Genomic DNA, 57671 nt, shown 5'->3' with positions numbered 1-57671 from the left:
GTGAAACCGAAGATGCAACTATCGCTGATTTAGCGGTGGGTACAGCAGCAGGTCAAATCAAAACTGGTTCTATGAGCCGTTCTGACCGTATTGCGAAATACAACCAATTAATCCGTATCGAAGAAGCATTAGAACGCGCAGGTACTCCAGCAGCATTTCCTGGCTTAAAAGCGGTTAAAGGTCAAGCGTAATTCACGCTGAATTTACTGTAAAATCTCACCGCACTTTGTATAAAAGTGCGGTGTTTTTATATCTAATATTTAAAGGAAATAGAATGTTACATTTAACTTTAGAAGACGAACTCTTTTTGGGAACGCCAAAGCAAGTAGGAACGCATTCGACAGTATTTGAGCATTTTGCTGTAATGTTTGAAGATGACGGCGAAACTGGCTATTTTTATGCGCTTGATATGCGTCAAAATGCTCAACCGATAGTGGATATGTTGCACGTGTATAATGTTGATTCAACCTCTAATCATCATGAAGCACGCAAACTTGAAATTTGTTGGGATGAGAGTGGTTATTTAGCCTTATTGCTTATTAATGGCTATCCTCATGCCGTATTTGATTTTGCCCGTTTAGTCGGCTATAACAGCAATAAATATCCACAACCAGATTTAATGAGCATGTGGACTCGTGAAGAAATTACTAATAAACAGGCCGAGCAATGGCTAGGCGTGAAAACCATTCGATAAAAATTGAGAACAATGAAAAAGAAAAATCAGATTTTAGTTAGTTTATCTATTGTGGCCTTATTAGGAGGCTGTTCAGAAGAGCAAGTACAACGCGATGTATATCAGTCTTTAGACGATTGTTTAGCGGATTGGAAAAAAATTGAGCTTTGTGAGGCAGATAAAAATACCGAGAGTACTCAGAAAACTGAAACTACACCACAGCAGGGGCTTGGTTTAAATATTCGTGATAATGGTAATGCAGAAAGTGCGGTAAAAAATCCAGCTGAAAATAATGCACAAGCTAATCAAAGCGAGAACAATGCTGAATCAACTGCAAAAGCTGAAAGTACCGATCCTTCTTTAGGAGCCGCAATTGCTGGTGGCGTTATAGGGTATATGGCGGCTCGTGCAATTAGTAGTTTCCTTGGCCCAAGCTATCATCCTGGAAATCGAGCTGTCACCACACCAACAGGGCAAGTTGTGCAACCTCAAACGAATCGTTCTGTTGGAAAACCAATGCTCGTGAAAGGAAATGCAGGAAGCATGAATAGCAAACCTGTATCTCGTGGTGGTTTTAGTAGCCCAAATAAAACTCATCGTAGCAGTGGGGGCTAAATGAAACGTGTAACTGGGTTTCCTACTCGATTAGATATGGTGCAACAGCTACTTAATGTTGGATTTGATTACTATAATTTGCCTTCTAGTGATGGCTCTCATTATTGGTCTGATAATGTTGCCTATGAATTTACCTTAACGGAAATTGATCGCATTGAGGATACAACTAATGAATTGCATTCAATGTGTTTAGATTTTGCGGCGGATGAAATTAAAAAAGGCGATTATGAAAATTATCGTTTTACGGAGTTGCAAAAACAGCTTATTGAAACCTCTTGGCGTAATCAAGATCCTTATTTATATGGACGCTTTGATTTTGGCTATGATGGCGACAACCTAAAAATGTTTGAATATAACGCCGATACACCAACATCTTTGTTGGAGGCAGCGGTTGTCCAATGGCAGTGGTTGGAGCAAATTGAGGGCTTGAAACATCGTGATCAATTTAACTGGATTCATGAAGAATTAATAAAACATTTCCAATTTTTGAAACAACAAAGTGGCAAAACAGATTTCCATTTGAGTGCCATGCAAGATGCTGGCCGTGAAGATTGGGGTAATGTGGATTATTTAGCTGATGTGGCTTATAACGCAGGTTGGAATATTCATCAATTAGCGGTGGAAGATATTGGCTATAACAGCGAAACAAAAAAATTTGTAGATTTAAATGACCAACCTATTGAAATGTTATTTAAATTGTATCCGCTAGAATGGCTAAGCCACGCTGAGTTTGCTCGCCATATTACAACGGCTGAAACACGATTTATTGAACCAGCGTGGAAAATGTTGTTAAGTAATAAAGCACTATTGGCAAAACTTTGGGCGCGTTATCCTAATCATCCGAATTTATTGCCTGCTTATTTTACGCCTTTTGAATTACCAAAAGATTTATCGATGTGGGTGAAAAAACCATTGTTAGGTCGAGAAGGTGCCAATGTTTTCTATTATGAGAAAAATAATGGTGTAGAATTTGCTGCGAAAGGAAGCGAACATTCAACGTTTTATGGTAATTCAGGTTATGTTTATCAACAAAAATTTGAATTGCCAAGTTTTGATGGAATGTATCCAATTATCGGCTCTTGGGTTGTGGGGGATGTGGCTTGCGGTATGGGATTACGCGAAGATTTTACTGCAGTGACGGGTAATGATAGCCATTTTATACCTCATTATTTTGTACCATGATATATCTTTGGCATGACTCAAATACAATATTTATCATAAAAAATGGAAGCTATTATAGGTTATTTTTACATTCAAATTTTTGAACGATTACAAAATCGTTCAAGTATTATGTAATGAATTCGTAATATTTCATTGAAAAAATCTGCACCCTAATCAGTTAAACCTTAGCCTAACTTTTGGGTGCAGATTCATTACTACTATTATTTATTTAAAATAATTAACTCGAAAGATTATAACAATCCACCTTGACCTAATGCAGGATCAGTATCACGAGCTTTTAATGCATCTTCAACGGTTAAACCTAATGCTTTCGCAACGCCTTCACCGTATGCGGCATCACACCAGTGGCAGTTACGAATATGACGATATTTGATGAAATCAGGTGCATCGCCCATTGCTGCTGCCGTGTTGTTGAATAATGATTGTTTTTGCTCTGCATTCATTAAGTTAAATAATGCACGAGGTTGGCTGAAGTAATCGTTATCATCGTTACGATAATCCCAGTGTGCTGCATCTCCGTTGATACGAAGTGGTGGTTCAGCAAAGTCTGGTTGTTGTTGCCATTGGCTGAAGCTGTTTGGCTCGTAGTGTGGCAAGCTACCGTAGTTACCATCTACACGACCTTGACCATCACGTTGGTTGCTATGAACAGGGCAACGTGGACGGTTTACTGGAATTTGACGGTAGTTCACACCTAAACGGTAACGTTGTGCATCCGCATAGTTAAATAAACGGGCTTGTAACATTCTGTCAGGGCTTGCGCCAATACCCGGAACCAAGTTACTTGGTGCAAATGCAGATTGTTCTACATCAGCGAAGAAGTTTTCTGGGTTACGGTTTAATTCAAACTCGCCGACTTCAATTAATGGATAGTCTTTTTTCGACCATACTTTAGTTAAGTCGAATGGGTGGTAAGGCACTTTTTCCGCATCTGTTTCCGACATAATTTGTACAAATAATGTCCATTTAGGGAAATCGCCACGTTCAATCGCTTCATATAAATCACGTTGATGGCTTTCACGGTCATTTGCAATAATTTCTGCTGCTTCAGCATCTGTTAAATTTTTAATGCCTTGTTGAGTACGGAAGTGGAATTTTACCCAAAAACGTTCGCCCGCTTCGTTCCAGAAACTATAAGTGTGAGAACCGAAACCGTGCATATGACGATAACTTGCTGGAATACCACGATCACTCATTACAACAGTGACTTGGTGTAATGCTTCTGGTAATAATGTCCAGAAATCCCAGTTATTAGTTGCTGAACGCATATTAGTACGCGGATCACGTTTTACTGCTTTATTTAAATCTGGGAATTTACGTGGATCACGTAAGAAGAATACTGGCGTATTGTTACCTACTAAATCCCAGTTACCTTCTTCAGTATAGAATTTTAATGCAAAACCACGAATATCACGCTCAGCATCTGCTGCACCACGTTCGCCTGCCACGGTGGTAAAACGTGCGAACATTTCCGTTTTTTTACCCACTTCACTAAAAATTTTTGCACGAGTATATTTAGTAATATCGTGTGTGACAGTAAAAGTACCAAATGCACCAGAACCTTTAGCGTGCATGCGACGCTCTGGGATCACTTCACGTACGAAATCAGCTAATTTTTCGTTAAGCCATAAATCTTGTGAAAGTAATGGACCACGCGGACCAGCTGTTAAGCTGTTTTGGTTATCAGCAACGGGTGCACCGTTACCCATTGTTAAGTTTGTTGCAGCTAAGTGCGAGAAAGGACATTGAGAACTCATTGTAGACTCCTTGTAAAGTTAATAAATTTAGTTAGGTTGAAATGAATTTCTTGCGTATCATATAGAAAGGTTTAAACAATCGAAATCTATTAAATTAATCAAAAAAAACTATAATTAAAAAAACTTAAAATCTACCTAAATATTCCAAATTACTTACTTGATATCTTTATAAAGCCTGATTTTCAACCGCATTTTTCGCCTTTATCCCTTTTACGGATTCAAGTATAATACCAACATTTTTAATCACATTAGATCAACGATTATGAGTACAAAATTTAACGTAAAAACATTCCAAGGTATGATTTTAGCCCTGCAAGAATATTGGGCAAACCAAGGCTGCACCATTGTGCAACCTTTTGATATGGAAGTGGGCGCAGGTACTTCTCACCCAATGACCGCATTGCGCGCATTAGGCCCAGAGCCAATGGCATTTGCTTATGTTCAACCTTCACGCCGCCCAACGGACGGTCGCTACGGTGAAAACCCAAACCGTTTACAACACTACTATCAATTCCAAGTAGTAATCAAACCTTCTCCAGATAACATTCAAGAACTTTATTTAGGTTCGCTTGAAATGCTCGGTTTCGATCCAACCCAAAACGACATCCGTTTCGTGGAAGATAACTGGGAAAACCCAACATTAGGTGCATGGGGCTTAGGTTGGGAAGTATGGCTAAACGGTATGGAAGTAACCCAGTTTACCTATTTCCAACAAGTGGGCGGCTTAGAATGTAAACCTGTAACGGGCGAAGTGACTTACGGTTTAGAGCGTTTAGCCATGTACATTCAAGGCGTAGATTCTGTGTATGACTTAGTTTGGTCTGACGGTCCATTAGGCAAAACCACTTATGGCGATGTTTTCCATCAAAATGAAGTTGAGCAATCAACCTATAACTTTGAACACGCAAACACCGATTTCTTATTCTACTGCTTCGATCAATACGAAAAAGAAGCACAAGAGTTATTAGCCTTAGAAAAACCGTTACCATTGCCGGCTTATGAGCGCATTTTAAAAGCCGCACACAGCTTTAACTTATTAGATGCGCGTAAAGCAATTTCGGTCACCGAACGCCAACGCTATATTTTACGCATTCGTGCCTTAACCAAAGGCGTGGCTGAAGCTTATTATGCAAGCCGTGAAGCCTTAGGTTTCCCAGGTTGTAAAAAATAACATTTAAAGGTAATTCAAAAAAGTGCGGTGAAATTTGACCGCACTTTAGGAGAGCAAAATGAGCAAACCCATTCTTTTTTATGCAGAAACATGCCCAGATACTGTGCCATTTGTCGCGGAGTTGGATCGCTTAGGTGTGGATTACGATGAAGTAGAAATTATGACTTCATTACCTAATCTCAAACAATTTATTCGTTTACGCGATAGCAGTGCAGAATTTGATAACTCGAAAGCAAATGGCTATTTAGGCATTCCTGCATTGTTATTACCAAATGGCGATGTTGTTTTAGACCTATCAAAGTTAAAAGCAATTTTTTAAGTTTTGGGAAAGATAGAACAGCAGTTTTCATGCAACCCTATGAAAAATACTTAAAGCTGAATTCGCAAAAATTGCGAGTAGAACAAACGGATGCGGAAAGAAAACTATGGCAACGCATCAATCGAGATGCAGAATTAAATTCACTTGGTTTTACGGTGATGCGATTTAGCAATAATGAAGTTATGCGTGAAATTGAAGCGGTAATAGAGCAGATTTATTTGTTTTTAGAGAATGTAAGAGCTGATTGAGTATGAGGTTGGATTAACCTCTGCCACAAACGCTTGCGTTTGAACGTTGCTTTAGCAACGGCACGAAGTGCGAGCGAAGCGAGTAAATCTCCCCTACCCCTCTTTGCTAAAGAGGGGAATTCTTGAATAAATTGATAGTAACTGGCTCATTTACATTTTAATTTCAATAGAGATTAAATTATCTGCTTTCAAAAAACGTTAAAGTAGAACATAAATATTTAATTCTCCAAAGATCCAATCCCCTCTTTAGCAAAGAGGGGAATTCTTGAGTAAATTGATAGTAACTGGCTCATTTGCATTTTAATTTCAATAGAGATTAAATTATCTGCTTTCAAAAAACGTTAAAGTAGGACATAAATATTTAACTCTCCAAAGATCCAATCCCCTCTTTAGCAAAGAGGGGTAGGGGAGATTTGGCAGAAGTAATAACGAAGAAAATAAGAATTTAAATCCACAGAATTTTTAAATAAGAGAAACAAAATGACAACCCAAAACTTCCTAGTAGAAATCGGCACGGAAGAGCTGCCACCAAAAGCTCTCAAAACATTAGCGACCTCTTTTGCGGATAACGTTGAGGCGGAATTAAACCAAGCAGGTTTAACCTTCGACAAAATCGAATGGTTTGCGGCGCCACGTCGTTTGGCGGTGAAGGTGTTGAACTTGGCGACACAACAACCGAGCAAAGAAATGGAAAAACGAGGGCCTGCAGTGTCAGCAGCCTTTGATGCGGAAGGTAAACCAACTAAAGCGGCTGAAGGCTGGGCGCGTAGTTGTGGCATTACTGTTGAGCAAGCAGAACGCATTGCGACCGATAAAGGCGAATGGCTCGTTCACCGTGCAAAAATTAAAGGTCAGCCGACCAAAAACTTACTTAACGATATTGTGGCAAATGCGTTAGCGAAATTGCCAATTCCAAAACCAATGCGTTGGGCAGATAAAACCGTGCAATTTATTCGCCCAGTTCACACTGTGACTATGTTGTTAGGCGATGAGTTAATTGAAGGCGAAATTTTAGGTGTGGCAAGTGCTCGCACCATTCGCGGTCACCGTTTCTTAGGCGAGAAAGAATTTGAAATTCAATACGCAGACCAATATCCACAATTATTGCGTGAAAAAGGTTCTGTGGTAGCAAACTTCAGTGAACGTAAAGCAGAAATTTTGGCAAAATCTCAAGCAAAAGCGACCGCACTTGGCGGCGTGGCTGATATTGAAGAAAGCTTGCTTGAAGAAGTGACTTCGTTGGTGGAATATCCAAATGTTTTAGCGGCAAAATTTGAAGAGCGTTTCTTAGCTGTGCCTGCGGAAGCTTTGGTTTACACCATGAAAGGCGACCAAAAATATTTCCCAATTTATGGCAAAGACGGCAAATTATTACCGCACTTTATTTTTGTATCGAACATCAACCCAGAAGATCCAACCGCGATCATCGAAGGTAATGAAAAAGTGGTTCGTCCACGTTTAACTGATGCGGAATTCTTCTTCAAAACCGACTTAAAACAAAAACTGGTTGATCGTTTACCACGCTTAGAAACCGTGTTATTCCAACAACAACTGGGCACATTGAAAGATAAAACTGACCGTATTGAACAACTTGCAGGTGAAATTGCAAAACAAATCGGTGCGGAAGAAGCAAAAGCAAAACGTGCGGGTTTACTATCAAAATGTGACTTGATGACCAACATGGTATTCGAATTCACTGATACACAAGGCGTAATGGGTATGCATTACGCTCGTCATGACGGTGAAGATGAAGAAGTCGCAGTGGCATTAAACGAACAATATATGCCACGCTTTGCCGGTGATGAGTTACCTAAATCTCTCGTTGCAAGTGCGGTCGCTTTAGCGGATAAATTTGACACCTTAACGGGTATCTTCGGTATCGGCCAAGCACCAAAAGGTAGCGCAGACCCATTTGCACTTCGTCGTGCGGCATTAGGTGCATTACGTATTATCGTAGAGAAAAACTTACCACTTGATTTAGAAGATTTAGTGAAAAAATCAGCCGCACTTTTCGGTGATAAACTCACGAATAAAAACGTGGTTGCCGATGTGGTAGATTTCATGCTCGGCCGTTTCCGTGCATGGTATCAAGATGAAGGCATTGCGGTGGATGTAATTCAAGCGGTATTAGCACGTCGTCCAACTCGCCCTGCTGACTTTGATGCGCGAGTGCGTGCGGTTTCACACTTCCGTACTTTAGATTCAGCGGAAGCGTTAGCGGCGGCAAATAAACGTGTAAGTAACATCTTAGCGAAAGCGGATGCTGCAATTGGCGAGATCAATTTAACCGCTTGCGTAGAGCCAGCAGAAAAAGCCCTTGCTGAAGCGGTGCTTGCATTACGTACTGAAGTACAACCGCTTATCGCACAAGGCGATTACACGACAGTATTGGATAAATTAGCAAACTTACGTGTGCCAGTAGACAGTTTCTTTGATAACGTGATGGTAAATGCTGAAGATCCAGCACTACGCCAAAACCGATTAGCGATTTTAAATACGTTACAAGGGTTATTCTTACAAGTAGCTGATATTTCAGTGCTTCAATAATGTAAAAAGGGATGGTTGATTTTTCGTCAATCATCCCTTCTTTTATAGACTTCAAGTGATTATTTCTCTATAATTACCGCACTCTCCCCCCTTAGCTCAGTCGGTTAGAGCAGGCGACTCATAATCGCTTGGTCACTGGTTCAAGTCCGGTAGGGGGGACCATTCGACTTGTCAAATAACGTCTTTTCTGTCAAAAAACATCATAAAAACAGCATTTTAGAATCAACCTTATTGTTGTTTTCGTCTTTTATTGTTTGTCATTGTTCGTTTTTATTGTTCCCTTAAATGTTCCCTCTTTATGAAGGAACAAAAACGAGGGAACAAAAGAACGGTAAATTTTTATTTATTAGGGTTTGAACAATGGCTAGAGACTTTTCAAAAAAATTCACTGATTCTTATATTCATGGAATTAAACCAACCGATAAAGAGCAACTATTTTCTGATAGGGATAATCTGTATTTATTGGTTAAACCAACTGGGGCTAAAATATGGCGATTCATTTACACTCACCCAACAACCAAAAAACGCATTAAAAAATCTTTTGGAAACTATCCATCAATTCCACTTGCTTTCGCTAGGGATAAGGCTCGTATATGGTGCGGGCTATTGGCACAAGGTATAGATCCTGCTGAAGAAGAACGTATGCAGCAAGAGGAGAAAGAGAAGAAATCTATGACCTTTAAAGAGCTTGCTATGCTATGGCGTGATAAACGATTAAAGAAGGGTGAGTTAAAAGAAAATAGTATTGAGAAAGCTTATAGAAGAGTAGAGCTTTATTTGTTTGATAGATTTAATTTTTCTAGATTGTTAGCTAAAAATATTAATTTGAGATCTTTTGATGATGCTCTACTTCCCATAGAGGGAACAGATACGTGCGATAAGTTATGCATTGCAATAAAACAAATATTTGATAATGCGATTGATGAAGGCGTGTTAGAAAATAATCCTTTTACAAGATTATCCAAAAGATTTAAAAAGCCAATTACTAAGAATTTTCCATCAATACCGCCTAAGGAATTACCACGGGTATTTGCTAAACTTAATTTATCTAATGCAAAGATAGCGACAAAATGCCTTATTGAATTTCAGTTGCTCACTATCTTGAGGGCCAGCGAAGCAGTGAAGATAGAGTGGAGTGATATAAATTGGGAAGAAAAGGCTCTACATATTCCCGCTGAACGAATGAAAGGCGGTAAGCGTCCGCATAGTGTACCTTTATCTAGTCAGGCATTGCGAATTCTAGAGTGTATGCGTGAAATAAATGGCCATCGCAGATTTGTTTTTACTAGTTATATTGCACCATGGAATAAGCCAATGAATAGCCAAACCGTTAACAAGACTTTAAGAGATCTTGGATTTACTGGCGAATTAGTTGGGCATGGTTTTCGTGGTATCGCCAGCACTTATTTGCATGAATTAGATTGTTTTTCTTATGAAGCGGTTGAGTGGTGTTTATCTCATGAAACGCGTAATGAAGTTCGTAAAGCCTACGATAAATCGAAGAAATGGCGTTCTAGACAAGAGATTATGCAGACGTGGGGGGATTATGTTGAGCAGTGCAAGGTTCAAGCCTTGCGGATGAGTTAGTATTATGGGGCGGATATTCCGCCCTTTATTCTTCCTCGCATTCATCTTCATCTAAACAATCTTCATCATAATAAGGCTCAATGTATCCATCTTTTACCGCTTTCGCCTTTTGTTGTTCCTCTTCCTTGTCTTTGTAATGTTTAACTACTCGATAGACAACATAAGCGGCCACTGCTTTTTTAATTATTCCGCTGGATTTCTTTTTTTGTTGTGCAGCAATAGCGGTATTCATCGAGCACGAGAAGATAGCCATTGCAAGAGAGAAAATAAACGCTCGCTTAATCATTATCAAGCCTTGCTATTACTGGTTTTCTATGGGTTTATTATATCAAAATCGCAAGCCCTACAATACCTAAAAGCCTATTTCCCCCTTGATTTTTTCAAACTTTTTTCTCTCGAACAATCGCAGTCAACCCTCGCCACGCCCGCGCATTAAATAGGTTGATTTCAATGCAAATTTTGAAAGCGGTTCGCCCCTTGCCAATATTGGCGCACTTTTATTTTTTTAATATGAAAATTTAAACGCAAACCAACGCAGAAAAACGCTAGATTTAGGCATAAAAACACTTATTTTGCTCATTTTTCGCCTTAAAAGATTGGACAGTTTCTCTAATATCCCCCGCCTTATTAAAAAAATAACGGCTAAATCCCCTGCCATTTTGTCGTAACCAACTTCACATCGTGAAGCGAATGCATCAAAAACGCCATTTATCTAATATAAAAGCCGTTCCAAATGTAACGCTTGGACACAGTCGATAACGAAATTTTAAGGACGACAATATGCAAAATGAACCGCAACCCAATGACCGTTTTTTGCGTATTGATGAGGTTGTTCATTTAACGGGGCTTTCACGCTCGACTATCTATGAATACGCAAGATTGAAACGCTTTCCAGAAGCGGTAAATCTTGGCAGCAATAAGCGCGCATGGATTGAAAGCGAAGTAAGACACTGGATGAATGAGCGAATTAATCAACGCAATGACAAACGAAAACAGGAAGATAACCTATGACACCAATCAAACTACAAAACCCAGAAAACCAAACCAAATTTACCGCACTTTTAGATGCATTGAACGCAAAGAAAGCGAACCTAATTGCCCTCGATGAAGAATTGAAGGCACTTGAAGGCAAGCAAGCCAAAAATGCCGCAACACTTGCCGCCGTGCGTAACGAATTTGAAACCGAAATAAGCAAAATCAAAGCGAAATTCGACCAAGAAAGCGAATTAAGCCTAAATGACTACGCAGAAACACAAAAACTAAAAGCCGAATACACCGCCCGCATTGATTTCTTTAATGCCGTAGGCGAAGAATTGCAGCCAAAACTCTATAAGAAACGTGAAGCCGTTTATGATGAGAAAAACGCATTTTTAGCGGCAAGAAAAGCGCTCTACCGCTTTGCAGCTATTGCCTTAATGGATGAATTTATTGAAGCCAATAAAGCCCAAATTGCGTTATTTAAAGGGATGTTTGTTTATTCCTGTGACTATAACGAATATACAGGCAGAGACGGGCACGATGAATTCAATGACATCCTCGAGAAAAAATTCCAAGTTGAACTGAATTTACCTCAAGGAACAGGCTTGCCACCGCTTGCACTTGCCTCAGATTGGAAACCTAAATCCCCAACCCAATTACACGCGGAAACATTTGCACCGCAAGAGAAAACTGGCTTTAAACGTTTATTAGACAATATGTAAGGAACACTAAAATGGAAAAACTCACCCAACAAAAATTCACTGAATATAAAAACGACTTAGACGGTAAAAACACTGGCTCAAGCGATTATATGAATGATTATGCGAAAGTAGAAAAAATCATTACTCAAGGCGTAAAAAATCACGCATTTTTAGGTTTAATCACGACAAAATTTGCGCAAGAAATCAATAATACTGCCCATGAATTTTCATTACCTATCGCAAGCAATACAGATACAGATAAGCATGACCGCACACCGCGTAATTTTATTCAATCCACTACGCCTTTTGAGTGTGCGCAAGTCAATTTAGACGTATGCATTCCTCATAGTGAATTAGATAAGTTTACTGCCGTCAATTTTGAAAAAGAATTGAATGCACGCCTAGGCGGAGAACTGGCAAAAAATCTAACTATGATAGGCTTTCACGGCCAACGCCGCGCACTTGATTCTAACCCCGAAACGAATCCATTAGGCGAAGATGTTTCCAAAGGTTGGCACGCTCAACTTAAGGAAAAAGATCAATTTATCAACGCAACTACATTAGCGGGACAAACTCACACGCAACTTATCAAAAAAGCCCTTGAGAAATTACCGGCAAGACTACGTGAAAGCGGAGAACTTGTCGCAATTTGTGGGCGTCATGTTTTAAGCAATGCACAGGTAAACCTTGATGCGAAGCAACTCAACTCACCAAATGGCGTATTACTTACCGCACAGAATCTAATTGGCGGGTTGCGTGCGATTAATGCGCCTTTCTTTCCTGCTAACTGCATTTTAATTACAACGCTTTCTAACCTTGCGATTTACTTCAAGCAAAACAGCGCTCGCTTGTTCTTCAAACAAGAACCGAGAGAAAATAACGTGCAAATTTATTTCTCTGTGATGCTTGATTACTTGCTAGAAAATCACCGCCATGCGGTGCTAATTGAAAGCATTGATGAGGTGCAATAATGGAACAGATACCCCCTGAAGAATGCACAAGTAAATTGTTTGAAGCCGTGCATTTATTTATCAATTACAGCGTGCAAGATTATATTTCACGTGGAATCATACAGGCGAATGAAAAGCCTCGATTTATGCGTGAATTATGGGGGCAGCTTGAACAAAGTGCGTTAAAAAACAACCGCACTTTCAACAATAAAGCCACCGCATCCGCTTGTTTTACGTTTGAATAGGGGGAGCAATGCGACAAACTCACGTAAATAACAAAATGAGAAAAGAAAATATATTCAGGCAGCTAGATTCATTTTCAGACCGTGGGGGCGATATTATGAAGGCGGAATTTATAGCGCACCTTTGCAACATTGGCGCGCTTACTGAACGCGAAGCTATCGACATCACAACCGAATATATCAAACGATGCGAAAAACTCGAACGCAATCACCACTAATCAAGCCCCGAAAGGGGCTTTTTTGTATCTTTTAAAAGATTTTTAGTGGTGTTATCATGTCGTTAAATTAAACACTGAAAGGGGCATTATATGGCATTACATCAAATACTGGCAGAACAAGCGGCAAGCATTACAGACTTAAAACGAAACCCAATGGGCGTAATTCAAGAAAGCGAAAGCGGAATAGTCGCCATATTAAACCGAAACCAACCCGCATTTTATTGCATCACCCCAGAATTATTTTCTCATATGCAAGAATTAATCGAAGATTTAGAACTCGGCAGAATGGCAAATGAACGGCTTGCCACTCTTGAACCTGTAGAAGTTGATCTAAATGACTTATAAACTCATTTTTGATAAACGTGCATTAAAAGAATGGAATAAGTTAGGAGAAACTTTACACCAGCAATTTAAAAATAAATTAGCCGAAAGAATGATAAATCCACGCATTCAAGCCGACAAATTAAAGGGCGAAAATGATTTATATAAAATCAAATTAAGAAGTGCTGGTTATCGATTAGTTTATCAAGTAAGAGATCAGGAAATCACCATTATTGTTGTATCTGTTGGAAAAAGGGAACGATTAGAAGTCTATAAAACTGCAGAACAAAGAACAGCCCACTAAACTGGGCTTTATTTTTACTTAGGATAAGAAAAATTATGGCAAAAAATAAACCAACATTACCCCCTAGAAAATGGTATAGCCTGCAACAGGCAGCGGATAAATTGACAAGAGAATTTGGTGAGCCAGTAACAGTAGATGATTTATTGTATTATTATCAAATTGATTTATTGCCTTTTTCAATTTATATAAACCACAATGTAGAAAGAACATGTATTAATGATCTTGTATTTAGTGACTCCCAAAAGTCGGAAAATTCCATGCCGATTAGCATACTTAAATTCGACATATTAAACAAATTAGAGGAATTAATTATAGGGAAAATTCTATATATAGAATTCCCGAAAAAAGAAACGGACAGTTTAATTTTAGATAGCTATAAATTTAAAAAAAGCCTTCATCATGTGGGCAATTAAACGCCGATTTTGTAGGGCAGATTAGTAACATTAAACGAGAATTAAAGATTGATAAATTTTCTAACTTGCCAAATAATTCCCAAATAATGACATCAAAAAAGACCATTTTTTATAGTGATGTTCCCTGTTTTGTTCCCTTTTTAGATACTAACACTCTTATTAATTTTAGGTATGACAAGGGATAAGTTCAAAAAATGGAAGTAGGTAGGGACCATTTTTCCAGCAAAAAATTTCTTTTTTATCAAAAATCTTATTTCAATATTGTCTATTTTATTTGCCTTGTGACTACAAACAAATTTTTACAGATAAATCAGCGAGTTTAATCCACACTTCATCACTAAATTCTTGTTTAGCAAGGCGTTCAATATTGGCAAGCTCTTGGATAATTTCGTAGAGAGTCTGGTAAGTTAAACGTTGAATCGCGCTTAAAAAGAGCGGTCGGCGATTTTGCCAGATTTTTAGACGGTCAAATTCAGTCTTAATTTGTTGAGTTGGAAGTTTTTCCGTTGTCACAATACGTTGCTGTGGTTTTGTGAGTTCAAGCAACGTAAATAATTCTCGCTGTAGTGTGCGTAATAAAATAACAGGTTGCACATCTTCAGCTTGTAAACCTTTTAAAATGCGTTTGGCACGATTTGCTTTTCCCATTAGCAACGCATCAATCCATTGAAATAGTGTAAAAATTGAGGATTGTTCCACCACGCTAATAACACGATTGTAGTTAAGTTTATGGTCAGGATAGAGCAAATCTAAAAGCTGCAGAGCTTGTTTGAGTGCGAGCAGGTTATTTTCATAACTATAACAAAGTTGTTGAATTGCTTCGTTGTCAGCGTCTAATCCCATTGCTTTGGTACGATTTTTTACCCAACGTGGTAAGTTTTCTACCGTCGGTGTCTGACAATTTATCAGTATTGCATTTGGTTCATATTGATTAAGTGTAATAAACCACGTTTGCTTTTCAATCCCTTTAGCCAATTTTGCTACCTGTAAAATAAGCAAGACATCTTTATGCAATACGGATATAAGTTCTTGCAGATTTTTCTGCAAAAGTGCGGTGAAATTTTCAGGTAAATTCAAGCTTAGTATTTGTTTACTAAAAAACAATCCTATAGATTGACAAGATTCTATAAGTTGCGCCCAATCAGTTTGGCTATCAACCTGAATAGTATTTTTTTCATCAAAACCTTGCAGGTTTGCCACTTGACAAATAGTATCCTCAGTTTCACTAAGTAATAAAGGATCTTGCCCTTGCAAGAGATAAACTCTAGCCAAGCCTTGCGCAAGATGATGATTTAGTTGCTCTGGAAAAATGCGGTTCATTATTTCCTTTTTATTTGATTTTGTAACGCAATTATTTTTACGATTAATTGACGCGCTACTTGCTCGCGCATATCATTCCAAATTACCTCTCGTTCTTCTGATTTGGCTAATGCTGCACGTGCATTATCAAAGAAAGTACGGTTTACTTTCGCATTGATTGGATAGCTTTCGCCATTAGCAAGGCGGAAAGTGGCTTCTACTTCCAACATTAAAAGTTTTTCTGCCTCACGTCCGTGCTTAAAAATAGACGCAACTTGATCTGAAGTAATCTGTTTATTAATACGTAAAATGGGAATATTTTGTTCTAAATTGACGACATTAACCTGATTTTCCTGCAATTTGCGACGCATAATAACAGTAAAATCATTATAAGGGTCATCACTTTCAAGGGCTAATGTTCGCCATTCACTTGGCATAGTAACCGACTGTTGAAAATGCCAACCGCAAGCAGAAAGAATTGCTAATGTTGCGATAAGCAGTAAAGTCTTGATTGAGTTGATCATAAAAATTACCTTTATTGTAGGACGTGTAAAATGTAAATATTTCACATACCTATAAAAAATGGTGCGTGAATTTTAAATCCACACACCCTATGTATTATGGTTTCACTACCACGTTTAATAATTTACCTACGACATAAATCACTTTGACAATGTGTTGATTATCAATAAATTTCTTCACATTTTCATCCGCAAAAGCAATCGTTTTGACTGTGTTTTCATCTGCATCTGTCGCAACAGTAACTTTGCCACGAACCTTGCCATTTACTTGCACAACAATCAGTTTTTCATCTTCTACCATTGCGGCTTCATCGGCTTTTACCCATTCTGCAGTATCAATAGCACTTTCATTGCCAAGAGCTTGCCATAATTCAAAACAGATATGTGGCGTAATTGGATAAAGCATACGAACAACTGCACTTAATGCCTCCGCCATAACTGCACGATCTTGCTCGCTATCAAGCGATGCCTTAGTCAGTTTATTCATCAATTCCATCACTGCAGCAATCGCAGTATTAAATGTTTGACGACGACCAATATCATCGCTCACTTTCGCAATGGTTTTATGAACTTCACGACGAAGCACTTTCTGTTCTGCGGAAAGTGCGGTCAAATCTAGGCTAGTTTTTGCTGGATTTTGTTGATATTGATATACCAAATTCCAAACGCGTCCTAAGAAACGTTTCGCACCTTCTACGCCTGATTCTTGCCATTCCAAGGTCATTTCTGCTGGAGAGGCAAACATCATAAAGAGGCGAACAGTATCGGCACCATATTTTTCTACCATTTCTTGTGGGTCAATACCGTTATTTTTGGATTTCGACATTTTGGTCATGCCACTGTGGACTAATTCACGCCCTTCAGGATCGGTCGCTTTAATAATTCTGCCTTTTTCATCACGTTCAAGAGTCACCAGTGTTGGACTTACCCAAATACGCTCATTGGTTGGACTTGTGTAGTAGAACGCATCTGCAAGCACCATACCTTGACATAATAATTTATCGGCTGGTTCGTCACTGGTTACAAATCCTGCATCGCGTAACAATTTGTGGAAGAAACGGAAGTAGAGCAAGTGCATTGTTGCGTGTTCAATACCACCGATATATTGATCCACTGGTAACCAATAGTTTGCTTCTTCCGCATCAAGCATGCCATTTTGATATTGTGGACAAGTGTAGCGTGCGTAATACCAAGAGGATTCCATAAAGGTATCAAAGGTATCCGTTTCTTTTAATGCAGGTACACCATTGAAAGTTGTTTTCGCCCAGTTTGGATCCGCTTTAATTGGGCTTTTTACGCCGTCCATCACCACATCTTCAGGAAGAATAATGGGTAAACCTTCCATTGGTGCAGGTACTACATCGCCATTTTCAAGGGTTAGCATCGGAATTGGCGCCCCCCAATAACGTTGGCGAGAAACACCCCAGTCACGTAAACGGTAATTAACTTGGCGTTTTCCAACAGCTAATTTTTCTAATTTATCTGCAATACCGTTGAAAGCACCTTCAAAATCTAAACCATCAAACTCAGCTGAGTTCACTAATTTACCGTGCTCAACGAAAGCTTGTTTAGTTAAATCAATTTCTTCATCTGCAAGCGGTGCGATCACTTGTTTAATTGGCAAACTGTATTTTTGAGCAAATTCAAAGTCGCGTTGGTCATGAGCAGGAACCGCCATTACTGCACCAGTACCATAGTGCATTAACACGAAATTAGCGACCCAAATCGGTAATTTATCCCCCGTCAATGGATGAATAGCAAATAATCCCGTTGCCATTCCTTTTTTCTCCATTGTCGCAAGATCAGCTTCTGCCACTTTGGCGTTTTTCGCTTCTTGGATAAAGGCGGCTAATTCGGAATTGTTTTGAGCTGCTAAACTTGCTAATGGATGTGCCGCTGCAATACCTAAATAACTCACGCCGTAAAAGGTATCTGGACGCGTGGTGTAAACCGCCACTTTTTCGTTGGTATTTGCAACATCAAAGGTAATTTCTACCCCTTCAGAACGACCAATCCAGTTACGTTGCATGGTTTTTACCATATCAGGCCATTGAGGAAGGGTATCTAAACCACCTAATAATTGCTCGGCATAGTCAGTAATTTTGATAAACCATTGTGGGATTTCTTTTTGTTCCACTGGTGTATCACAACGCCAGCAACAACCTTCGTGTACTTGCTCGTTTGCGAGTACTGTTTCATCATTCGGGCACCAGTTTACGGTTGAGGTTTTTTTGTACACTAAGCCTTTTTTGTAAAGCTCAGTGAAGAACCATTGTTCCCATTTGTAGTATTCTGGTTTACAGGTTGCGATTTCACGATCCCAGTCGAAACCAAAGCCTAAAAGCTGAAGTTGTTTTTTCATGTAGGCAATGTTTTCGTACGTCCATTTAGCAGGCGCAGTTTTGTTTTTGATTGCGGCACCTTCTGCTGGTAAGCCGAAAGCATCCCAACCAAATGGTTGCAATACGTTTTTGCCTAGCATGCGTTGATAACGAGAAATTACATCACCAATAGTATAGTTACGTACATGTCCCATATGCAGGCGGCCAGAAGGATATGGGAACATAGAAAGACAGTAATATTTTTCTTTAGATTCGTCTTTGATTGCTTTGAAAACTTTATTTTCTGCCCAATATTGTTGAACCTTTGGTTCGATCATATCGGGGCGATATTGTTCTTGCATAAAATCACCTTAAATTTTAACCGCACTTTTGCAGCATTTTGACAATAGAAAATGTGGCATAGAATACCGTAAAATGGCAAAAATTAATAGGGAGAGAAATAAAAAGTGCGGTGGTTTTTTAGTTGTTTTTTTACAATAAATTTTCAATTTTTGCAGAACAGATTAGAACAAAGGAATCCATGGCAAGCCAATATAACTTATGATATAGTTTACCACCAAATTTATAGAGGTCTCTCAATAATAAAAATAATGATAGAGTTGGATCAAACAAATATACCAAAACACGTTGCCATTATTATGGATGGTAATGGCCGTTGGGCAAAACAGAAAAATAAAATGCGAATTTTCGGACACACCAATGGCGTTACTGCGGTACGCAAAGCAGTGGCTTATGCACGACAAATCGGTGTGGAAGTACTCACACTTTATGCCTTTAGTAGCGAAAATTGGAGTCGCCCAGAACAAGAAATCAGCGCGTTAATGTCGCTTTTTATGCAAGCCTTGGATCGCGAAGTGAAAAAATTACATAAAAATAATATTTGTCTGAAAATTATAGGCGATGTATCTCGTTTTAGTGAAACTTTACAAGAAAAAATCAAAAAAGCGGAAAATTTAACAGAAAAAAATACCGCACTTACACTCAATATTGCGGCAAATTACGGCGGTTGTTGGGATATTATTCAAGCCGCTAAACAAATTGCAGAAAAAGTTAAAAAAGAAGAAATGTCAGTTTCAGATATTAATAACTCGACTTTTCAACATCATCTTGCAACCCAAAATGCACCACCTGTGGATTTATTAATTCGCACCAGTGGAGAACAGCGCATAAGCAACTTTTTATTATGGCAAATTGCCTATGCGGAATTATATTTTTCCGATGTGCTTTGGCCTGATTTTAATCAATTAGAATTTAATCGCGCGATTGCAAGTTATCAACAACGTCATCGCCGTTTTGGCGGGACTGAATAGTTAAACGGATTAAAATTATGCTTAAACAACGAGTTTTATCTGCTATTGTGTTAATTGCTGCAGTTTTATGTGCGCTATTTTTATTCACACCTTTTTATTTTGCCCTCGCTTTAGGGGCAGTAGCGATTTTAGGCATTTGGGAATGGACTCAATTTGCTCGCCTAAAACAACCTTTGATACGTTTTTTTGTGACTACCTTTTTAGGCGTATTTATCTTCTTATGGCTCTATACTGAGGGCAACTATTTAGATGCAGGGCGTGTGTTTGAACAACATCTTCAGCTTTTATTGATAAATGCTGTTAGCTGGTGGGGTTTAGCTTTGTTACTTGTGATCAGTTACCCTAAATCAGCTAAATTTTGGTCTAAAAATCCACTTTTACAACTTTTATTTGCCTTTTCTACGTTGATTCCATTTGTCGCAGGTGTATTACGTTTACGTTTAGAACACTATACCCATGATCCTTATCACGGCTTATTTTTATTACTTTACGTATTTATACTTGTTTGGGCGGCTGATTCTGGTGCTTATTTTAGCGGACGTGCCTTTGGCAAACGTAAACTTGCCCCTAAAGTATCGCCAGGTAAAAGTTGGGAAGGGGTCATTGGTGGATTAATTACAGCATTAGTGCTTGCTTTTATCTTTATTCATTTCTCTAACAATACTTTAGTAGGCGATCGAAATATTACTGGATTTATCATTCTTTCTGTAGCGACAGTTGCAATTTCAGTATTGGGCGATTTAACTGAAAGTATGTTCAAGCGTGAGTCTGGTGTGAAAGACAGCAGTCAATTAATTCCTGGTCATGGCGGTGTATTAGATCGCATTGATAGCTTGACTGCCGCAGTACCTTTTTTCAGCTATTTCTATTTCTTTGTCTTATAAGGATTTTTAATGTCATTTTTGTGGTCACTAGGTTCTTTTATCATTGCTATTGCTGTATTAGTATCCGTTCACGAATATGGTCACTTTTGGGCAGCGAGAAAGTGCGGTATAAAAGTCCATCGTTTTTCCATTGGTTTTGGAAAAGTAATTTGGAAACGCATTGACAAATATGGTACAGAATTTGCGGTTTCAATGATTCCTTTAGGCGGCTATGTAAAAATGCTTGATGGACGTAATGAAGTAGTTCCTGCTGAGCAAAAATCACAAGCATTTGACAGTAAAAGCGTATTACAACGCGCATTTGTAATTATTGCAGGCCCTTTAGCTAATTTTATTTTTGCAATTTTTGCTTATTGGATCATCTACCTTTATGGAATGCCAACGGTTAAACCAGTGATTGAATCAATAACACCAAACTCAATCGCAGCACAAGCCCACATTGAACCCAATACGCAAATTCTTACAATTGATGGCGAAGAAACTCAAGATTGGGAAACCATCAATATGCTACTTGCAACAAAAATGGGGGAGCCTAATGTTGAAATTACCCTTTCTCCTTTCAATTCTAATATTGAACAACAACGGACTTTAAATCTTACAAATTGGATATTCGATCCTGAAAAAGAAAGTGCTTTTGAGGCATTAGGGATTATGCCTATGCGTCCTAAAATTGAAATGATGCTTTCTAAAGTTGTTCAAAATTCTCCCGCTGAGAAAGCTGGTTTACAAATCGGTGATAAAATTTTAAAAGAAAATTTAACCGCACTTCCTTGGCAAGATTTTATAAAACAGGTCGAACAAGGCGAATCTTTTTCTATTAAAGTTGAACGTAATGAAGAAACATTTGACAAAGTCCTAACTCCAGTGCGTAATCAAAATGGCAAATGGTTTGTTGGGGTTAGCCCAACCTTGACAAAATTAGCGGATGAATACCGTACTGAATTAAAATATGGTATTCTTGAATCTTTACAAAAAGGCATTGAAAAAACAGGGCAGCTTTCCCTTTTAACCTTGAAAATATTAGGGAAATTACTTACTGGCGATTTGTCATTAAATAATTTAAGTGGGCCAATTTCTATTGCAAAAGGTGCTGGTGCATCAGCAAATATTGGATTGGTGTATTTTTTAAGTTTTATGGCATTGATTAGTGTAAATTTAGGGATTATGAATTTATTTCCATTACCAGTATTAGATGGCGGTCATTTAGTTTTTTTAACAATGGAAGCTGTTAAAGGAAAACCTGTTTCTGAGCGGGTGCAAAGCATCTGTTATCGAATTGGCGCAGCACTGTTATTAAGCTTAACGGTGTTTGCATTATTTAATGATTTTTTACGTCTATAATTTATATAGGATACAATCGATGAAAAAACTTCTAATCGCAAGTTTATTATTCGGTACGACAACGACTGTGTTTGCCGCACCTTTTGTGGCAAAAGATATTCGTGTGGATGGTGTTCAAGGTGACTTAGAACAACAAATCCGAGCAAGTTTACCTGTTCGTGCCGGTCAGAGTGTGACTGACAATGATGTGGCTAATATTGTCCGCTCTTTATTCGTAAGTGGTCGATTCGATGATGTGAAAGCGCATCAAGAAGGCGATGTGCTTGTTGTTAGCGTTGTGGCTAAATCGATCATTTCAGATGTTAAAATCAAAGGTAACTCTATTATTCCCACTGAAGCACTAAAACAAAACTTAGATGCTAACGGGTTTAAAGTTGGCGATGTTTTAATTCGAGAAAAATTAAATGAATTTGCCAAAAGTGTAAAAGAGCACTATGCAAGTGTAGGTCGCTATAACGCAACCGTTGAACCTATTGTCAATACGCTACCAAATAATCGCGCTGAAATTTTAATTCAAATCAATGAAGATGATAAAGCAAAATTGGCATCATTAACTTTCAAGGGGAACGAATCTGTTAGTAGCAGTACATTACAAGAACAAATGGAATTACAACCTGATTCTTGGTGGAAATTATGGGGAAATAAATTTGAAGGTGCGCAATTCGAGAAAGATTTGCAGTCAATTCGTGATTATTATTTAAATAATGGCTATGCCAAAGCACAAATCACTAAAACGGATGTTCAGCTAAATGATGAAAAAACAAAAGTTAATGTAACCATTGATGTAAATGAAGGTTTACAGTATGACCTTCGTAGTGCACGCATTATAGGTAATCTGGGAGGTATGTCTGCCGAGCTTGAACCTTTACTTTCAGCATTACATTTAAATGATACTTTCCGCCGTAGTGATATTGCAGATGTAGAAAATGCAATTAAAGCAAAACTTGGAGAACGCGGTTACGGTAGCGCAACGGTAAATTCAGTACCTGATTTTGATGATGCAAATAAAACATTAGCGATAACCCTTGTTGTTGATGCTGGACGACGTTTAACTGTTCGCCAACTTCGCTTTGAAGGAAATACCGTTTCTGCTGATAGCACTTTACGTCAGGAAATGCGCCAACAAGAAGGAACTTGGTATAATTCACAATTAGTTGAGTTAGGAAAAATTCGCTTAGATCGTACAGGTTTCTTCGAAACAGTCGAAAACCGAATTGATCCTATCAATGGTAGTAATGATGAAGTGGATGTCGTATATAAAGTCAAAGAACGTAACACGGGTAGTATCAACTTTGGTATTGGTTACGGTACAGAGAGTGGTATTAGTTATCAAGCAAGTGTTAAACAAGATAATTTCTTAGGAACAGGGGCGGCAGTAAGTATAGCTGGTACGAAAAATGATTATGGTACGAGTGTCAATTTGGGTTATACCGAGCCCTATTTTACTAAAGATGGTGTAAGTCTTGGTGGAAATGTTTTCTTTGAAAACTACGATAACTCTAAAAGTGATACATCCTCTAACTATAAGCGTACGACTTACGGAAGTAATGTTACTTTAGGTTTCCCTGTAAATGAAAATAACTCCTATTATGTAGGATTAGGTCATACCTATAATAAAATTAGTAACTTTGCTCTAGAATATAACCGTAATTTATATATTCAATCAATGAAATTTAAAGGTAATGGCATTAAAACAAATGACTTTGATTTTTCTTTTGGTTGGAATTATAACAGCCTTAATAGAGGCTATTTCCCAACTAAAGGGGTTAAAGCAAGTCTTGGTGGACGAGTTACAATTCCAGGTTCTGATAATAAATACTACAAACTAAGTGCAGATGTACAGGGTTTCTACCCATTAGACAGAGATCACCTCTGGGTTGTATCTGCAAAAGCATCTGCAGGATATGCAAATGGTTTTGGAAACAAGCGTTTACCGTTCTATCAAACTTATACAGCGGGTGGCATCGGTTCATTACGCGGTTTTGCTTATGGTAGTATTGGGCCTAATGCAATTTATGCCGCTCAAAATGGTAGCGGTAATGGTAATGGTAATTTTGATAAGATAAGTTCTGATGTGATTGGTGGTAATGCAATCACAACTGCGAGTGCAGAACTTATTGTACCAACACCGTTTGTTAGTGATAAAAGCCAAAATACGGTCCGAACTTCCTTATTTGTTGATGCGGCAAGTGTTTGGAATACTAAATGGAAATCAGATAAAAATGGATTAAAGAGCGATGTATTAGAAAAATTGCCTGATTATGGCAAATCAAGCCGTATTCGCGCCTCTACAGGTGTCGGATTCCAATGGCAATCTCCTATTGGGCCATTGGTATTCTCTTATGCCAAACCAATTAAAAAATATGAAAATGATGATGTCGAACAGTTCCAATTTAGTATTGGAGGTTCTTTCTAATAAATTGAACTTTTTTTCTTCATCAGAACTCAAAAACAACGTTCTCTGCCTAATTTAATTGGGCAGAGAAAATATTAAACCCATCATTTAATTAAGGATATTTATCAAATGAAAAACATCGCAAAAGTAACCGCACTTGCTTTAGGTATTGCACTTGCTTCAGGCTATGCTTCCGCTGAAGAAAAAATTGCTTTCATTAATGCAGGTTATATTTTTCAACATCACCCAGATCGCCAAGCAGTAGCAGATAAACTTGATGCTGAATTTAAACCTGTAGCTGAGAAATTAGCAGCAAGCAAAAAAGAAGTTGATGATAAAATTGCTGCTGCTCGTAAAAAAGTAGAAGCAAAAGTTGCGGCTTTAGAAAAAGATGCACCTCGCTTACGTCAAGCTGATATTCAAAAACGCCAACAGGAAATTAATAAATTAGGTGCGGCTGAAGATGCTGAATTACAAAAATTAATGCAAGAACAAGATAAAAAAGTTCAAGAATTCCAAGCTCAAAATGAAAAACGTCAAGCTGAAGAGCGTGGTAAATTATTAGATAGCATTCAAACTGCGACAAATAATTTAGCAAAAGCAAAAGGTTATACTTATGTGCTTGATGCAAATTCAGTCGTATTTGCGGTAGAGGGTAAAGATATTACTGAAGAAGTATTAAAATCTATCCCTGCTTCTGAAAAAGCACAAGAGAAAAAATAATAGGTTTTCATAATGCAAAAATCCTATTCTTTACAAGAATTGGCAACTCAAATCGGCGCTACCGTTCGCGGTAACGCCGATGTTGTTGTTGAGAATATTGCGCCTCTCGATAAAGCCCAATCAAATCAACTCACTTTTATTTCTAACGTAAAATTTCGTGCATTATTGAAAGATTCTAAAGCAGGGATTTTGGTTGTTTCTGAAGAGGATGTTGAACACTGTTCTCCAGAAAGCAATTTACTTATTATTAAAGATCCTTATGTGGCTTACGCAATTTTAGCGCAATATATGGATAGCACGCCAAAAGCGGCACAAGGAATCGCAAAAAGTGCGGTCATTTTTGATGGTGTTTTATTGGGCGAAAATGTATCTATTGGTGCGAACGCAGTGATTGAAGAAGGTGTTGTACTAGGTGATAACGTGATCATTGGTGCAAATTGCTTTGTTGGTAAAAATACCAAGATAGGTTCAGGCACTCAACTCTGGGCTAATGTCACTGTTTACCATAACGTTGAGATTGGAGCTAATTGCTTAATTCAATCAGGAACAGTTATCGGTAGTGATGGTTTTGGTTATGCAAATGATCGTGGTCGTTGGATTAAAATTCCACAAGTAGGGCAAGTAATAATTGGTAATAACGTTGAGATTGGTGCGAATACCTGTATTGATAGAGGCGCATTAGATGCCACGATTATTGAAGATAACGTTATTATCGATAACCTTTGTCAAATTGCACATAATGTTCATATTGGCACTGGTACAGCGGTTGCGGGTGGCGTTATTATGGCAGGTAGCTTAACTGTTGGTCGCTATTGCTTAATTGGCGGTGCGAGTGTGATTAATGGTCATATGGAAATTTGTGATAAAGTAACCATTACTGGAATGGGAATGGTTATGCGTCCAATTACAGAGCCTGGCGTATATTCCTCTGGTATTCCATTGCAAACGAATAAAGAGTGGCGTAAAACAGCAGCTCTAACATTAGGCATTGATGGCATACATAAACGCTTAAAAGCATTAGAAAAGAAAATTTCTTAATTGATACCCCATCATTTAATCTGCATTTTACAAGTTTAATAACTGATTAAAATGCAGATTTTTATGTGTATAAAATTTACTTAACGAAATAAGTTGAAATTCTTTTAAAAATAAATAAGCCCAACTTTAAATTGGGCTTACAAGCATACATTTTTTATCGTTAAAGAATTATGCGTTACCGCCAGTGATTTTTGCAACTTCAGCAGCAAAATCTTCTTCTTTTTTCTCAATACCTTCGCCTACTTCTAAACGAATGAAGTTAGAAACAGAAGTATTTACTGATTTTAAGAAATCCCCTACAGATACAGAAGGATCCATTACAAATGCTTGACCTGTTAATGAAACTTCACCAGTGAATTTCTTCATACGACCTTCAACCATTTTCTCTGCGATTTCTTTTGGTTTACCAGAGTTGATCGCAATATCGATTTGGATTTGGCGTTCGTGTTCAACCACTTCAGCAGATACATCTTCTGGGTTCACGAATTCAGGTTTAGATGCAGCTACGTGCATTGCTACTTTTTTCAGTTCATCAGCAGAACCTTCGCCCGCAACTAATACGCCAATTTTTGCACCGTGTAAGTATTGTGCAATTACTTGACCATCTAAGTAAGCAACACGACGAATATTCATGTTCTCACCGATTTTAGCAACTAATGCAGCACGTTTTTCTTCAAATTGCGCTTGTAATGCTTCGATAGTGGTACCTTTGTTTGCTGCTGCGAAATCAGCTACTTCGTTTGCTAAACCTAAGAAACCTGCATCTTTTGCTACGAAGTCAGTTTCACAGTTCATTTCAACTAATACACCGAAACCATTTTCTACACGAGCAAGGATAACACCTTCAGCTGCAACACGGCCTGCTTTTTTAGCTGCTTTAGCTTGACCAGATTTACGCATATTGTCGATTGCTAACTCAATATCACCGTTTGCTTCAACTAATGCTTTTTTACATTCCATCATACCTGCGCCAGTACGGTCACGAAGTTCTTTTACTAATGATGCTGTGATTTCAGCCATTTTTAAAATCCTCTGTCGAAAATGCGGTTTATTTTGACCGCACTTTTAGATAAAAATATAGGGGCTAAATTTTAGCCCCTATGCCAATTAATCGCTTGATTATTAAGGGCTTCGCCTTATTGCAAAACTTAAATTATTCTGCGTCAGCTGCTAATTCTTCAGCAACTTGAGCTTCGTTACCACGACCTTCTTTAACCGCTGCTGCAGCTGCAGAAACGTAAAGTTGGATAGCACGAGTCGCATCATCGTTACCAGGGATAACGAAATCTACGCCAGCTGGTGTTGAGTTAGTATCAACGATAGCAAATACAGGAATACCTAGGTTGTTTGCTTCTTTAACAGCGATATGTTCGTGGTCCGCACCGATAACGAATAACGCATCTGGTAAGCCGCCCATATCTTTGATACCGCCAAGGCTTAATTCAAGTTTTTCCATCTCACGGCTACGCATTAACGCTTCTTTTTTGGTTAATTTATCAAAAGTACCGTCTTGAGATTGGGTTTCTAAATCTTTTAAACGTTTAATTGATTGACGAACGGTTTTCCAGTTAGTCAACATACCACCTAACCAACGGTGGTTTACGTAATATTGCTGACAATCTAATGCTGCTGCTTGAACTGCTTCAGACGCTGCACGTTTTGTACCAACGAATAATACTTTACCGTTGTTGCTAGCAATGCGAGTTAATTCCGCTAAAGCTTCGTTGAATAAAGGTAAAGTTTTTTCAAGATTGATAATGTGAACACCGTTACGAGCACCAAAAATGAAAGGTTTCATTTGTGGGTTCCAGTAACGAGTTTGGTGTCCGAAGTGTACGCCTGCGTTGATCATGTCGCGCATTGAAACTTGTGCCATAATATTTTCCTTTTGTTGGGGTTGAGCCTCCACATATCAGCTAATCGACCGTTTGGCACCCCGATTAAGCCTTGTTAATATGTGTGTGTTGTTAGTAATTAAAAAACTGCTTTTGAAAGGCAAAAACAGCGGGGCGATTTATACCATAAAGTGCGGTTAAAAACCAATTTATTTTGTTTATTTCTCCACTTTTCTTGCTTTGATAAATAACAATGGTGGTCGATGTGACAAATCTTTAAATTCATTATGCCATTGCGGTTGGTCAGCAAGCATGGGTTCTTCCATTTGCTCGATTTGAAACCTTGCATGAATTAAATTATTGATAATTGTTGCTGTTGTTCGATGATAGGTTTGAAAAGGTTGTTTGAACCAATTTCTATTGCGTTTCCCCTCTTCTCTATAATGATTTAAACGATAAGCGACTTGCTGTTTTTTGTCATTTTTTTCCCAGCGTTCTCCCTCTTTATGGCAGGTAGTTATCGGATGTTCTTGTGAGAAAATTAATGTGCCATTAGACGAGAGTTTGTCATGGATCGTTGATAATAATGTCGGAAAATTTTCAATATAATGAAAGGCAAAAGAGCTAGTAATCACATCGAAATGACTTTCTGGTAACTCAGCTAATTTTTCTATTGGTAAGTGATATAAGGAAAAACGCCCTGAAAATTGACCGCACTTTTGAAGATCTTTTTCAGCTTGTTCGAGCATTTTTTCGGAAAGATCAGTTCCAATTACTTTAGCCGCCCCTCGTTCTAAATAAAGTTGTAAATGCCCTCCCGTACCACAGCCTAAATCGAGTAATTTCTTCCCTTTTAAATTAGGCAACAATGAAAGCATGGTGGGCTTTTCGATAATTTCATTGAGGCTAATTGGATTTGCACGGAGTTTCTGATAAAGCTCAAAGAAATTATCTTTATCATAAACACTAATTTTATTATTCATTTATTGCCTTAAAATAAAAATTTACGTGATTTAAATCACTCAAAAGTAAATACTTAAACGAGAAGTTAAAATTTAATATTTTTATAGATAAAAAATATCACTAAAGATAAAAAATAATTTTATGAATGATCATTTGATATTTCTTCTTCAATTTTCTCACTTAGAATTTCTTCTGTTTCTTTATTTAATGCTTTTGTATCAAGATGCGGTTTAATAAATGGTCTTGGTGTCCAATATTTTTTTACTATTTCATTCGAAAAACCGTGTAAAACTTCTTCATTTAACCGTTCTTGATCCAATGTTCGTACTTCCTTAATAATTTCTTCCGCTTCAATTTTATCAATACCTAATTTCATCAATGTTGCTCGACTAAGTGTAATTGCTGATTCAAAAGTTTCACGCACAATAAAATCTACATCCTGCTTAATCAAACTAACTGTTGTTTTTCTGTCATAAGTTCGGGTTAAAATTGGTAAATTTGGATAAGCCTCTTTCATTTGACTGACAATATGTTCAATTCTTTGTGTATCGGTAATACCTAATACGACACATTTCGCCTTTTCAATTCCTGCGGCTCGTAAAACATCTAATCGAATGCCATCGCCATAATAAACTTTAAAACCAAACTTTGCGGCAGCACGGATATTTTCGATATTGCGATCAATCACTGAAACGCTAATTCCACGAAGTAATAATGTTTGGCAGACAATTTGACTAAAACGTCCAAAACCAATAACTAAAACGTTATCTTCCAAATCCCCGATGCTGTCTAGATCATTTTCATCAAGTTGATCAAGATGTTTAGGCTCTGTATGCTGTATAAGTTTGCGAGCAATTTGAGCAATAATAGGCGAAAAAAGCATCGAAATAATCACTGCAGCAGTGAATGTCGCTTGTTCTTCATTACTGATTACTTCCGCAGTTGCTGCGGCTGAAAAAAGAACGAAAGCAAATTCGCCACCGTGTGCCATCAAAGACATTCGTCCTATGGCTTCTCGATGATCAAGACGGGTAATTCGGGCAATAATATAAACAGCACTGGCTTTTCCAAGTATATAAAGAAAAACAATTCCAAGTAGCAAGATCCAATGATTAAACACTAAATGCAAATCTAAGGACATTCCTACGCCCATAAAAAATAATCCGAGTAATAAGCCGCGAAATGGTTCTATATCCGCTTCAAGCTGATGGCGAAACGCTGATTCAGACATCATCACACCAGCAACAAACGCGCCCATTGCCATTGAAAGTCCGCCAATTTCCATTGCTAATGCAGCACCTAAAACGACCAATAATGCACCCGCTGTCATCATTTCACGAATACGTGCTTTAGAAATTAAACGAAATAGTGGGTTCATTAGCCATTTTCCAGTCACAATTAACCCCACAACAGCACTTAATGCTATACCAATTGATACCCAATCAGTATGTGGTGTCGCTTCTTTCGAATGGGGAGCAAGAAAAGCGACAGAAGCCAAAAGTGGTACAATAGCAATATCTTCAAAAATTAATGTTGAAATTACGCGTTGTCCTTTTGACGTAGAAGTAAGCCCCCTTTCTTCTAGTGATTGCATTACAATAGCAGTAGAGGAAAGCGTGAAACCCATACCAGCGATAAATGATACTTCTTTTGTTAATCCTAATAAATAAATACCCGAAAAAGTGAGTAAGCAACCACATAATCCAACTTGTAACAAACCTCTGCCAAAAATAGCTTTACGCATTGCCCAAAGGCGTTCTGGATACATTTCAAGCCCGATAATAAAAAGAAACATTACCACACCTAATTCCGCTAAATGTACCACAGCTGTTGGATCTTGCACTATGCCAAAGACAGATGGGCCAATCAAACAACCTGCCACTAAATAACCTAGCACGCTACCCAACCCGAGTCTTTTAAATAACGGCACAATTGTTACGCTAGATGCGAGTAAAATAACGACTTTCATCAGTTCTGGATTGGCAAGTTGAGACATAATGACTCCAATAATGCAAAAAATACAAATATTTTGGCGAGTATATTAAAAAGTTATATGTGATAAATCATACTAAATCTTTTAATATAACTTTAAACCACATTTATTTTATATGAAATTGTGAGTTTCATTTAGTAATCGATGAATTAATTTTGCATTCGCGGGGGGAAACTGTCCTGCATCCAATGCGCGCTGCTCAACCCAAAAACCTTCTTGCCCCTCTCGCCCAAAAGGCTCACCAATCCATTCATTTACCAGATAAAAGAAAAAAGAAATGATTTTTGTTGGATATTCAAATTGAAAACGTTCATAAAGTTCTGCATTTAACGCAACAATGCCTATTTCCTCTTCCAGTTCACGTTTTAAAGCCTGTTCTGGGGTTTCTCCCGCATCTACTTTTCCACCGGGAAATTCTAAAGATTGGGCAAAATCCTGTCCTTCTAAACGCTGCGTTAAATAGATCTGACCAAATTCATTACGAATAATCCCCGCAGCAACTTGTATAATTTTTTTATCCATTTTTCTATCCAATGTAGAGGTATGAAAAAAGTGCGGGGAAAAATCACCGCACTTTGATTGTTCATTACTGGCGTGCCACACGACTTCCGTGACAATGCTTATATTTTTTACCCGACCCACAAGGACAAGGCTCGTTGCGACCAATGCGACGATCTGAATAATCTTCAGTCTCTGAATTTTGAGTTGTCTGACTATTTTCATCCACAGGTAAATTATTTTGATTGATACGAGCAGCCATTTCTTGACGAGCACGTTCAGCTTCTTCCATTTCTTCTTGAGTACGCACACGTACACGGGTTAAAGTCGTGATAACCTGGTGTTTTAAAGAATCCAACATTTCCGTAAACATACGGAAAGATTCTTTTTTATACTCTTGTTTTGGATCTTTTTGCGCATAGCCACGTAAATGAATACCTTGGCGTAAATAATCCATCGAAGCTAAGTGTTCTTTCCAAAGTTCATCTAAGGTTTGCAACATAACACCTTTTTCAAAATGGCGCATAGCGTCTTCGCCAACCAAAGCCTCTTTTTCTTTGTATTCCTTTTCTGCAATTTCCACAATGCGTTCGCGCAAACTTTCTTCGTGAAGATTATTATCTTCTTCCAACCAATTAGAAATCGGTAATTCCATACCAAACTCTTGAGATAAACGTTCTTCAAGCCCTTTAATATCCCATTGTTCTTCCAAAGATTGTGGTGGAATATATTGATCAATCACACCATTAAACACATCGTGGCGAATAGCGTTGATAGTTTCAGAAATATCATCATTATCAAGCAAATGATTGCGTTGCTCATAAATCGCGTGACGTTGGTCATTTGCCACATCATCATATTCAAGTAGGTTTTTACGGCCATCAAAATGGAACGCCTCAACTTTTGCTTGAGCAGATGCAATCACTTTCGCCAACATTTTCGACTCCATTGCCTCGCCTGCTACCGTGAACGCTTTACGCATTAAATTGAGTTTACCTTCATTCAAATAAATGCGCATTAAACCGTCTTCCAAAGAAAGATAGAAACGAGAAGAACCGGGGTCACCTTGACGCCCAGAACGACCGCGCAACTGGTTATCAATACGACGAGATTCGTGACGCTCTGTACCGATAATATGCAACCCACCCGCTTTCATTACAATTTCGTGGTTTTTCTCCCACTCTGCTTTAAGGGCTTCAATTTGTTCTTGAGTTGGATTTTCTAATTTGGCAGCCTGCGCTTTCCAGTTACCGCCAAGAATAATATCCGTACCTCGACCCGCCATATTCGTTGCGATAGTCACTGCGCTAGGAAATCCTGCTTCTGCCACGATTTCCGCTTCTTGTTGGTGGAATTTCGCATTCAACACATTGTGTTTTATACCTGCTTTATCTAACGCTTTAGATAATTCTTCTGATTTTTCGACTGAAATCGTCCCCACTAATACTGGTTGCTGGCGTTCTACACAATCTTTAATGTCTTCAATAATCGCATTAAATTTATATTGTTCATTTTCAAACATCACATCAGTGCGATCATCACGAATCATTGGACGATTTGTTGGAATTACAACAGTTTCCAAGCCATAAATTTGTTGGAACTCAAATGCTTCGGTATCCGCAGTCCCCGTCATACCTGCAAGACGTTCATATAAACGGAAGTAGTTTTGGTAAGAAATTGACGCAACAGTTTGGTTTTCGCTCTTAACATCCACCCCTTCTTTTGCCTCAATGGCTTGGTGCAAACCATCTGACCAACGACGCCCCACCATTGTACGACCAGTGTGTTCATCAACAATCACGATTTCACCGTTCTTCACAATGTAATCGACATCTTTTTCAAACAATGTGTGCGCACGCAATGCAGCCATAACGTGATGAAGCAATACAATTCGACTAGGAGAATACAAAGAGTCCCCCTCAGGCATTAAACCTTGCGCAATTAACCAATCTTCTACTTTTTCTTGACCACGTTCGGTTAAATGTGCTTGTTTAGATTTCAAATCTAAAGTGAAATCGCCCTCTCCTTGATATTCTTCCGTATCTTCTTTTTCTTGTTTAATTAAACTTGGGATCAATTTATTTACCGCAATATAAAGCTCTGAACTGTTTTCTGCCTGACCTGAAATAATCAATGGCGTACGCGCTTCATCGATTAAGATAGAATCCACTTCATCCACCAACGCATAGCCTAAAGTACGTTGGAAACGCTCTTCTTTTGAGTGGGCTAAGTTGTCACGTAAATAATCAAAACCAAGTTCACTATTGGTTGCATAAGTAATATCTGCCGCATAAGCTGCACGTTTTTCTTCTGGCGATAAACCAGGAATATTTACGCCTACGCTCATACCCAAAAATTCAAATAACGGACGGTTTGTTTCTGCATCTCGGCGAGCAAGATAATCATTCACCGTGACAACATGAACGCCTTTACCTTCAAGTGCGATTAAATAACAAGGCAAAGTCGCCGTTAATGTTTTACCTTCACCAGTACGCATTTCTGCAATACAACGATTGGTCAATACCATTCCACCGATAAGCTGAACATCAAAATGGCGCATACCAAGCACACGCTTACTTGCTTCGCGTACCGTTGCGAATGCTTCTGGTAAAATTTGTTGCAAAGTTTCGCCACCACTTAAACGATCACGAAACTCTTGTGTTTTTGCTTTTAATTCATCATCACTTAATGCCTCAAAAGCAGGCTCCATTTTATTAATTTTTACGACTTGTTTTTTTAATTTACGTAAAACGCGTTCATTACGACTACCAAAAATTCTTGTTAAAATGCTCATAATTTCTCTTTTTAAATATATAAGTTAAATAGTTAAATGCTTATGAAATACTTTATTTCATGCACAATAATTTTTTAAAATATCGCTATTTCAATAGCAATATTCTTCACAAAAAACAGAAAAATTAAATAAGCAAGGGGCCTGCTCGAATTGGCGCACTAAGATTCAATACATCCGCTAAAAAGTGCGGTTGAATTTTAGGTTGTTTTTCAGTTTGACGGGAAATTGAAGGTTGAGGAATGGCTTGTCGTTGCACTTCACGAGCAACTTTTACCGTTTCTAACGCTTGTTGAATGGAAACACTTGAGGAATAATTTTCCGTATTATTTTGATTTTCAAAACTTTGTGCGTTAGGCAAAGCAAAAATCGCGATGATACTTAAAAGTAATCGCGACCAAAAATTCGGTTTGACAGTGCCTGAAATCATTCGTCTCATTGTTTATTATGAAAATTGCGTGTATTGTAGCGGAAATCTAAACTGATGTCATTTACTGGGGGCTGACTTTATGGAAAACAAGGCTGATCGTTATCAAAAAGCAGTCAATATTACGGATGTGCTTGAGCAATCGCCCTTTGCCAAAATAATCAAAAAAGGTCTTGCTATCAATGAACTCAATCAAAAATTTAACCGCATTTTTCCACAGGAATTTCACGGCAAATTTCGTATTGGCAACATAACAGATCATTTAATTTTTATTGAAGTGTCTAATGCTATTGTTCGGCAGGGGATTCTATTTAAACAAATTGAATTATTAACACTAATTCAAGAAGAATTTCCGCAAGTAACAGGATTTGAGATAACGATCAATCCTGGATTTTAAGTTTCAAATATAAGAAAAAATAAAGAATTACTTATCACTCAGACTTTTTAATAATGCTTTCTCTATTTTTTTCTCCTCGCGTCTTTTCTGAAAAAATGTACTCAATTTTTGACTACACTCTTCTGCCAATACGCCAGATGTAATCTCTAAAGTATGATTCATCTTGTAATCATCAAAAAAATGAAAACGTGATCCAATCGCGCCAGTTTTATAATCAGATGCACCGAACACAAGACGTTTAATACGGCTATGCAAAATTGCCCCTGCACACATTGTGCAAGGCTCTAATGTCACATAAAGCGTGCTATTCAGTAGGCGATAATTTTGAATATTTTTCGCGCCATTACGCAAAGCGATAATTTCAGCATGTGCAGTAGGATCACTTTGAACAATGGAGAGATTCCAACCTTCTCCAATAATATTTCTAGCGTCATCCACCAGCACCGCCCCCACAGGAATCTCACCTAACGCTTCCGCTTTATCGGCAAGCTCAAGGGCGTAGCGCATCATTTTCTCGTCAAATTCTGACCGCACTTTTGCTGCATCCATTAGACGGAAAAAGGATATTTAATTGGTTCGTGGGATTGATAGCCAACGACTTTAAAATCATCCATCGTGACCCAAGTTTCCAAATCTTCAAGCGTTTTTATATCTGGATTGATTTCTAATTTTGGCAATGGGAAAGGCTCGCGTTTAAGTTGTACGTCACGCATTAACTCAAGCTGATCTTCATAAATATGCGCATTCACAATTTTATGATATGCCTTGCCGGCTTTTTTGCCTGTGATCTGTGCCATCAAAGCTAAGAAAGTAAACACCTGAATTTGATTGAAATTCAATCCAAGCGGAACATCACAGGAACGTTGATAACTAGTAAGATGTAAAGTATCGCCCACAAGAGAAAAAGTATGCGTGTGCATACAAGGACGAAGACAACCAAGATCAAATTCCCCAGGGTTAAAAAAAGTTAAAATTTCTCCTCTATCATCAATACCTTTCGTTAAGTTATTAACAATTTTACGTAGCTGATCTATGGTTTCTCCATTAGGCTTACGCCATGCTCTGCCTTGCACACCATATACGCGCCCCATATCATCAACGCCTCTACGATGCGGATTTGCAAGCCAAGCTGCATTTTCATTCGCATTAGCATCCCAAGTTTTCGTGCCAAGTGCGCGGAAATCAGCGGCATTGTCATATCCACGAATATAACCTAGAAATTCAGCAATGGCCGCTTTCCAATAACTTTTACGGGTAGTAATCAGCGGAAATTGATTATTCGCCACATCATATTCTAAATCTGCATTAATAACGGTGAGGCAATGCTTACCTGTACGTTCATTAGCAACCCATTCCCCTTCACTAACAATGCGGCGACAAAGCTCAAGATATTGCTTCATAAAAATCTCCTATTTTATGACCGCACTTTTGCGTGAATAAGCCCAAGCCATAATGAAAGCACCACCAATAATCATCGGCAAGCAAAGGGCTTGCCCTCGTGTAATAATCCCAAAGAAATTTTCAACTTCAGGTTCACGCACATATTCCACAATAAAACGGAAGACACCATAACCAATTAAGAATAAGCCTGCAACAGAGCCCATTGGACGTGGTTTTTTAATAAAAATATTCAGAATCGCAAACAACACCAGGCCTTCTAAAAAGGCTTCATAAAGTTGTGATGGATGACGAGGCAGTAAAAGAGGATCATTCGGGAAAATCATTGCCCAAGGCACATTCGTTTCGCGTCCCCATAGTTCAAGATTAATGAAATTACCAATTCTGCCTAAACCTAGACCAAACGGAATCAAAGGCGCAACAAAATCAGCCGTTTGCCAAAAATTACGTTTTTGTGAATAAGATGTCCAAATCATAGCAACAATTACACCAATTAAGCCACCGTGGAACGACATTCCACCTTCCCAAACGCGGAATAAATAAAGTGGTTCTTGTAAGAAATGATCGAGATTATAGAAAAATACATCGCCAACACGTCCGCCAATAAACACCCCCATAAAACCATTGAAAAGTAAGCTATCAACTTGATCTACTGTCCAATCGCTATTTGGGCGATTAGCACGGCGAACCGCAAGCCAACGTGCAAAAACAAAACCTAAAAGGTACATCAAACCATACCAACGTAAGCCGATATTGCTATCGCCGAGCGTAAAAATACTCGGATCAAAGTGAGGAAGAAGTAAATAATTTGAATTCATAATTTTCCTTATTTCAGAAACATATTGATCGCAACCACAATTAAGAAAAGGGCGAAACCTTTTTTTAAGGTTGAAACAGGCAATTTAGCGGTTGCACTTGCGCCTAATTTGGAAGTAAAAAATGAAGTGGCAGTAATGCCTAACACAGCGGGAAGATAAATGTAACCGAGCGAATATTCAGGCATTAATGGATTTCCCCAACCACTCACTATAAAACTAAACATCCCTGATATGCCCAATAACATCCCACAAAATGCGGAAGAACCGATAGCTTGTTTGATATTAATGCCACGAGCAGTTAAAAACGGTACAATAAATCCACCACCGCCAATTCCCGCAGCACTAGATGCCATACCAATCAAAATACCGCCAATTACGGAAGAAAGAGGGGTAAGTGGTTTTGTTGTGACTTGATCTTTTTTAATCGAAAGTACCATTTTTGTGGCTAAATATACCACTAAGCAAGCAAAAATTTTGGCAGAAATTTCACGATCAAGTCTTCCAATGAATAAACCACAAATAAAAACAGAAAGCATAATAACTGGAGCTAAAATGCGAACTGCCTGCCAGACTATGTTACCTAATTTATGATGACGTTGTGCCGATCCAATGCCAGTAATCACAATGGTAGCAAATGATGTTCCAAGTGCGGTAGACATCAACAAAGATTCTGGTACATCTACAATAGGCAGTAAATACACTAACGTTGGCACAATTACTAACCCACCGCCGATACCAAATAATCCTGCAAGAAAACCCGCTAATGCACCAACAAGTAAACAAAGAAGAATAAAAGTGAACATTATTGGCCTCTTGATTTATAAAAATGGCGTTTCGTGTATTTTGTCTGAGAATATTTTTTGTTTGCCGAATAATGCTGTGAATTTGCTTCACGAGATGCGGAAAATATTAGTGGGTTGTCCGTAAATAGTATCGAAGCAAACTCTTTCATTACCTTTCGATAAACATCTCGCTTAAAAGACACAACTTGACGAACAGGATACCAAAAACTTACCCAACGCCACCCATCAAATTCTGGCGATTTAGTTGTTTGCATATTGATGTTTTTTTCATCGCTAACAAGCTGTAGCAAAAACCAGCGTTGTTTCTGCCCAATACACATCGGCTTGCTGTCATAACGCAATAAACGCTTTGGCAATTTATAGCGTAACCAATGTTTAGAAACATATAACAGACGCACATCTTTAGGTTGTAAACCAACTTCCTCGTGTAGTTCGCGATACATCGCTTGCTCGGCACTTTCATTATCATTAATGCCACCTTGCGGAAACTGCCACGAATTTTGCCCACAACGCTTCGCCCAAAGCACTTGCCCTTTGCGATTACAAATCACAATACCCACATTTGGACGGTAGCCATCAAAATCGATCACTATCGTTTTACCTTAAATTTTTCCTATAAAAATAGCTCAAGATTGTTTCATAAATCAGTGCTTTTATCAACCAAAGGACATTATGACAAAATAATCATATCATCACGATGCATTGCCACTGCGCCATATTCATAGCCTAAAACATTCTCAATGTCTGCTGATTTTCTACCCTTAATTAATTGTAGAGCATCGCTGTTATAGCGTGGCATACCCAGCGCAATGTCTTTACCTGATTGAGTGCGTATTTTGACTACTTCACCACGCGAAAAACGCCCTTCCACGTTAATAATACCAGCGGGTAATAAAGATTTATTTTGTTCAAGAATGGCATTTTGCGCACCGTTATCAATGGTAATAATACCTGCCGATGGTGCGGCGAAAAGCCATTGTTTGCGGCTTTCTAATCGATCAGATTGGTGTGCAATAAATTTTGTACCAATATTTTGTTCATAAGCAAGATCTGCAATTACATTTGGGCGATTACCTGGAGCAATAATGGCTTCAATTCCAGAGCGAGTCGCAACATCGGCAGCAATGATTTTGGTCATCATTCCACCAGTACCAAGATTTGTACCACTTCCTCCTGCAATTGATCGAATATGATCGGTGATTTGTTCTACAACTGAAATTAATTTCGCTTCAGAATTTTTACGCGGATCACTATCAAATAAACCTTGTTGATCAGTCAATAAATAAAGCTGTTCCGCTTGCACAAGAATAGCGACTAATGCCGATAAATTGTCATTGTCACCTACTTTAATTTCCGCAGTCGCTACCGCATCATTTTCATTAATCACAGGAATAATGTGGTTATCTAAAAGTGCGTGTAAAGTATCTCGCGCATTTAAAAAACGTTCGCGATCTTCAATATCTGCACGGGTTAATAAAAGTTGCCCGATATGGATATCATAAATAGCAAATAATTTTTCCCAAGCCTGAATTAATTGGCTCTGACCAACCGCTGCAAGCAGTTGCTTTGAGGCGATAGTGGGTGGTAATTGAGGATGATTTAAATAATGGCGACCCGCTGCAATCGCACCAGAAGTCACGATCACTATACGAAATCCATCATTGTGCAGTTGTGCAATTTGACGAACGATTTCCATCATATGTGGCGAATTCAGTTTTGGCGAACCCTGAGTTAGCGTGCTTGTACCGAATTTCACAACGATTGTTTTTTTGTTCATAGTCCTTTCCAAGTTCTTAAAATTGGCATTAACGTTATCACTAAATCAATGAAAAATCACTTAATATCAGGTATAGTAACGGCAAATTTTAGGGGGATTTATGACATTTAGTTTAATTGTGGCGACAACATTAAATAATGTGATTGGTAAAGATAACCAAATGCCTTGGCACTTGCCTGCAGATTTAGCTTGGTTTCGTCAAAACACCACTGGTAAACCTGTCATTATGGGGCGTAAAACCTTTGAAAGTATTGGTCGTCCACTACCTAAACGTACCAATATCGTACTTTCTCGCCAGCTTTTTGAACACGAAGGTGTGATATGGAAAGATAGCTTTGAAAGTGCGGTCAATTTTGTCAGAGATTTTGATGAAATTATGTTGATTGGTGGGGGCGAGTTATTCAAACAATATTTACCCAAAGCAGATAAGTTATACCTTACTCAAATTCAAACAGAACTAGATGGCGATACTTTTTTCCCTCAATTGAATTGGGAGGAGTGGGAAATTGAATTTGATGAATATCGTAAGGCAGATGAACAAAATCGCTATGATTGTCAATTTTTGATTCTTACACGAAAATAAATCAAATAAATGAAACAATACTTCTAGAACATTCATTAATCTAGCAAAAACAAAGAGATGATAATTTCCCCTTGAGTTCCCCTTTTTAAAGTTTCATAATGACCTTTCATTTTATTTTTGATAGTTTTAAATATCCCATTTTTAAACATTATCCCAAATCAGGGAAGACATTATGACGAAAACTGCAATTGAAACTCCATCAAATAAATCTGTATCAAATAAAACTAACCGTAAAAAAGGCTTAAGCATTTTTATTCTTCTCCTGCTTATTATTGGTATTGCTTGTGCTTTGTATTGGTTTTTCTTCTTGAAGGATTTTGAAGAAACAGAAGATGCTTATGTGGGTGGAAATCAAGTAATGGTATCATCACAAGTTGCAGGTAATGTAGCGAAGATTAATGCTGACAATATGGATAAAGTCCATGCAGGTGATATTCTAGTTGAATTGGATGATACGAATGCGAAACTTAGTTTCGAACAGGCCAAAAGCAATCTCGCCAATGCTGTACGTCAGGTAGAACAACTGGGTTTCACTGTGCAGCAATTGCAATCAGCTGTGCACGCCAATGAAATTTCTTTAGCTCAAGCTCAAGGCAATTTGGCGCGCCGAGTTCAACTTGAAAAAATGGGTGCGATTGATAAAGAATCTTTCCAACACGCAAAAGAAGCTGTCGAGCTTGCCAAAGCAAATTTAAATACCTCTAAAAATCAATTGGCTGCTAATCGGGCTTTATTGCGTAACGTTCCATTACGTGAACAACCGCAAATACAAAATGCAATGAGTTCACTCAAACAGGCTTGGTTAAATTTGCAACGTACAAAAATTAGAAGTCCAATTGATGGCTATGTGGCGCGTCGTAATGTTCAAGTTGGGCAAGCCGTTTCAGTGGGTGGTGCGTTAATGGCGGTGGTATCTAATGAACAAATGTGGCTAGAAGCTAACTTCAAAGAAACCCAATTAACGAATATGCGCATTGGTCAGCCAGTAAAAATCCATTTTGATTTATACGGTAAAAATAAAGAATTTGATGGCGTGATAAATGGTATTGAAATGGGGACTGGCAATGCATTTTCTCTTTTGCCCTCACAAAATGCTACGGGTAACTGGATTAAAGTGGTACAACGTGTACCTGTGCGAATTAAATTAGATCCACAACAATTTACAGAAACGCCATTGAGAATTGGTCTTTCTGCAACGGCAAAAGTAAGAATTTCAGATTCATCAGGCGCAATACTACGAGAAAAAACAGAACCGAAAACGTTATTTTCTACTGATACACTTAAATATGATGAAAGTGCGGTAGAAAATTTGATTGAATCTATCATTCAGCAAAACAGCCATTAAGGCGGCGTTATGGACAATTCCGCAAAAAAATTCCCGCCTATTCAAGGTGGTGCCCTGATTTTATTAACGCTGGCTTTATCTCTTGCCACCTTTATGCAGGTATTAGATTCTACCATTGCAAATGTGGCAATTCCTACTATTGCGGGCGATCTTGGCGCATCTTTTAGTCAAGGTACGTGGGTAATTACTTCTTTTGGTGTGGCAAATGCGATTTCTATTCCAATAACGGGTTGGTTAGCAAAACGTTTTGGCGAAGTGCGGTTATTTTTAGTCTCAACTTTTTTATTCGTTGTCTCTTCTTGGCTCTGTGGGATTGCGGATAGCCTTGAAGCATTAATTATTTACCGAGTCATTCAAGGTGCTGTCGCAGGTCCAGTGATCCCTCTTTCGCAAAGTTTATTATTAAATAATTATCCACCAGAAAAACGCGGAATGGCATTGGCATTTTGGTCAATGACTATTGTGGTTGCGCCTATTTTTGGCCCAATTTTAGGCGGATGGATTAGCGATAATATCCATTGGGGATGGATCTTTTTTATCAATGTTCCGATCGGTTTGTTAGTTGTGCTAATCAGCTGGAAGATTTTGGGAAGCAGAGAAAGTGAAATTGTTCATCAACCTATTGATAAAGTCGGTTTAGTTTTACTTGTCTTAGGCGTGGGATGTTTGCAATTAATGCTTGATCAGGGTCGTGAGCAAGATTGGTTTAATTCTAATGAAATCATTATATTAGCCGTTGTGGCTGTCGTTTGTCTGATTGCCTTGGTTATTTGGGAATTGACAGATGACAATCCTGTAGTGGATATTTCGCTTTTCCATTCTCGTAATTTTAGCGTAGGGTGTTTATGTACTAGTTTAGCCTTTTTGATTTATCTAGGTTCTGTGGTATTAATTCCGCTCTTGCTACAACAAGTCTTCCATTACACCGCGACGTGGGCAGGGCTTGCGGCTTCCCCAGTTGGATTATTCCCAATTTTGCTTTCACCGATTATTGGGCGTTTCGGTTATAAGATCGATATGCGAATTTTAGTGACGATAAGCTTTATTGTATATGCAATAACATTTTATTGGCGAGCGGTAACTTTCGAGCCATCAATGACATTTGTTGATGTAGCTTTACCACAATTAGTGCAAGGTTTAGCGGTGTCCTGTTTCTTTATGCCACTTACTACAATAACGCTGTCTGGCTTGCCTGCGCATAAAATGGCTTCAGCCTCTAGCTTATTTAACTTCTTGAGAACTTTAGCGGGTTCTGTAGGAACATCTTTGACCACATTTATGTGGTATAATCGTGAAGCTGTTCACCACACTCAATTAACAGAACACATTAATCCTTATAACCCAATTTCCCAAAGTTTTTACCATCAAATGAATCAATTTGGTTTAAGTGATACGCAAACTTCAGCTTACCTCGCTCAACAAATAACATCGCAAGGATTTATTATTGGCGCAAATGAAATATTTTGGTTATCAGCTATGGGATTCTTAGGATTGCTTATTGTGATTTGGTTTGCAAAACCACCTTTTGGTACTCAGCATTAAAATAAATATATATTACATACCAATCACAACACAATCGGTAACAGTTTTAGCTCTACTTTGCGCCTGTACTGCAAGCTCTCGAGTATCAAAACTTGCTACACGAACACGGTTCCATTCGCCGTTAGTTTGTATTTGAGCATTTAATCCTGTCATCTGTAAACGACCTTGCAAATTTTCAGCTTGCGCTCGATTTTTGAAAGCACCGCATTGTAAACCAAATTTCTTGCTATCCCGTACATTATTAACCGTTTTTATTTGTTCTACTTTTTTTGCGCTTTCAATTTTCTGTGAGTCTTGCTTTTTAATTGATTCCGATTTTACGATTTCTGCCTCTGTATTTTTCATATCTTCCGTTTTTTTGGATTGAGTTCTCGTTGCATCTTCTATTCTCTGTTGCTCAGCCAGTTTTCTAGCTTCATCAGCCGCTTTTTGATCTCTTTCTATTTGAATTAAAACTTGACGTTGTTCTTCTGTTAAACGCATATTTTGTTCTACACTCGCTGGATTATTATCTACAGGTACAGTACGCGTTTCTAAGGCTTTAATATAACTCCACACTTCCTCTGGACGATTAGGTAACACACTTTTAGGTTGAGCTTTTTCCTGTTGTGTTATAGCTTGCTGCACGCTTACCTTACTGTTCTTATTTTTCAACAAATAAAGTCCAACAACAAAAACTAGAACAATAAATAAAGCAAGAAAAATCAAGACATTTGTATTCTTTTTCTTATTTTTTTTCTTATTATTTGAGCTACGACGCGCAGCAAAATCTCGATGTGCCACAATAAATTCCTAGATTTGAAGTGATAATTTTAATAATTCAACAAAATTCGCTAAGTTTACTGAAAAATAGTCTTTAAATAAAGACTAACATAAGTGGATTATTTATATAATTAACAGAATAAAAAAATACCGCACTTATACAGGTTATGCTCAAAAAAGTTGGATAAAACAACTATTTATAAGTACAAATTACGTAAGATAACCTAAGTGCGGTTTGTTTTTTCTATGTTTTAATTAGTGGGTTGTTTTATTTTCATCAAAAACCGGTAATGGTTTGTGTTCAGTTGCGACATAGCTATATACCACAGGCAAGACGAACAAGGTGAAAATAGTACCAATGGATAATCCCGCTACAATCACTATCCCAATACTAAAGCGAGATACCGCTCCTGCACCTGTTGCATAGAGTAATGGAATTAAGCCAGCTACCATTGCAGCAGTTGTCATTAGAATTGGACGCAAACGCACTTTTGCCGCGTGAGTGATTGCCTCAATACGAGTTTTACCATAGTTTAGCTGTTCTTCTTTTGCCACTTCGCACATTAAGATACCGTGTTTGGTGATTAATCCCACGAGAGTAATCAACCCAACTTGAGAGTAGATATTTAATGTTGTTCCTGCGATGCTAAAGAAGGATAAAATATTTAAGCTCACCAATGCACCACTTACGGCTAATGGTACGGAAATCATAATTACCATTGGGTCACGTATAGATTCAAACTGAATGGCAAGTACCAAGAATATGATGATAACAGCCAATGCAAAAGTGACGGCTAATGCGTTGCCTTCTTGGACTAATTGACGTGCTTCAGATTTAAAATCAAACGTATAGCCTTGTGGTAAATTGTCCGTTGCATGTTGTTGAAGCCAAGCAATGGCATCACCACTTGATGTACCTGGCATTGGTACAGCACTGATTTCAGCCGAATTTAACTGACTGAAACGCGGTAATGATGTTGGCTGAGTTTCTAATTTCATACTAATAACACTACTTAATGGCACTGATTGACCATTAGATGCAGTTAAATAATAATTTTGGAAACTTTCTGGCGATAAGCGATCATCTCGTTTTACCTGCGAAATGACTTTATAAGCGCGTCCATCCACATCCACACGCGTAACTGTCGCACCAGATAAGAAACTCCCTAAAGTATTACTGATTTGTTGCATCGTGATGCCATAAGTACCAGATTTCTCTTTATCTACTGAAATTGTCATTTGCGCCGTGTCATAGGTCAAATCTAAATTTGTATAAATAAATTTGCCAGAGGCTTTCATCGCACTGAGGAATTTCTCTGCGGTGTTTGCCAAAGATTTATAATCTTGTGCAGTTTTCAATACAATAGAGACTGGAGCGCCTTGTTCCCCTGTATCAATTTCAGGAATGTTAAATACTGATACTGACACTTCTGGAATTGATTTTGCTTTTTCATTAATTTCATTCATTATTGCAGATTGTTTACGTGAACGTTCTTTCCAATCTTTTAATGTGATGATATTTAACGAGCTATTAGAAGTTGGCGCACCAGCAATGCTCATACCAAAAGAGACTTCGGGTGTTTCCATTACATTTTTCATATATGGTTGCATTGCATTTTGAATGTAATCCACATTTACGCTAGATGGCGCGTTACCAATTGCAATAAATGCGCCTTTATCTTCATTTGGCGTTAATTCACTAGAAAGTGAATTAAACAAAAATGGGAGCGTTGAGAAAATCACGACCGCAAAAGCCAGCATTGATTTACGATTGAGCATAACGAGATCAAGCATGTATTCGTAAACACGATTTACTTTACCTAAGGTATGTTCTACGCGTTCTTCCATCCATGTTGGTTTAGCATTGGATTTGAGTAACTTACTACTCATCATTGGCGATAACGTTAATGCCACAACACCAGAAATAAATACTGCACCAGCAAGGGTTAAAGCAAACTCTTTAAACAATGTGCCGGTAATGCCGCCCATTAAAGCCATTGGTGAGTAAACTGCGATCAATGCGATAGTCATAGAAATAACAGGGACTGCAATTTCACGCGTACCAATAATTGCTGCTCGGAATGGCGTTTCTCCCGCTTTAATATGACGATCAATATTCTCCAGCACCACAATAGCATCATCTACGACTAAACCTATGGCAAGAATTAAAGCAAGCAAGGTCATTAAATTAATAGAAAAGTTGAAACTTTGTAGCAGCATTAATACGCCAATAAGAGAAATTGGAATAGCCAATATTGGAATTAAAATGGCACGGAACGAACCGATAAACATTAAAATTACTACTAAAACGATCAAAGTAGCTTCACCAATAGTTTTTATGACCTCGTGAATAGAGCTATTAATGGCAATAGTGCGGTCATAAAGAATATCGCTTTCCATACTGTCTGGCAGTTGTGTTTTTATACTTTCATATAAAGGGCGAATTTTTTCTGCGACAGTCAAAGGGTTTGCTGTTGAGGTTGGATTGATGGCTAACACAACGGACTCTGCGCCATTTGCCGTAGCACGCGAATTATCACTTTCTTTATTTAATTCAACGGTTGCAATATCACGCAAACGCACTAAATCATCGCCATTTGATGAAATAATTAAGTTGCTGAGTTGTTCCACTGATTTCGTTGTAGTCTCCACTTTATTACGATAACTCACATAATAGCCATTATCGTTCCCCGCAGCCGTTTGTACATTATTTGCAGAAAGCGCAGACATCACTGTTGGCACAGAAAGATTTTGAGCTGCCATTTTTTGTGGATCAAGCCAAATACGTAATGCATATTCAGCTGCACCAAATACCTGTACTTCGGCAACACCTTCAATGGTAAACAACTGTGGTTTGACTACACGATTGATGTAATCAGTTACCTGACTAGAATCTAGTTTTTTAGATCGGAAACTGATATACATAATACCGCTCCCACCTGAAGAAGAGGATACACTAGGATCTTCAATACCATTTGGTAATGCTGACTTTACTGCATTCACTTTGGCTAACACATCTGCTAACGCGCCTGCAGGATCGGTATTTAATTTCATTTTTATTGTAATAGTCGAACTACTAGGCGCACTAGTCGAAGACATATAATCAATATTATCGGCTTGCGCGATAGATTCTTCCAATTTTGACGTAACAAATGCTTGGATTAAATTCGCATCTGCCCCTGGATATGCGGTACTCACTGTAATGACTGTAGTAGTCATTTTAGGGTATTCACGCACTGCCAATTTCGAGATTGCTTGCAACCCTAAAATAATCATTAACAAACTAATTGAAACTGCTAAAACAGGACGACGAATAAATATATCGGTAAATTTCATTCGGATTTCCTCATACATTAAAGTGGTGTTTTATGTGCAGGCTCTACTGCACCCACAATATCTTTTTTAATCCATTCCACAAGACTTCCATTACCAATACCTTGCTGACCGCCTGTAATAATTTTATCTCCCGCTTTAACTTCATTTCCCTGTAATTGAGCATAAACACCTTGACGATCTTTAGTAAATACGGTGATCTGTTTCGCACGATAGAGACGATCCAATTTTTCATTACCTGACATTTTTCCTTTTTCTTCTTCAGATAATGGTTCAAGTAAATAGGCAATTTCGCCATACATATTGTAGCTAATAGCTACTTGTAGAACGACAACTTGATTTGTTTCAGTTGGAAGTGCAATGCGTAAGCGAGAGAACATACCTGAAAGCAATTTATGCCCATCTTCAGGATCAAAAGTAGCCTGAACATCAACTAAACCTGTTGATGAATTAATGGCAGGTTCAATCGCCGTGATTCGAGCTGAAAATGTTTCGCCCAAGCGAGCATCTGTTGTCGCTGTAACGCGTTGACCGATATGTAATTTATCTAAATCATTTTGTGAAAGAGCAAAATCCACTTTCATTGAGCTAGTATCTTCTACACGCACAATTTCTGTTCCAACATTCACATATTGACCCACATTTACTTTCACAATACCTGCTTTGCCATCAAATGGCGCAACAATTTTACGACGTTCAATTGCTGCTTTTAGAGATTCAATACTAGCTACTTGAGCATCATAAGCCGCTTTTGCGTTATCCATTTCTTGACGTGATACAGCATTGCTATTTAATAAACCCACATAACGTTGGTAAGTTTGACGAAGTGCTGATAATTGTGCCTGAGCAGCTTGTAGATTAGCTCGTTCAACAGAACTATCAAGCTCCACAAGCACCTCACCTTTTTTCACATTTTGTCCATTTTGAACAAGTACTTGTGAAACCGCGCCCGCATTTTGTGTACTGAGCATTGCGCCTTGATTTGCACGCACAAGACCTGTTGTGTTAATAACTGGCGTCCATTCACGCGGTTGAACTTCAAGTGCGGTTACTGGGCTTGAAGATTCTGGCATTCCTGCAATGGCTCGGCTTATCATTACGCCTTTTATCATATTAAAACCGATGACACCGACAAAAATTAAGACAAATACCACTAAAATTATTTTCATCAAGAAAATATGTGAGCGTTTTGGTCTTTGATGTTGAGTTTGACTCATGTTTAAAGCTCCGTTATAAAAATAACAACAATTATTTCTGAATCGCACGCCAAGAGCGTTCAATCACAGATTCTAAAATTTCAGGCTTAAGATCGAAATCGATAAATTTTGCATCAGAGGCTAAATTTATCGCCGTTTTCAAACTTAATAAAAAGAGAATATCTTCAGATAATTCCGCTAATAGGCCAGCTTTTTGTGCTTGATGACAAAATAAATCCCAACGGCAATTTTTAATGTTTTTACAAATATCTTTGAAATTCGGCAAAGATTCATATTGCTTTAAATTGGATAAGATAGTGGGATTTTCTTGTAAGAAATACCAAATGTTTTTCCACATTTGTCGATACTGTTCGAAAAAAGGCTTAGTTTCATCAAAATCTTTTTCAAGCGTTGCCATAAACATTGAAAACACTCTGTGTGCAAATTGTTCAAGCAACTCATCTTTGTTTTTAAAATAAAGGTAAATCGTTCCTGCGGCCACATTTGCTTCTTTCGCAAGTTTGTGCATAGAAAGTTGATTCAACCCTTCTTTTGCCATTAAACGATCTGTCGCTGAAAAAATCTGTTCAGCTAAGTCTGTTTTAGCTTGTCGCATAAGATCCTTGAGTAAAATAAGGAGCAATAATTGCTCAAAAAATGAATGAGCGTTCATTTTATTTATTTTTTGTTTTTTGGCAAGTTAAAAAACAAAAAACGTAACAATACTTATCTGTAGGTAAGCCGTAAACCCACAAGATGAATGATGAACAAAGGAGGATATAAAAAATAGGAATATAAAATGCAGTCAAAATTAACCGCACTTTTCATCATTAAATAAACGCGTGGACTGAAGCCCACCTATTTTGTGTGATAAGAACGATGTCTTGTATGTCCTTGCGGTGGCACCGCACGTTTCAACCGATACGGTTTCGGCAGTTCAAGCAAGGCTTCTGTTTCATATTGGCTCACAGGGATAGAATGGCCAATATATTCTTCAATTGCTGGTAAATTCATCGCATATTCTTCGCAAGCGAAACTAATCGAAACACCACTTTCCCCTGCTCGTCCAGTGCGACCGATTCGGTGAACATAATCTTCTCGATCATCGGGTAAATCATAATTGAAAACATGCGTCACATCAGAAATATGCAAGCCACGAGCGGCCACATCTGTTGCCACTAAAATATCCAAATCACCATCAGTAAATTGTTTTAATAACGATAAACGTTTTTTCTGTGCTACATCGCCAGTCAGTAAACCGACACGATGCCCATCAGCCGCCAAATAGCCCCAAATTTCTTCACAACGATGTTTCGTATTCGCAAATACAATACAGCGTTCAGGCCATTCATCTTCCATTAAGGTTAAGAGAAGTGCCATTTTATCCTGATTAGATGGATAAAAAAGTTCTTCTTTAATTCGGTGCCCTGTTTTTTGTTCTGGTTCAATTTCAATATATTCAGGTTCATTCATATCTTCAAATGCTAATTCACGCACTTTATAAGAAAGCGTCGCTGAAAATAACATCGTTAAACGAGCTTGCGGAGCGGGGCATTTACGCAATAAATAACGAATATCACGGATAAACCCAAGATCAAACATTCGATCTGCTTCATCTAGCACGACAACTTGGATTTCATCTAAACCAATTACGCCTTGTTTCACATAATCAATGACTCGCCCCGTCGTACCAATCAAAATATCGACGCCACGCTCAATCACTTGTAGTTGTTTATCATAACCATCGCCACCATAGGCAAGTGCGGTCTTTAATCCACTCGCTTTTGCAAGAAATTCTGCGTCATTACTAATCTGTACCGCTAATTCTCGAGTAGGTGCTAAAATCAAAGCTCTTGGGTGAGGATATTTAAGATTAGGATCTTGGTGAGTTAAAAGATGGTGAAAAGTAGCCGTTAAAAAAGCCATTGTCTTGCCTGTACCAGTTTGAGCTTGTCCTGCGACATCTCGTCCATTTAAACTGATAGGCAAGGATAAAGCCTGAATTGGGGTACAAAAATCAAAGCCTTTTTTTGCCAAAGCATCTCGTACAATCGGGTGTAGAGGAAGAGCGGAGAATCGTTGTTGGCTTAAATAATCTTGTTGCATAAAAATCACATTTTAGAATAATAAAATTACGTTTAGCATAGCATTTTTAGGAAAAATCCTCAAAAAAAGCACCGCACTTATAAAAATTAACCGATAGGGTTTCCTATCGGTTAATCTCTATTTAATGCTCCATTCGTCACTCACATTTGGATCCATTGCAAAATCAGCAGTATCACTTGGAATCGCTTTTTCTTCAGCCGCCCATTCGCCAAGATCGATTAACTGGCAACGTTTGCTACAAAAAGGTCGAAAAGTACTTTCATTTATCCAAGGCACCGATTTTTGGCAAATCGGACAAGGTACTTCAATCATTTCGTCAGGCATTTTTATTTTCCGCTTGTTGTAAATAAAACTGGTGCAATTCTAGCACCTTTTGCTGCAAGTGCGGTAAGTTTTGGGCCAGATCAGCATCATTGTTAATCACATCATCCGCCCATTTTAAACGCTCTTGTTGAGAAACTTGAGAATTCATAATTCGTTGAATTTGCTCAAAATTATTGTTATCTCGTTGAGCTGAACGAGCAAGTTGAGTTTGTGGACTCACATCCACCACCAAAATACGATCACAAAGTGCGGTCAATTTATTTTCTATTAATAAAGGGACGACAAATAATGTGTAAGGCGCAGTTTGTTCAGCTAATTTTTGTTTCATTCGTTCACGAATAGCGGGATGTAAAAGATTATTTAACCACAATTTATCTTCATCATGGTTAAACACTCGCTCTCGTAAAGCCGCGCGATTAAGCTCGCCTTGTTCCGTTAAAATTTGAGCCCCAAAATGTTCAACAATTTTTGACAATAAGGGGGAATCTTTCGCAACGACTTCTCTAGCAACCACATCCGCATCCACTAGAGGTACGCCAAGATCGGCAAATAAATTAGCAATCATTGTTTTACCACTACCAATGCCACCAGTTAAGCCAACAATATAAGTCATATAATTTCCCATAAAAAATAAGCGGCGATATTAATCGCCGCTAAACATATAATCAACGAAAGAAAATAAATCATTTCGGATAAACTGGAAGACGTTTACAAATTGCTAATACTTTTTCTTTAGTTTCAGCAATCACTTGTTCTTCATTTTCTTTGCCTAAAGCATCTAAAACATCACACATCCAGCCAGCTAATTCACGCACATCATTTTCATTGAAACCACGACGAGTCACAGATGGTGTACCTACACGGATGCCAGAAGTAACAAATGGTTTTTGCGGATCGTTTGGTACTGCATTTTTATTCACGGTAATATTTGCTTTGCCTAATGCCGCATCAGCTGCTTTACCTGTTAATCCTTGTTTAATGAAACTTACTAAGAACAAGTGGTTTTCAGTACCATTTGACACAACGTCATAACCACGTTGTTTAAATACTTCAACCATTGCTTTTGCATTTTTGATTACATTTGCTTGGTATTCTTTATATTGAGGCTCTAATGCTTCTTTAAAGCAAACTGCTTTTGCCGCAATAATATGAACTAATGGACCACCTTGATTTGCAGGGAATACGGATGATTGTAATTTTTTGTAGATTTCTTCATCGCCACAAGATGAAAGAATTAAACCACCACGCGGACCGCCCAATGTTTTGTGAGTTGTTGTTGTCACAACATGTGCATGCGGTAGTGGATTTGGATATAAACCCGCTGCAATTAATCCTGCTACATGCGCCATATCCACAAATAAATATGCACCAACTTCATCTGCGATTTCACGCATTTTCGCCCAATCCACAACTTGTGAATAAGCCGAGAAACCCGCAACGATAAGTTTTGGTTTACATTCTAATGCTTTTTGACGAACATCTTCATAATCAATTAAGCCATCCGCAGTAATTCCATAAAGTATAGAGTTATAAATTTTGCCAGAGAAACTGACTTTTGCACCGTGAGTTAAGTGCCCACCGTGAGCCAAATCCATACCTAAAATAGTATCGCCTGCATTAATCAATGCACCATACACTGCAGCGTTTGCTTGTGAACCAGAGTGCGGTTGAACATTCACGTAATCTGCACCAAATAATTCTTTCGCACGGTCAATTGCTAACTGTTCCACAATGTCCGCATACTCACAACCACCGTAATAACGTTTACCTGGATAGCCTTCTGCGTATTTATTAGTAAATTGTGAACCTTGCGCTTCCATCACACGTGGACTCGCATAGTTTTCAGATGCAATGAGTTCGATATGTTCTTCTTGACGACGATTTTCATCTTGGATCGCTTGCCACAATACTGGATCGTAATCAGCGATAGTCATATTTCTTGTAAACATTGTGTTCTCCTCTTATGTAATTTATGGCAGATAGTTTAACTGTTTATGGATAAAAATTTAATTAAAATTTCATTCCTAAATTTTCATCACTTAAATGAAATTAATTCATCATAATGATATGGATTATTTTTGCAACTCTCGTTCCACAGCCCTGTAACCAATATCTCGACGATAAAAACGCCCAGACCATTGAATTTGCTCAGCCAGTTTTAACGCTTTCTGTTGTGCCTCAAATACGCTTTCACCTAATGCAGTCACACAAAGTACACGACCGCCGTTTGTGACTAGCTTGCCTTCTTGTTCTGCGACACCCGCTAAGAAAACTTTCTCGTTTTTGACCGCACTTTTAGGCAATCCGCTGATTTCATCGCCTTTACGATAATCTTTTGGGTATCCCTCTGCAGCCAATACGATACCTAAAGAAGCTCGTGTATCCCATTGTGATATTACTTCATCTAATTTGCCGTCACATGCTTTAAGACAGAGTTCAACAAGGTCTGATTTGAGACGTAGCATTATTGGCTGCGTTTCTGGATCGCCAAAACGGCAGTTAAATTCGATCACTTTCGGCTGCCCATTTGGCATAATCATTAATCCTGCATATAGGAAACCCGTGTAAACATTGCCTTCCGCTGCCATGCCATTAACGGTTGGGTAAATCACTTCCTTCATAATGCGACTATGAATTTCGGGTGTTACTACTGGTGCAGGCGAATACGCACCCATACCGCCTGTATTTAACCCCGTATCATTTTCGCCCACGCGTTTATGATCTTGGCTAGTCGCCATAGGTTCTACGTTTTTACCATCTACCATGACGATAAAACTTGCTTCTTCGCCATCTAGAAATTCTTCAATCACTACTCGGCTGCCTGCTTCGCCAAAGGCATTACCAGAAAGCATATCACGTACTGCATCTTCGGCTTCTTGCAATGTCATCGCAACGATTACGCCTTTACCCGCCGCCAAACCATCCGCTTTAACGACAATTGGTGTGCCTTTCTCACGCAAGTAAGCCAATGCTGGTTCGACTTCGGTAAAGTTTTGATATTCTGCTGTTGGGATTTTATGGCGAGCGAGAAAATCTTTAGTGAATGCCTTTGAACCTTCCAATTGCGCAGCCGCTTTAGTTGGCCCAAAAATCTTCAATCCAGCTTCACGAAATGCATCAACTACCCCAATCACTAAGGGGGCTTCAGGACCAACAATGGTTAATCCAATTTGTTTATCTTGAGCAAATTTCACTAATGCGGGAATATCTGTCGCAGAAATATTCACGTTTTCTACTTTGTGTTCCAATGCAGTACCAGCGTTACCCGGTGCGACAAAAACTTTATCTGCTAATGGAGATTGTGCAGCTTTCCAAGCCAAGGCGTGTTCACGACCGCCGTTTCCGATGATGAGGATGTCCATGTTGTAGTCCTTGCGTATGCCTAATTTAAAAAAAGTACGGCTATTTTTTACCTGCAATTCCCCCTCTTTTGTAAAGAGGGGGATAGTTAGATAAATTAATGTCTAAAATGTCGCATTCCAGTTAATACCATCACCATATTATGTTCATCCGCCGCATCAATGACTTCTTGATCGCGCATTGAACCACCTGGATGGATCACACATTGAATCCCCACTTTCGCTGCAGCATCAATGCCATCACGGAATGGGAAGAACGCATCAGATGCCATCACACAACCTGCCACGGTCAAGCCTTCATCCTGTGCTTTGATACCTGCAATTTTGGCCGAATACACACGGCTCATTTGACCTGCACCAATGCCGATAGTTTGATTGTCTTTGGCGTAAACAATGGCATTCGATTTCACAAATTTTGCCACTTTCCAGCAGAATAATAAGTCTTTTAATTCTTGTTCAGTTGGCTGACGTTTACTCACGACTTTTAAATCATCCACGCCAACCATACCTAAATCCGCATCTTGTACTAATAAACCGCCGTTTACACGTTTGAAATCCAAACGTTCGGAGCGAGAAGTCCATTCACCACATTCAAGCAAACGAACATTTTTCTTACGTTTCACGACTTCTTGCGCTTCAGCAGAAACTTTCGGTGCGATAACCACTTCAACGAATTGGCGTTCCACAATTTCATTCGCCGTTTTTTCGTCTAATTCACGGTTAAAAGCAATAATGCCACCAAAAGCAGACGTTGGATCGGTTTGGTAAGCGCGATTATAGGCGTCTAAAATATCCTTACCTAACGCCACGCCACATGGATTGGCATGTTTAACGATTACGCAAGCTGGCTCGTCAAATTCTTTCACGCATTCAAGTGCTGCATCAGTGTCGGCAATATTATTGTAAGACAAGGCTTTACCTTGCAGTTGATTAGCTGTAGCCACGCTCGCTTCTTTCACATTTAAATCAACATAAAATGCCGCATTTTGATGGGCGTTTTCGCCGTAACGCATAGTTTGTTTACGCACGAAGTTAAGGTTTAAAGTCCGTGGGAATTGACCGCACTTCGCATTCGCCTCTTCTTCCTCTGCAATATGATAAGGTTTTACTAGCTGACCGAAATAGTTGGCAATCATAGAATCGTATTGCGCGGTATGTTCAAATGCTTTAATCGCAAGGTCAAAACGAGTTTCAAAAGTTAGGCTGTTTTGATGTTGATCCATTTCGGCTAGAATTGCGTTGAAATCATTGTTATTAACTACGATCGCCACATCTTTGTGGTTTTTCGCCGCAGAACGCACCATTGTAGGCCCCCCAATATCGATATTTTCTACCGCATCAGCCAAAGTGCAATCAGGTTTTGCCACAGTGGCAGCAAAGGGATATAAATTCACAACGACCATATCAATGCCTTCAATGGCATGTTGCTGCATGATGGCATCATCTGTACCACGACGACCAAGAATCCCACCATGTATTTTGGGATGTAAGGTTTTCACTCGACCGTCCATCATTTCTGGGAAACCTGTGTAATCAGACACTTCCATTATAGGTAAACCATTTTGTGCTAAAAGTTTTGCCGTTCCACCTGTTGAAAGTAGTTTTACACCACGTTTAACTAAACCTTGAGCAAACTCTACAATACCCGTTTTATCAGACACACTCAGTAAAGCCTGACGAATTGGACGATCTGCCATTGTATTTTCCTTTCATTAAATAGTTAAAAATAAGCGATGAGAATTATAACGCAAACGTTTGCTTAAATATAGAAAAGATTAAATATAATTTCTTAAAGTGCGGTAAAAAATGCGATAAATTTCAGACATAAAAAAGCCCACATAAATGTGGGCAAAAATAAGGATAAAATTATGAAACTACAACTAAACTACTTTTTAAAAAACTTATTATCTAAAGCACAAGCACCTGCGCCAGAAAATACAAAATATAGAAAGAGAAGTGAGTAAAGTAATGCAAGCTCGCCGCCATTTGCAATTGGGAAAAATAGGTTTCCTTTTCCTGCTACGTGGAGAAAGAAATAGGCATATGCCATTTCCCCTGACAAAATAAACGCGGCTTGGCGTGTAAATAAACCTAAGATTAATAAAATGGAACCAACAATTTCAATTACGCCTGCCACTAGTAGCATTGGATCGCCTACTGCACCATTTCCTCCAGTCATAGAAATTGGAAATTCCAAAAATTTTGCCGTGCCGTGTAAAATAAACATATAAGCGACAACGATACGTAAAAATGCCAAGAAATACGGGCGATATTTTTCAAGATTGTTCATTTGCTTTCCTTTTGTTTAAAGATGAATTAAAACCTAGCTATAGTAATGATTAGCTATTTGTTAAACAAGATGTATAACAGAAAAAGAGTTTTTACTTATTGTAAATAATTCTAACTTAATGCAAGGCTTTTAACCAATTGGAAAAAGCATCAGCATCCATAAAACCCGTTACTCTACTTCCTTTAATTTCATTATTTTGCTGATCAAAAAATAAAATCGTAGGCAATCCCATCACATTAAAGCGTTCCATTAATGCTTTATTTTCTGGGCTATTCTTTGTCATATTCACTTGTAACAATAAGATATTTTGAAATTGCTGTTGCACTTGTGGATCTGAAAACGTCAGCTTTTCAAATTCTTTACAAGCAACACACCAATCCGCGTATAAATCCAACATAGCAATTGAATGCGGATTTTCCGCTAAAGTGCGGTCAAGTTCTTCAGTATTTTTAATTTGCTTAAATTTAACTTGAGAAACAGGCATATTTTCTACCGCACTTTGTGTTGTAGTTTGAGTTTGCCAAATCCAATTTTGCAGGGGTTGTACAGTAACCATAGCCAACGCAAAACTAATAATTTTAATAGCATAACCAAAACCGTTCTTAGACATCTGCAACGCAAACCAAATAAAAAATACTGTCGCTAACCCAGCCCATAAGCGAGGTTCCCATACTTCAGGCAAAATACGAGAAAGTAAAAATACAGGTAACGCTAACATCACAAAGCCGAATGTTTGTTTCACTGTGTTCATCCACTCACCTGATTTTGGCAAAATTTTATTACCAAACAATGTGATTAACATTAGCGGTACGCCCATACCAAGTGCGAGCAAATAAAGGGTTGCTGCGCCTGTGAATAAATCGCCACTTTGCGCCACATAAAGTAAAGCACCAGAAAGTGGCGCAGATGTGCAAGGTGATGCCACCAGCCCAGCAATCATTCCCATTGCAAAGGCTCCGCCAAAAGCACCCGAGGTTTGTTTTTGGCTCCATGTATTGAGTTTATTTTGTAAGCTATTTGGCAATTGAATAGTAAATAACCCAAACATTGAA

Annotated in this window: 57 protein-coding genes and 1 tRNA gene (2 of these 58 running past the window's edge); 28 read left to right on the top strand and 30 right to left on the bottom strand. The window is 38.4% G+C overall.

The window, feature by feature from the left end; all coding sequences use genetic code 11:
* The 4 genes from eno to DV356_RS01195 all read left to right on the top strand — a co-directional run.
* Positions 1 to 191 carry the 3' end of a phosphopyruvate hydratase gene (gene eno, locus DV356_RS01210; protein WP_005648049.1) on the top strand. Its footprint begins 1120 nt before the window's first position, so the window shows 191 of its 1311 coding nt (coding positions 1121-1311); the start codon falls outside the window, past its left edge; it ends in the stop codon at positions 189 to 191.
* 83 nt (positions 192 to 274) lie between these two features.
* A complete protein-coding gene (locus DV356_RS01205; RefSeq protein ID WP_005636440.1) occupies positions 275 to 694 on the top strand; it encodes a DUF2251 domain-containing protein in 420 nt (139 codons plus the stop codon).
* A gap of 12 nt (positions 695 to 706) precedes the next feature.
* Entirely contained in the window at positions 707 to 1288 is a 582-nt protein-coding gene (locus tag DV356_RS01200) for a DUF1190 domain-containing protein (RefSeq protein ID WP_118806413.1), read from the top strand.
* Entirely contained in the window at positions 1289 to 2470 is a 1182-nt protein-coding gene (locus tag DV356_RS01195; protein WP_112103680.1) for a glutathionylspermidine synthase family protein, read from the top strand. It abuts the gene before it with no gap.
* Between the two features lie 230 nt (positions 2471 to 2700).
* On the opposite strand, the gene DV356_RS01190 is transcribed toward DV356_RS01195, so the two are convergent.
* Positions 2701 to 4227 carry a catalase gene (locus DV356_RS01190; RefSeq protein ID WP_112103679.1) on the bottom strand — a complete coding sequence of 509 codons (1527 nt, stop codon included), beginning with the start codon at positions 4225 to 4227 and terminating at the stop codon, positions 2701 to 2703.
* A 262-nt stretch (positions 4228 to 4489) separates the two neighbouring features.
* On the opposite strand from DV356_RS01190, the gene glyQ reads away from it, so the two are divergent.
* The 6 genes from glyQ to DV356_RS01160 all read left to right on the top strand — a co-directional run bounded on the left by glyQ (position 4490) and on the right by DV356_RS01160 (position 10099).
* Complete coding sequence (gene glyQ / locus DV356_RS01185; RefSeq protein WP_005632923.1) at positions 4490 to 5398, top strand: glycine--tRNA ligase subunit alpha; 909 nt, start codon at positions 4490 to 4492, stop codon at positions 5396 to 5398.
* A 58-nt stretch (positions 5399 to 5456) separates the two neighbouring features.
* A complete protein-coding gene (locus DV356_RS01180; RefSeq protein WP_112119043.1) occupies positions 5457 to 5717 on the top strand; it encodes a hypothetical protein in 261 nt (86 codons plus the stop codon).
* 29 nt (positions 5718 to 5746) lie between these two features.
* Complete coding sequence (locus tag DV356_RS01175) at positions 5747 to 5965, top strand: DUF559 domain-containing protein (RefSeq protein ID WP_012055301.1); 219 nt, start codon at positions 5747 to 5749, stop codon at positions 5963 to 5965.
* A 480-nt stretch (positions 5966 to 6445) separates the two neighbouring features.
* Positions 6446 to 8512 (top strand): glycine--tRNA ligase subunit beta, encoded by a 2067-nt coding sequence (gene glyS, locus DV356_RS01170; RefSeq protein WP_112119042.1) that lies wholly within the window; start codon positions 6446 to 6448, stop codon positions 8510 to 8512.
* 85 nt (positions 8513 to 8597) lie between these two features.
* A tRNA-Ile gene (locus DV356_RS01165) sits at positions 8598 to 8674 on the top strand.
* 198 nt (positions 8675 to 8872) lie between these two features.
* Positions 8873 to 10099, top strand: coding sequence for a tyrosine-type recombinase/integrase (locus DV356_RS01160; RefSeq protein ID WP_112119041.1), 1227 nt, complete (start codon positions 8873 to 8875; stop codon positions 10097 to 10099).
* A gap of 25 nt (positions 10100 to 10124) precedes the next feature.
* Here the strand turns inward: DV356_RS01160 and DV356_RS01155 are convergent, their stop codons facing one another.
* The gene (locus tag DV356_RS01155; protein WP_136472337.1) at positions 10125 to 10331 is read right to left on the bottom strand and encodes a hypothetical protein; all 207 of its coding nucleotides are present in this window, start codon (positions 10329 to 10331) and stop codon (positions 10125 to 10127) included.
* Between the two features lie 548 nt (positions 10332 to 10879).
* Between DV356_RS01155 and DV356_RS01150 the strand changes: the two genes are divergently transcribed.
* The 8 genes from DV356_RS01150 to DV356_RS09895 all read left to right on the top strand — a co-directional run bounded on the left by DV356_RS01150 (position 10880) and on the right by DV356_RS09895 (position 14226).
* Entirely contained in the window at positions 10880 to 11110 is a 231-nt protein-coding gene (locus DV356_RS01150; RefSeq protein ID WP_040035094.1) for a helix-turn-helix transcriptional regulator, read from the top strand.
* The gene (locus DV356_RS01145; protein ID WP_112119039.1) at positions 11107 to 11799 is read left to right on the top strand and encodes a hypothetical protein; all 693 of its coding nucleotides are present in this window, start codon (positions 11107 to 11109) and stop codon (positions 11797 to 11799) included. The genes DV356_RS01150 and DV356_RS01145 overlap by 4 nt, the downstream gene beginning before the upstream one ends.
* 11 nt (positions 11800 to 11810) lie before the next feature.
* Positions 11811 to 12749 (top strand): P2 family phage major capsid protein, encoded by a 939-nt coding sequence (locus DV356_RS01140; RefSeq protein ID WP_116961765.1) that lies wholly within the window; start codon positions 11811 to 11813, stop codon positions 12747 to 12749.
* Entirely contained in the window at positions 12749 to 12973 is a 225-nt protein-coding gene (locus tag DV356_RS01135; RefSeq protein ID WP_013526197.1) for a hypothetical protein, read from the top strand. Before DV356_RS01140 ends, DV356_RS01135 begins: the two co-directional genes overlap by 1 nt.
* Positions 12974 to 12981: 8 nt before the next feature.
* Positions 12982 to 13188, top strand: coding sequence for a hypothetical protein (locus tag DV356_RS01130; protein WP_112119037.1), 207 nt, complete (start codon positions 12982 to 12984; stop codon positions 13186 to 13188).
* Between the two features lie 90 nt (positions 13189 to 13278).
* On the top strand, positions 13279 to 13533 hold the full coding sequence (locus DV356_RS01125; protein WP_005651514.1) for a type II toxin-antitoxin system Phd/YefM family antitoxin: 255 nt from the start codon (positions 13279 to 13281) through the stop codon (positions 13531 to 13533).
* Complete coding sequence (locus DV356_RS01120) at positions 13523 to 13813, top strand: type II toxin-antitoxin system RelE family toxin (protein ID WP_118806412.1); 291 nt, start codon at positions 13523 to 13525, stop codon at positions 13811 to 13813. Before DV356_RS01125 ends, DV356_RS01120 begins: the two co-directional genes overlap by 11 nt.
* Positions 13814 to 13848: 35 nt before the next feature.
* Positions 13849 to 14226, top strand: coding sequence for a hypothetical protein (locus DV356_RS09895; RefSeq protein ID WP_239495785.1), 378 nt, complete (start codon positions 13849 to 13851; stop codon positions 14224 to 14226).
* A 285-nt stretch (positions 14227 to 14511) separates the two neighbouring features.
* On the opposite strand, the gene holA is transcribed toward DV356_RS09895, so the two are convergent.
* From holA to leuS, 3 genes are all read right to left on the bottom strand, one after another.
* Complete coding sequence (holA, locus tag DV356_RS01110) at positions 14512 to 15546, bottom strand: DNA polymerase III subunit delta (protein ID WP_118806411.1); 1035 nt, start codon at positions 15544 to 15546, stop codon at positions 14512 to 14514.
* Positions 15546 to 16049, bottom strand: a complete 504-nt coding sequence (locus DV356_RS01105; protein WP_118806410.1) for an LPS-assembly lipoprotein LptE — start codon at positions 16047 to 16049, stop codon at positions 15546 to 15548. Before DV356_RS01105 ends, holA begins: the two co-directional genes overlap by 1 nt.
* Positions 16050 to 16143: 94 nt before the next feature.
* Positions 16144 to 18729: a leucine--tRNA ligase gene (gene leuS, locus DV356_RS01100; protein WP_118806409.1), complete on the bottom strand. Its 2586-nt coding sequence runs from the start codon at positions 18727 to 18729 to the stop codon at positions 16144 to 16146.
* A 249-nt stretch (positions 18730 to 18978) separates the two neighbouring features.
* On the opposite strand from leuS, the gene uppS reads away from it, so the two are divergent.
* From uppS to lpxD, 6 genes are all read left to right on the top strand, one after another.
* The gene (gene uppS, locus DV356_RS01095; protein ID WP_005655860.1) at positions 18979 to 19698 is read left to right on the top strand and encodes a polyprenyl diphosphate synthase; all 720 of its coding nucleotides are present in this window, start codon (positions 18979 to 18981) and stop codon (positions 19696 to 19698) included.
* Positions 19699 to 19715: 17 nt separating this feature from the next.
* Positions 19716 to 20582, top strand: coding sequence for a phosphatidate cytidylyltransferase (locus DV356_RS01090; RefSeq protein ID WP_005693266.1), 867 nt, complete (start codon positions 19716 to 19718; stop codon positions 20580 to 20582).
* 9 nt (positions 20583 to 20591) lie between these two features.
* Positions 20592 to 21923, top strand: coding sequence for an RIP metalloprotease RseP (rseP, locus tag DV356_RS01085; protein ID WP_050838184.1), 1332 nt, complete (start codon positions 20592 to 20594; stop codon positions 21921 to 21923).
* A 19-nt stretch (positions 21924 to 21942) separates the two neighbouring features.
* Positions 21943 to 24339, top strand: a complete 2397-nt coding sequence (gene bamA / locus DV356_RS01080; protein ID WP_118806408.1) for an outer membrane protein assembly factor BamA — start codon at positions 21943 to 21945, stop codon at positions 24337 to 24339.
* Positions 24340 to 24447: 108 nt separating this feature from the next.
* Complete coding sequence (locus DV356_RS01075) at positions 24448 to 25041, top strand: OmpH/Skp family outer membrane protein (protein WP_005648089.1); 594 nt, start codon at positions 24448 to 24450, stop codon at positions 25039 to 25041.
* 12 nt (positions 25042 to 25053) lie between these two features.
* A complete protein-coding gene (lpxD, locus tag DV356_RS01070) occupies positions 25054 to 26079 on the top strand; it encodes a UDP-3-O-(3-hydroxymyristoyl)glucosamine N-acyltransferase (protein ID WP_118806407.1) in 1026 nt (341 codons plus the stop codon).
* Between the two features lie 168 nt (positions 26080 to 26247).
* On the opposite strand, the gene tsf is transcribed toward lpxD, so the two are convergent.
* The 7 genes from tsf to secM all read right to left on the bottom strand — a co-directional run bounded on the left by tsf (position 26248) and on the right by secM (position 34589).
* The gene (gene tsf, locus DV356_RS01065; RefSeq protein ID WP_005648092.1) at positions 26248 to 27099 is read right to left on the bottom strand and encodes a translation elongation factor Ts; all 852 of its coding nucleotides are present in this window, start codon (positions 27097 to 27099) and stop codon (positions 26248 to 26250) included.
* Positions 27100 to 27232: 133 nt separating this feature from the next.
* Complete coding sequence (rpsB, locus tag DV356_RS01060; protein WP_005645552.1) at positions 27233 to 27955, bottom strand: 30S ribosomal protein S2; 723 nt, start codon at positions 27953 to 27955, stop codon at positions 27233 to 27235.
* Positions 27956 to 28132: 177 nt separating this feature from the next.
* Positions 28133 to 28897 (bottom strand): class I SAM-dependent methyltransferase, encoded by a 765-nt coding sequence (locus DV356_RS01055; RefSeq protein WP_005666039.1) that lies wholly within the window; start codon positions 28895 to 28897, stop codon positions 28133 to 28135.
* Between the two features lie 119 nt (positions 28898 to 29016).
* Positions 29017 to 30873, bottom strand: a complete 1857-nt coding sequence (locus tag DV356_RS01050) for a monovalent cation:proton antiporter-2 (CPA2) family protein (protein ID WP_118806406.1) — start codon at positions 30871 to 30873, stop codon at positions 29017 to 29019.
* 108 nt (positions 30874 to 30981) lie between these two features.
* Positions 30982 to 31392, bottom strand: coding sequence for an 8-oxo-dGTP diphosphatase MutT (mutT, locus tag DV356_RS01045; protein WP_005648100.1), 411 nt, complete (start codon positions 31390 to 31392; stop codon positions 30982 to 30984).
* Positions 31393 to 31456: 64 nt separating this feature from the next.
* A complete protein-coding gene (gene secA / locus DV356_RS01040; protein WP_112119029.1) occupies positions 31457 to 34162 on the bottom strand; it encodes a preprotein translocase subunit SecA in 2706 nt (901 codons plus the stop codon).
* A gap of 124 nt (positions 34163 to 34286) precedes the next feature.
* Complete coding sequence (secM, locus tag DV356_RS01035; protein ID WP_005651471.1) at positions 34287 to 34589, bottom strand: secA translation cis-regulator SecM; 303 nt, start codon at positions 34587 to 34589, stop codon at positions 34287 to 34289.
* A 79-nt stretch (positions 34590 to 34668) separates the two neighbouring features.
* Between secM and DV356_RS01030 the strand changes: the two genes are divergently transcribed.
* Complete coding sequence (locus DV356_RS01030; RefSeq protein ID WP_005686159.1) at positions 34669 to 34983, top strand: DUF721 domain-containing protein; 315 nt, start codon at positions 34669 to 34671, stop codon at positions 34981 to 34983.
* Positions 34984 to 35010: 27 nt separating this feature from the next.
* Here DV356_RS01030 and tadA read toward each other — a convergent pair whose 3' ends face one another.
* The 6 genes from tadA to proB all read right to left on the bottom strand — a co-directional run bounded on the left by tadA (position 35011) and on the right by proB (position 39779).
* Positions 35011 to 35532 (bottom strand): tRNA adenosine(34) deaminase TadA, encoded by a 522-nt coding sequence (gene tadA / locus DV356_RS01025; protein ID WP_005690559.1) that lies wholly within the window; start codon positions 35530 to 35532, stop codon positions 35011 to 35013.
* The gene (locus tag DV356_RS01020) at positions 35532 to 36383 is read right to left on the bottom strand and encodes a thymidylate synthase (RefSeq protein ID WP_005648113.1); all 852 of its coding nucleotides are present in this window, start codon (positions 36381 to 36383) and stop codon (positions 35532 to 35534) included. Before DV356_RS01020 ends, tadA begins: the two co-directional genes overlap by 1 nt.
* Positions 36384 to 36392: 9 nt before the next feature.
* A complete protein-coding gene (gene lgt, locus DV356_RS01015; RefSeq protein WP_118806405.1) occupies positions 36393 to 37199 on the bottom strand; it encodes a prolipoprotein diacylglyceryl transferase in 807 nt (268 codons plus the stop codon).
* A gap of 8 nt (positions 37200 to 37207) precedes the next feature.
* Positions 37208 to 38002 carry a sulfite exporter TauE/SafE family protein gene (locus DV356_RS01010; RefSeq protein WP_005648117.1) on the bottom strand — a complete coding sequence of 265 codons (795 nt, stop codon included), beginning with the start codon at positions 38000 to 38002 and terminating at the stop codon, positions 37208 to 37210.
* Positions 38002 to 38592 (bottom strand): RNA pyrophosphohydrolase, encoded by a 591-nt coding sequence (rppH, locus tag DV356_RS01005; protein WP_005655829.1) that lies wholly within the window; start codon positions 38590 to 38592, stop codon positions 38002 to 38004. Before rppH ends, DV356_RS01010 begins: the two co-directional genes overlap by 1 nt.
* An 80-nt stretch (positions 38593 to 38672) precedes the next feature.
* On the bottom strand, positions 38673 to 39779 hold the full coding sequence (gene proB / locus DV356_RS01000) for a glutamate 5-kinase (RefSeq protein ID WP_105894737.1): 1107 nt from the start codon (positions 39777 to 39779) through the stop codon (positions 38673 to 38675).
* Between the two features lie 100 nt (positions 39780 to 39879).
* Between proB and folA the strand changes: the two genes are divergently transcribed.
* The 3 genes from folA (at position 39880) to DV356_RS00985 (ending at position 43249) form a co-directional block, all read left to right on the top strand.
* Positions 39880 to 40362: a type 3 dihydrofolate reductase gene (gene folA, locus DV356_RS00995; RefSeq protein ID WP_110431745.1), complete on the top strand. Its 483-nt coding sequence runs from the start codon at positions 39880 to 39882 to the stop codon at positions 40360 to 40362.
* A 172-nt stretch (positions 40363 to 40534) separates the two neighbouring features.
* Positions 40535 to 41707, top strand: a complete 1173-nt coding sequence (locus DV356_RS00990; RefSeq protein ID WP_118806404.1) for an EmrA/EmrK family multidrug efflux transporter periplasmic adaptor subunit — start codon at positions 40535 to 40537, stop codon at positions 41705 to 41707.
* A gap of 9 nt (positions 41708 to 41716) precedes the next feature.
* Positions 41717 to 43249 carry a DHA2 family efflux MFS transporter permease subunit gene (locus tag DV356_RS00985; RefSeq protein ID WP_005690551.1) on the top strand — a complete coding sequence of 511 codons (1533 nt, stop codon included), beginning with the start codon at positions 41717 to 41719 and terminating at the stop codon, positions 43247 to 43249.
* Between the two features lie 12 nt (positions 43250 to 43261).
* Here DV356_RS00985 and ftsN read toward each other — a convergent pair whose 3' ends face one another.
* The 12 genes from ftsN to DV356_RS00925 all read right to left on the bottom strand — a co-directional run.
* The gene (gene ftsN, locus DV356_RS00980) at positions 43262 to 44032 is read right to left on the bottom strand and encodes a cell division protein FtsN (RefSeq protein WP_015701921.1); all 771 of its coding nucleotides are present in this window, start codon (positions 44030 to 44032) and stop codon (positions 43262 to 43264) included.
* 234 nt (positions 44033 to 44266) lie between these two features.
* Positions 44267 to 47347: a multidrug efflux RND transporter permease subunit AcrB gene (gene acrB, locus DV356_RS00975; RefSeq protein ID WP_192882143.1), complete on the bottom strand. Its 3081-nt coding sequence runs from the start codon at positions 47345 to 47347 to the stop codon at positions 44267 to 44269.
* A 17-nt stretch (positions 47348 to 47364) separates the two neighbouring features.
* On the bottom strand, positions 47365 to 48561 hold the full coding sequence (acrA, locus tag DV356_RS00970) for a multidrug efflux RND transporter periplasmic adaptor subunit AcrA (protein ID WP_192882142.1): 1197 nt from the start codon (positions 48559 to 48561) through the stop codon (positions 47365 to 47367).
* Positions 48562 to 48592: 31 nt separating this feature from the next.
* Positions 48593 to 49156, bottom strand: a complete 564-nt coding sequence (gene acrR, locus DV356_RS00965) for an efflux transporter AcrAB transcriptional repressor AcrR (RefSeq protein ID WP_032824449.1) — start codon at positions 49154 to 49156, stop codon at positions 48593 to 48595.
* Positions 49157 to 49398: 242 nt separating this feature from the next.
* Positions 49399 to 50646: an ATP-dependent RNA helicase RhlB gene (gene rhlB / locus DV356_RS00960; protein WP_162790433.1), complete on the bottom strand. Its 1248-nt coding sequence runs from the start codon at positions 50644 to 50646 to the stop codon at positions 49399 to 49401.
* Positions 50647 to 50763: 117 nt separating this feature from the next.
* Entirely contained in the window at positions 50764 to 50970 is a 207-nt protein-coding gene (gene yacG / locus DV356_RS00955) for a DNA gyrase inhibitor YacG (protein WP_005651442.1), read from the bottom strand.
* Positions 50963 to 51583 carry a dephospho-CoA kinase gene (gene coaE / locus DV356_RS00950; RefSeq protein ID WP_048955014.1) on the bottom strand — a complete coding sequence of 207 codons (621 nt, stop codon included), beginning with the start codon at positions 51581 to 51583 and terminating at the stop codon, positions 50963 to 50965. The genes yacG and coaE overlap by 8 nt, the downstream gene beginning before the upstream one ends.
* 70 nt (positions 51584 to 51653) lie before the next feature.
* On the bottom strand, positions 51654 to 52919 hold the full coding sequence (glyA, locus tag DV356_RS00945) for a serine hydroxymethyltransferase (protein ID WP_118806402.1): 1266 nt from the start codon (positions 52917 to 52919) through the stop codon (positions 51654 to 51656).
* A 123-nt stretch (positions 52920 to 53042) separates the two neighbouring features.
* Positions 53043 to 54332, bottom strand: a complete 1290-nt coding sequence (gene purD, locus DV356_RS00940; RefSeq protein WP_118806401.1) for a phosphoribosylamine--glycine ligase — start codon at positions 54330 to 54332, stop codon at positions 53043 to 53045.
* A 95-nt stretch (positions 54333 to 54427) separates the two neighbouring features.
* On the bottom strand, positions 54428 to 56026 hold the full coding sequence (purH, locus tag DV356_RS00935; RefSeq protein ID WP_118806400.1) for a bifunctional phosphoribosylaminoimidazolecarboxamide formyltransferase/IMP cyclohydrolase: 1599 nt from the start codon (positions 56024 to 56026) through the stop codon (positions 54428 to 54430).
* Positions 56027 to 56214: 188 nt separating this feature from the next.
* Positions 56215 to 56619: a DoxX family protein gene (locus DV356_RS00930; RefSeq protein ID WP_005631262.1), complete on the bottom strand. Its 405-nt coding sequence runs from the start codon at positions 56617 to 56619 to the stop codon at positions 56215 to 56217.
* Positions 56620 to 56734: 115 nt separating this feature from the next.
* Positions 56735 to 57671, bottom strand: partial view of a protein-disulfide reductase DsbD gene (locus DV356_RS00925; protein WP_118806399.1) — the 3' portion only. It continues 803 nt past the right edge of the window; the window shows 937 of its 1740 coding nt (coding positions 804-1740); its start codon lies beyond the right edge, outside the window — the gene reads right to left on this strand; its stop codon occupies positions 56735 to 56737.

It is taken from the genome of Haemophilus influenzae, from assembly GCF_003494325.1.
In the GTDB taxonomy this organism is placed as follows: domain Bacteria; phylum Pseudomonadota; class Gammaproteobacteria; order Enterobacterales; family Pasteurellaceae; genus Haemophilus; species Haemophilus influenzae_I.
Note: the sequence above shows the minus strand (reverse complement) of the source record. Positions and strands in the feature narration are given on the sequence as shown.

What these genes read in the sequence shown, in the direction of transcription:
- coaE (WP_048955014.1), bottom strand. Translation starts at nt 51,583, where the DNA reads ATGACTTATATTGTTGGCTTAACTGGTGGCATTGGTAGTGGTAAAACA.
- rseP (WP_050838184.1), top strand. Translation starts at nt 20,592, where the DNA reads ATGTCATTTTTGTGGTCACTAGGTTCTTTTATCATTGCTATTGCTGTA.
- DV356_RS01055 (WP_005666039.1), bottom strand. Translation starts at nt 28,897, where the DNA reads ATGAATAATAAAATTAGTGTTTATGATAAAGATAATTTCTTTGAGCTT.
- DV356_RS01125 (WP_005651514.1), top strand. Translation starts at nt 13,279, where the DNA reads ATGGCATTACATCAAATACTGGCAGAACAAGCGGCAAGCATTACAGAC.
- acrB (WP_192882143.1), bottom strand. Translation starts at nt 47,347, where the DNA reads ATGAAATTTACCGATATATTTATTCGTCGTCCTGTTTTAGCAGTTTCA.
- tadA (WP_005690559.1), bottom strand. Translation starts at nt 35,532, where the DNA reads ATGGATGCAGCAAAAGTGCGGTCAGAATTTGACGAGAAAATGATGCGC.
- acrA (WP_192882142.1), bottom strand. Translation starts at nt 48,561, where the DNA reads ATGAGTCAAACTCAACATCAAAGACCAAAACGCTCACATATTTTCTTG.
- mutT (WP_005648100.1), bottom strand. Translation starts at nt 31,392, where the DNA reads ATGGATAAAAAAATTATACAAGTTGCTGCGGGGATTATTCGTAATGAA.
- purH (WP_118806400.1), bottom strand. Translation starts at nt 56,026, where the DNA reads ATGGCAGATCGTCCAATTCGTCAGGCTTTACTGAGTGTGTCTGATAAA.
- DV356_RS01120 (WP_118806412.1), top strand. Translation starts at nt 13,523, where the DNA reads ATGACTTATAAACTCATTTTTGATAAACGTGCATTAAAAGAATGGAAT.
- DV356_RS01030 (WP_005686159.1), top strand. Translation starts at nt 34,669, where the DNA reads ATGGAAAACAAGGCTGATCGTTATCAAAAAGCAGTCAATATTACGGAT.
- glyS (WP_112119042.1), top strand. Translation starts at nt 6,446, where the DNA reads ATGACAACCCAAAACTTCCTAGTAGAAATCGGCACGGAAGAGCTGCCA.
- bamA (WP_118806408.1), top strand. Translation starts at nt 21,943, where the DNA reads ATGAAAAAACTTCTAATCGCAAGTTTATTATTCGGTACGACAACGACT.
- DV356_RS01180 (WP_112119043.1), top strand. Translation starts at nt 5,457, where the DNA reads ATGAGCAAACCCATTCTTTTTTATGCAGAAACATGCCCAGATACTGTG.
- DV356_RS01105 (WP_118806410.1), bottom strand. Translation starts at nt 16,049, where the DNA reads ATGATCAACTCAATCAAGACTTTACTGCTTATCGCAACATTAGCAATT.
- DV356_RS01130 (WP_112119037.1), top strand. Translation starts at nt 12,982, where the DNA reads ATGCGACAAACTCACGTAAATAACAAAATGAGAAAAGAAAATATATTC.
- secM (WP_005651471.1), bottom strand. Translation starts at nt 34,589, where the DNA reads ATGATTTCAGGCACTGTCAAACCGAATTTTTGGTCGCGATTACTTTTA.
- DV356_RS00930 (WP_005631262.1), bottom strand. Translation starts at nt 56,619, where the DNA reads ATGAACAATCTTGAAAAATATCGCCCGTATTTCTTGGCATTTTTACGT.
- DV356_RS01205 (WP_005636440.1), top strand. Translation starts at nt 275, where the DNA reads ATGTTACATTTAACTTTAGAAGACGAACTCTTTTTGGGAACGCCAAAG.
- glyA (WP_118806402.1), bottom strand. Translation starts at nt 52,919, where the DNA reads ATGTTTACAAGAAATATGACTATCGCTGATTACGATCCAGTATTGTGG.
- DV356_RS00985 (WP_005690551.1), top strand. Translation starts at nt 41,717, where the DNA reads ATGGACAATTCCGCAAAAAAATTCCCGCCTATTCAAGGTGGTGCCCTG.
- DV356_RS01145 (WP_112119039.1), top strand. Translation starts at nt 11,107, where the DNA reads ATGACACCAATCAAACTACAAAACCCAGAAAACCAAACCAAATTTACC.
- holA (WP_118806411.1), bottom strand. Translation starts at nt 15,546, where the DNA reads ATGAACCGCATTTTTCCAGAGCAACTAAATCATCATCTTGCGCAAGGC.
- DV356_RS01010 (WP_005648117.1), bottom strand. Translation starts at nt 38,002, where the DNA reads ATGTTCACTTTTATTCTTCTTTGTTTACTTGTTGGTGCATTAGCGGGT.
- DV356_RS01075 (WP_005648089.1), top strand. Translation starts at nt 24,448, where the DNA reads ATGAAAAACATCGCAAAAGTAACCGCACTTGCTTTAGGTATTGCACTT.
- DV356_RS01135 (WP_013526197.1), top strand. Translation starts at nt 12,749, where the DNA reads ATGGAACAGATACCCCCTGAAGAATGCACAAGTAAATTGTTTGAAGCC.
- DV356_RS00990 (WP_118806404.1), top strand. Translation starts at nt 40,535, where the DNA reads ATGACGAAAACTGCAATTGAAACTCCATCAAATAAATCTGTATCAAAT.
- DV356_RS01200 (WP_118806413.1), top strand. Translation starts at nt 707, where the DNA reads ATGAAAAAGAAAAATCAGATTTTAGTTAGTTTATCTATTGTGGCCTTA.
- glyQ (WP_005632923.1), top strand. Translation starts at nt 4,490, where the DNA reads ATGAGTACAAAATTTAACGTAAAAACATTCCAAGGTATGATTTTAGCC.
- purD (WP_118806401.1), bottom strand. Translation starts at nt 54,332, where the DNA reads ATGGACATCCTCATCATCGGAAACGGCGGTCGTGAACACGCCTTGGCT.
- tsf (WP_005648092.1), bottom strand. Translation starts at nt 27,099, where the DNA reads ATGGCTGAAATCACAGCATCATTAGTAAAAGAACTTCGTGACCGTACT.
- DV356_RS01155 (WP_136472337.1), bottom strand. Translation starts at nt 10,331, where the DNA reads ATGAATACCGCTATTGCTGCACAACAAAAAAAGAAATCCAGCGGAATA.
- leuS (WP_118806409.1), bottom strand. Translation starts at nt 18,729, where the DNA reads ATGCAAGAACAATATCGCCCCGATATGATCGAACCAAAGGTTCAACAA.
- DV356_RS01175 (WP_012055301.1), top strand. Translation starts at nt 5,747, where the DNA reads ATGCAACCCTATGAAAAATACTTAAAGCTGAATTCGCAAAAATTGCGA.
- acrR (WP_032824449.1), bottom strand. Translation starts at nt 49,156, where the DNA reads ATGCGACAAGCTAAAACAGACTTAGCTGAACAGATTTTTTCAGCGACA.
- DV356_RS01140 (WP_116961765.1), top strand. Translation starts at nt 11,811, where the DNA reads ATGGAAAAACTCACCCAACAAAAATTCACTGAATATAAAAACGACTTA.
- uppS (WP_005655860.1), top strand. Translation starts at nt 18,979, where the DNA reads ATGATAGAGTTGGATCAAACAAATATACCAAAACACGTTGCCATTATT.
- yacG (WP_005651442.1), bottom strand. Translation starts at nt 50,970, where the DNA reads ATGCCTGACGAAATGATTGAAGTACCTTGTCCGATTTGCCAAAAATCG.
- DV356_RS01050 (WP_118806406.1), bottom strand. Translation starts at nt 30,873, where the DNA reads ATGTCTCAACTTGCCAATCCAGAACTGATGAAAGTCGTTATTTTACTC.
- lgt (WP_118806405.1), bottom strand. Translation starts at nt 37,199, where the DNA reads ATGAATTCAAATTATTTACTTCTTCCTCACTTTGATCCGAGTATTTTT.
- DV356_RS01150 (WP_040035094.1), top strand. Translation starts at nt 10,880, where the DNA reads ATGCAAAATGAACCGCAACCCAATGACCGTTTTTTGCGTATTGATGAG.
- rhlB (WP_162790433.1), bottom strand. Translation starts at nt 50,646, where the DNA reads ATGCAACAAGATTATTTAAGCCAACAACGATTCTCCGCTCTTCCTCTA.
- DV356_RS01160 (WP_112119041.1), top strand. Translation starts at nt 8,873, where the DNA reads ATGGCTAGAGACTTTTCAAAAAAATTCACTGATTCTTATATTCATGGA.
- DV356_RS01190 (WP_112103679.1), bottom strand. Translation starts at nt 4,227, where the DNA reads ATGAGTTCTCAATGTCCTTTCTCGCACTTAGCTGCAACAAACTTAACA.
- lpxD (WP_118806407.1), top strand. Translation starts at nt 25,054, where the DNA reads ATGCAAAAATCCTATTCTTTACAAGAATTGGCAACTCAAATCGGCGCT.
- DV356_RS01090 (WP_005693266.1), top strand. Translation starts at nt 19,716, where the DNA reads ATGCTTAAACAACGAGTTTTATCTGCTATTGTGTTAATTGCTGCAGTT.
- DV356_RS01020 (WP_005648113.1), bottom strand. Translation starts at nt 36,383, where the DNA reads ATGAAGCAATATCTTGAGCTTTGTCGCCGCATTGTTAGTGAAGGGGAA.
- rpsB (WP_005645552.1), bottom strand. Translation starts at nt 27,955, where the DNA reads ATGGCACAAGTTTCAATGCGCGACATGATCAACGCAGGCGTACACTTC.
- DV356_RS09895 (WP_239495785.1), top strand. Translation starts at nt 13,849, where the DNA reads ATGGCAAAAAATAAACCAACATTACCCCCTAGAAAATGGTATAGCCTG.
- folA (WP_110431745.1), top strand. Translation starts at nt 39,880, where the DNA reads ATGACATTTAGTTTAATTGTGGCGACAACATTAAATAATGTGATTGGT.
- proB (WP_105894737.1), bottom strand. Translation starts at nt 39,779, where the DNA reads ATGAACAAAAAAACAATCGTTGTGAAATTCGGTACAAGCACGCTAACT.
- secA (WP_112119029.1), bottom strand. Translation starts at nt 34,162, where the DNA reads ATGAGCATTTTAACAAGAATTTTTGGTAGTCGTAATGAACGCGTTTTA.
- DV356_RS01195 (WP_112103680.1), top strand. Translation starts at nt 1,289, where the DNA reads ATGAAACGTGTAACTGGGTTTCCTACTCGATTAGATATGGTGCAACAG.